The sequence below is a fragment of the Ancylobacter pratisalsi genome, assembly GCF_010669125.1.
GTDB classification, from domain to species: Bacteria; Pseudomonadota; Alphaproteobacteria; order Rhizobiales; family Xanthobacteraceae; genus Ancylobacter; species Ancylobacter pratisalsi.
On record NZ_CP048630.1, the window covers coordinates 1 to 55294 of the forward strand.

At 66.2% G+C, this 55294-nt stretch carries 54 protein-coding genes, 1 tRNA gene and 3 pseudogenes; 35 read left to right on the forward strand and 23 right to left on the reverse strand.

Going from position 1 to position 55294, the window contains the following annotated elements; all coding sequences use genetic code 11:
• From dhaL to G3A50_RS00040, 8 genes are all read left to right on the forward strand, one after another.
• Positions 1-615 carry a dihydroxyacetone kinase subunit DhaL gene (dhaL, locus tag G3A50_RS00005; RefSeq protein ID WP_163073209.1) on the forward strand — a complete coding sequence of 205 codons (615 nt, stop codon included), beginning with the start codon at positions 1-3 and terminating at the stop codon, positions 613-615.
• On the forward strand, positions 612-1025 hold the full coding sequence (gene dhaM, locus G3A50_RS00010; RefSeq protein WP_163073210.1) for a dihydroxyacetone kinase phosphoryl donor subunit DhaM: 414 nt from the start codon (positions 612-614) through the stop codon (positions 1023-1025). Before dhaL ends, dhaM begins: the two co-directional genes overlap by 4 nt.
• On the forward strand, positions 1025-1375 hold the full coding sequence (locus G3A50_RS00015) for an HPr family phosphocarrier protein (protein WP_163073211.1): 351 nt from the start codon (positions 1025-1027) through the stop codon (positions 1373-1375). Before dhaM ends, G3A50_RS00015 begins: the two co-directional genes overlap by 1 nt.
• Positions 1359-2966 (forward strand): putative PEP-binding protein, encoded by a 1608-nt coding sequence (locus G3A50_RS00020; RefSeq protein ID WP_163073212.1) that lies wholly within the window; start codon positions 1359-1361, stop codon positions 2964-2966. Before G3A50_RS00015 ends, G3A50_RS00020 begins: the two co-directional genes overlap by 17 nt.
• Positions 2967-2969: 3 nt before the next feature.
• The gene (locus G3A50_RS00025) at positions 2970-3380 is read left to right on the forward strand and encodes a hypothetical protein (protein WP_163073213.1); all 411 of its coding nucleotides are present in this window, start codon (positions 2970-2972) and stop codon (positions 3378-3380) included.
• Positions 3381-3440: 60 nt separating this feature from the next.
• Positions 3441-4442: a dihydroxyacetone kinase subunit DhaK gene (locus G3A50_RS00030; RefSeq protein WP_163073214.1), complete on the forward strand. Its 1002-nt coding sequence runs from the start codon at positions 3441-3443 to the stop codon at positions 4440-4442.
• 373 nt (positions 4443-4815) lie between these two features.
• Entirely contained in the window at positions 4816-6546 is a 1731-nt protein-coding gene (gene poxB / locus G3A50_RS00035; RefSeq protein WP_163073215.1) for a ubiquinone-dependent pyruvate dehydrogenase, read from the forward strand.
• A 107-nt stretch (positions 6547-6653) separates the two neighbouring features.
• Positions 6654-8372: a cyclic nucleotide-binding domain-containing thioredoxin-disulfide reductase gene (locus tag G3A50_RS00040; RefSeq protein ID WP_163073216.1), complete on the forward strand. Its 1719-nt coding sequence runs from the start codon at positions 6654-6656 to the stop codon at positions 8370-8372.
• A gap of 123 nt (positions 8373-8495) precedes the next feature.
• Here the strand turns inward: G3A50_RS00040 and G3A50_RS00045 are convergent, their stop codons facing one another.
• Positions 8496-8660: a hypothetical protein gene (locus G3A50_RS00045; RefSeq protein ID WP_163073217.1), complete on the reverse strand. Its 165-nt coding sequence runs from the start codon at positions 8658-8660 to the stop codon at positions 8496-8498.
• A 22-nt stretch (positions 8661-8682) separates the two neighbouring features.
• Positions 8683-9276: a TetR/AcrR family transcriptional regulator gene (locus G3A50_RS00050; RefSeq protein ID WP_163073218.1), complete on the reverse strand. Its 594-nt coding sequence runs from the start codon at positions 9274-9276 to the stop codon at positions 8683-8685.
• 84 nt (positions 9277-9360) lie between these two features.
• Between G3A50_RS00050 and G3A50_RS00055 the strand changes: the two genes are divergently transcribed.
• Complete coding sequence (locus tag G3A50_RS00055; RefSeq protein ID WP_163073219.1) at positions 9361-10476, forward strand: efflux RND transporter periplasmic adaptor subunit; 1116 nt, start codon at positions 9361-9363, stop codon at positions 10474-10476.
• On the forward strand, positions 10473-13589 hold the full coding sequence (locus G3A50_RS00060) for an efflux RND transporter permease subunit (RefSeq protein ID WP_163073220.1): 3117 nt from the start codon (positions 10473-10475) through the stop codon (positions 13587-13589). Before G3A50_RS00055 ends, G3A50_RS00060 begins: the two co-directional genes overlap by 4 nt.
• 398 nt (positions 13590-13987) lie before the next feature.
• Here the strand turns inward: G3A50_RS00060 and G3A50_RS00065 are convergent, their stop codons facing one another.
• Genes G3A50_RS00065 through G3A50_RS00075 form a run of 3 tightly spaced genes read right to left on the reverse strand, consistent with a single transcriptional unit; the run spans position 13988 to position 17600 of the window.
• Positions 13988-14839 carry an alpha/beta hydrolase gene (locus G3A50_RS00065; protein ID WP_163073221.1) on the reverse strand — a complete coding sequence of 284 codons (852 nt, stop codon included), beginning with the start codon at positions 14837-14839 and terminating at the stop codon, positions 13988-13990.
• A gap of 17 nt (positions 14840-14856) precedes the next feature.
• Entirely contained in the window at positions 14857-16347 is a 1491-nt protein-coding gene (locus G3A50_RS00070; RefSeq protein ID WP_163073222.1) for an NAD-dependent succinate-semialdehyde dehydrogenase, read from the reverse strand.
• Complete coding sequence (locus tag G3A50_RS00075; RefSeq protein ID WP_163073223.1) at positions 16344-17600, reverse strand: iron-containing alcohol dehydrogenase; 1257 nt, start codon at positions 17598-17600, stop codon at positions 16344-16346. Before G3A50_RS00075 ends, G3A50_RS00070 begins: the two co-directional genes overlap by 4 nt.
• A gap of 197 nt (positions 17601-17797) precedes the next feature.
• On the opposite strand from G3A50_RS00075, the gene G3A50_RS00080 reads away from it, so the two are divergent.
• The 6 genes and pseudogenes from G3A50_RS00080 (at position 17798) to G3A50_RS00100 (ending at position 22705) form a co-directional block, all read left to right on the forward strand.
• Positions 17798-18448, forward strand: coding sequence for a GntR family transcriptional regulator (locus G3A50_RS00080; RefSeq protein WP_163077137.1), 651 nt, complete (start codon positions 17798-17800; stop codon positions 18446-18448).
• A 107-nt stretch (positions 18449-18555) separates the two neighbouring features.
• Positions 18556-18981 (forward strand): annotated as a pseudogene (locus tag G3A50_RS22945) (ATP-binding cassette domain-containing protein); the annotation flags it as partial.
• A gap of 321 nt (positions 18982-19302) precedes the next feature.
• A pseudogene (locus G3A50_RS22950) lies at positions 19303-20010 on the forward strand (ATP-binding cassette domain-containing protein); the annotation flags it as partial.
• Positions 20003-20995, forward strand: coding sequence for an ABC transporter permease (locus G3A50_RS00090; protein ID WP_163073225.1), 993 nt, complete (start codon positions 20003-20005; stop codon positions 20993-20995). The pseudogene G3A50_RS22950 and the gene G3A50_RS00090, both read left to right, overlap by 8 nt.
• Positions 20996-21077: 82 nt before the next feature.
• Positions 21078-22028, forward strand: coding sequence for a substrate-binding domain-containing protein (locus G3A50_RS00095; protein WP_163073226.1), 951 nt, complete (start codon positions 21078-21080; stop codon positions 22026-22028).
• 56 nt (positions 22029-22084) lie between these two features.
• Positions 22085-22705 carry a DJ-1/PfpI family protein gene (locus tag G3A50_RS00100; protein WP_163073227.1) on the forward strand — a complete coding sequence of 207 codons (621 nt, stop codon included), beginning with the start codon at positions 22085-22087 and terminating at the stop codon, positions 22703-22705.
• 208 nt (positions 22706-22913) lie between these two features.
• Here G3A50_RS00100 and G3A50_RS00105 read toward each other — a convergent pair whose 3' ends face one another.
• The 4 genes from G3A50_RS00105 to G3A50_RS00120 form a co-directional block, all read right to left on the reverse strand.
• Positions 22914-23429: a hypothetical protein gene (locus tag G3A50_RS00105; RefSeq protein ID WP_163073228.1), complete on the reverse strand. Its 516-nt coding sequence runs from the start codon at positions 23427-23429 to the stop codon at positions 22914-22916.
• 58 nt (positions 23430-23487) lie between these two features.
• Positions 23488-24063 (reverse strand): DUF308 domain-containing protein, encoded by a 576-nt coding sequence (locus G3A50_RS00110; protein WP_163073229.1) that lies wholly within the window; start codon positions 24061-24063, stop codon positions 23488-23490.
• A 294-nt stretch (positions 24064-24357) separates the two neighbouring features.
• Positions 24358-24948, reverse strand: coding sequence for a TetR/AcrR family transcriptional regulator (locus G3A50_RS00115; RefSeq protein WP_163073230.1), 591 nt, complete (start codon positions 24946-24948; stop codon positions 24358-24360).
• Between the two features lie 77 nt (positions 24949-25025).
• The gene (locus G3A50_RS00120) at positions 25026-25955 is read right to left on the reverse strand and encodes an AraC family transcriptional regulator (protein WP_425483488.1); all 930 of its coding nucleotides are present in this window, start codon (positions 25953-25955) and stop codon (positions 25026-25028) included.
• Between the two features lie 82 nt (positions 25956-26037).
• Between G3A50_RS00120 and G3A50_RS00125 the strand changes: the two genes are divergently transcribed.
• Entirely contained in the window at positions 26038-26865 is an 828-nt protein-coding gene (locus G3A50_RS00125) for an oxidoreductase (protein WP_163073232.1), read from the forward strand.
• Positions 26866-26921: 56 nt separating this feature from the next.
• On the opposite strand, the pseudogene G3A50_RS22480 reads toward G3A50_RS00125, so the two are convergent.
• The 3 genes and pseudogenes from G3A50_RS22480 to G3A50_RS00135 all read right to left on the reverse strand — a co-directional run.
• Positions 26922-27399: pseudogene (locus tag G3A50_RS22480) on the reverse strand (alpha/beta hydrolase); the annotation flags it as partial.
• Positions 27305-27652 (reverse strand): MFS transporter, encoded by a 348-nt coding sequence (locus G3A50_RS22435; protein ID WP_210255191.1) that lies wholly within the window; start codon positions 27650-27652, stop codon positions 27305-27307. The gene G3A50_RS22435 and the pseudogene G3A50_RS22480, both read right to left, overlap by 95 nt.
• A 461-nt stretch (positions 27653-28113) precedes the next feature.
• Positions 28114-28950 (reverse strand): oxidoreductase, encoded by an 837-nt coding sequence (locus G3A50_RS00135; protein ID WP_163073233.1) that lies wholly within the window; start codon positions 28948-28950, stop codon positions 28114-28116.
• A gap of 153 nt (positions 28951-29103) precedes the next feature.
• Between G3A50_RS00135 and G3A50_RS00140 the strand changes: the two genes are divergently transcribed.
• The 9 genes from G3A50_RS00140 (at position 29104) to G3A50_RS00180 (ending at position 39147) form a co-directional block, all read left to right on the forward strand.
• Positions 29104-29979, forward strand: coding sequence for a LysR family transcriptional regulator (locus G3A50_RS00140; protein WP_163073234.1), 876 nt, complete (start codon positions 29104-29106; stop codon positions 29977-29979).
• Positions 29980-30423: 444 nt separating this feature from the next.
• Positions 30424-31503 carry a LacI family DNA-binding transcriptional regulator gene (locus G3A50_RS00145; protein ID WP_163073235.1) on the forward strand — a complete coding sequence of 360 codons (1080 nt, stop codon included), beginning with the start codon at positions 30424-30426 and terminating at the stop codon, positions 31501-31503.
• 2 nt (positions 31504-31505) lie between these two features.
• Positions 31506-32249: a glucosamine-6-phosphate deaminase gene (locus G3A50_RS00150; RefSeq protein ID WP_163073236.1), complete on the forward strand. Its 744-nt coding sequence runs from the start codon at positions 31506-31508 to the stop codon at positions 32247-32249.
• A gap of 66 nt (positions 32250-32315) precedes the next feature.
• On the forward strand, positions 32316-33479 hold the full coding sequence (locus G3A50_RS00155; protein WP_163073237.1) for an extracellular solute-binding protein: 1164 nt from the start codon (positions 32316-32318) through the stop codon (positions 33477-33479).
• A gap of 80 nt (positions 33480-33559) precedes the next feature.
• Positions 33560-34633, forward strand: coding sequence for an ABC transporter ATP-binding protein (locus tag G3A50_RS00160; protein ID WP_163073238.1), 1074 nt, complete (start codon positions 33560-33562; stop codon positions 34631-34633).
• On the forward strand, positions 34630-35526 hold the full coding sequence (locus G3A50_RS00165) for an ABC transporter permease (protein WP_163073239.1): 897 nt from the start codon (positions 34630-34632) through the stop codon (positions 35524-35526). The genes G3A50_RS00160 and G3A50_RS00165 overlap by 4 nt, the downstream gene beginning before the upstream one ends.
• An 8-nt stretch (positions 35527-35534) precedes the next feature.
• A complete protein-coding gene (locus G3A50_RS00170; RefSeq protein ID WP_163073240.1) occupies positions 35535-36365 on the forward strand; it encodes an ABC transporter permease in 831 nt (276 codons plus the stop codon).
• 31 nt (positions 36366-36396) lie between these two features.
• Positions 36397-37605, forward strand: coding sequence for an AGE family epimerase/isomerase (locus G3A50_RS00175; RefSeq protein WP_163073241.1), 1209 nt, complete (start codon positions 36397-36399; stop codon positions 37603-37605).
• Positions 37606-37623: 18 nt separating this feature from the next.
• On the forward strand, positions 37624-39147 hold the full coding sequence (locus G3A50_RS00180; RefSeq protein ID WP_163073242.1) for a UxaA family hydrolase: 1524 nt from the start codon (positions 37624-37626) through the stop codon (positions 39145-39147).
• A gap of 282 nt (positions 39148-39429) precedes the next feature.
• Here the strand turns inward: G3A50_RS00180 and G3A50_RS00185 are convergent.
• Positions 39430-39521: transfer RNA gene (locus tag G3A50_RS00185), tRNA-Ser, on the reverse strand.
• 101 nt (positions 39522-39622) lie between these two features.
• Complete coding sequence (locus G3A50_RS00190) at positions 39623-40336, reverse strand: glutathione S-transferase family protein (RefSeq protein WP_163077138.1); 714 nt, start codon at positions 40334-40336, stop codon at positions 39623-39625.
• A 301-nt stretch (positions 40337-40637) separates the two neighbouring features.
• Here G3A50_RS00190 and G3A50_RS00195 point away from each other — a divergent pair, with 301 nt between their 5' ends.
• Positions 40638-40907 carry a hypothetical protein gene (locus G3A50_RS00195; RefSeq protein WP_163073243.1) on the forward strand — a complete coding sequence of 90 codons (270 nt, stop codon included), beginning with the start codon at positions 40638-40640 and terminating at the stop codon, positions 40905-40907.
• Positions 40908-41125: 218 nt separating this feature from the next.
• A complete protein-coding gene (locus G3A50_RS00200) occupies positions 41126-41812 on the forward strand; it encodes a hypothetical protein (RefSeq protein ID WP_163073244.1) in 687 nt (228 codons plus the stop codon).
• Between the two features lie 79 nt (positions 41813-41891).
• Here the strand turns inward: G3A50_RS00200 and G3A50_RS00205 are convergent, their stop codons facing one another.
• Together G3A50_RS00205 and gatB are read right to left on the reverse strand one after the other, a co-directional pair.
• On the reverse strand, positions 41892-42401 hold the full coding sequence (locus G3A50_RS00205; RefSeq protein WP_163073245.1) for a GNAT family N-acetyltransferase: 510 nt from the start codon (positions 42399-42401) through the stop codon (positions 41892-41894).
• A 51-nt stretch (positions 42402-42452) separates the two neighbouring features.
• Positions 42453-43928 carry an Asp-tRNA(Asn)/Glu-tRNA(Gln) amidotransferase subunit GatB gene (gene gatB, locus G3A50_RS00210; RefSeq protein WP_425483429.1) on the reverse strand — a complete coding sequence of 492 codons (1476 nt, stop codon included), beginning with the start codon at positions 43926-43928 and terminating at the stop codon, positions 42453-42455.
• Positions 43929-44123: 195 nt separating this feature from the next.
• Here gatB and G3A50_RS00215 point away from each other — a divergent pair, with 195 nt between their 5' ends.
• Both G3A50_RS00215 and G3A50_RS00220 read left to right on the forward strand, forming a co-directional pair.
• Entirely contained in the window at positions 44124-45095 is a 972-nt protein-coding gene (locus G3A50_RS00215) for a threonine dehydratase (protein WP_163073246.1), read from the forward strand.
• Positions 45096-45168: 73 nt separating this feature from the next.
• Entirely contained in the window at positions 45169-45477 is a 309-nt protein-coding gene (locus tag G3A50_RS00220; protein ID WP_163073247.1) for a DUF6455 family protein, read from the forward strand.
• A 21-nt stretch (positions 45478-45498) separates the two neighbouring features.
• Here the strand turns inward: G3A50_RS00220 and G3A50_RS00225 are convergent, their stop codons facing one another.
• The 5 genes from G3A50_RS00225 to G3A50_RS00245 form a co-directional block, all read right to left on the reverse strand.
• The gene (locus G3A50_RS00225) at positions 45499-45792 is read right to left on the reverse strand and encodes a chorismate mutase (protein WP_163073248.1); all 294 of its coding nucleotides are present in this window, start codon (positions 45790-45792) and stop codon (positions 45499-45501) included.
• A gap of 2 nt (positions 45793-45794) precedes the next feature.
• Complete coding sequence (gene gatA, locus G3A50_RS00230) at positions 45795-47276, reverse strand: Asp-tRNA(Asn)/Glu-tRNA(Gln) amidotransferase subunit GatA (protein ID WP_163073249.1); 1482 nt, start codon at positions 47274-47276, stop codon at positions 45795-45797.
• A 5-nt stretch (positions 47277-47281) separates the two neighbouring features.
• Positions 47282-47569 (reverse strand): Asp-tRNA(Asn)/Glu-tRNA(Gln) amidotransferase subunit GatC, encoded by a 288-nt coding sequence (gene gatC / locus G3A50_RS00235; protein ID WP_163073250.1) that lies wholly within the window; start codon positions 47567-47569, stop codon positions 47282-47284.
• 125 nt (positions 47570-47694) lie between these two features.
• The gene (locus G3A50_RS00240; RefSeq protein WP_246251977.1) at positions 47695-48027 is read right to left on the reverse strand and encodes a hypothetical protein; all 333 of its coding nucleotides are present in this window, start codon (positions 48025-48027) and stop codon (positions 47695-47697) included.
• A 297-nt stretch (positions 48028-48324) separates the two neighbouring features.
• A complete protein-coding gene (locus tag G3A50_RS00245; protein WP_163073251.1) occupies positions 48325-48627 on the reverse strand; it encodes a hypothetical protein in 303 nt (100 codons plus the stop codon).
• Positions 48628-49045: 418 nt separating this feature from the next.
• Here G3A50_RS00245 and G3A50_RS00250 point away from each other — a divergent pair, with 418 nt between their 5' ends.
• Positions 49046-49999, forward strand: a complete 954-nt coding sequence (locus tag G3A50_RS00250) for a hypothetical protein (RefSeq protein WP_246251980.1) — start codon at positions 49046-49048, stop codon at positions 49997-49999.
• A gap of 56 nt (positions 50000-50055) precedes the next feature.
• Here the strand turns inward: G3A50_RS00250 and G3A50_RS00255 are convergent, their stop codons facing one another.
• Positions 50056-50760, reverse strand: a complete 705-nt coding sequence (locus tag G3A50_RS00255) for a metal-dependent hydrolase (protein WP_163073252.1) — start codon at positions 50758-50760, stop codon at positions 50056-50058.
• Positions 50761-50968: 208 nt separating this feature from the next.
• Between G3A50_RS00255 and ruvX the strand changes: the two genes are divergently transcribed.
• Positions 50969-51451 carry a Holliday junction resolvase RuvX gene (gene ruvX, locus G3A50_RS00260; RefSeq protein WP_163073253.1) on the forward strand — a complete coding sequence of 161 codons (483 nt, stop codon included), beginning with the start codon at positions 50969-50971 and terminating at the stop codon, positions 51449-51451.
• A 3-nt stretch (positions 51452-51454) separates the two neighbouring features.
• Positions 51455-52393, forward strand: coding sequence for an AEC family transporter (locus tag G3A50_RS00265; RefSeq protein ID WP_163073254.1), 939 nt, complete (start codon positions 51455-51457; stop codon positions 52391-52393).
• A gap of 43 nt (positions 52394-52436) precedes the next feature.
• On the opposite strand, the gene G3A50_RS00270 is transcribed toward G3A50_RS00265, so the two are convergent.
• Positions 52437-52826: a hypothetical protein gene (locus G3A50_RS00270; protein ID WP_163073255.1), complete on the reverse strand. Its 390-nt coding sequence runs from the start codon at positions 52824-52826 to the stop codon at positions 52437-52439.
• Positions 52827-52993: 167 nt separating this feature from the next.
• Between G3A50_RS00270 and G3A50_RS00275 the strand changes: the two genes are divergently transcribed.
• Positions 52994-53947: an aspartate carbamoyltransferase catalytic subunit gene (locus G3A50_RS00275; RefSeq protein WP_163073256.1), complete on the forward strand. Its 954-nt coding sequence runs from the start codon at positions 52994-52996 to the stop codon at positions 53945-53947.
• Positions 53940-55238, forward strand: a complete 1299-nt coding sequence (locus tag G3A50_RS00280; protein ID WP_163073257.1) for a dihydroorotase — start codon at positions 53940-53942, stop codon at positions 55236-55238. Before G3A50_RS00275 ends, G3A50_RS00280 begins: the two co-directional genes overlap by 8 nt.
• Positions 55239-55294 lie beyond the last annotated feature (56 nt).

The following is a 55294-nucleotide window of genomic DNA, read 5'->3' on the forward strand; positions in this document are numbered from 1 at the left end:
ATGCAGCTCGACGCCGAGGACATCTCGGCACTCATCGTGCTCTGCCGCGCCGAGATCGATCGCCATGGCGAGCATCTCGGCCTGCTCGACAGTGCCATTGGCGACGGTGACCACGGCACCAATATGCGGCGCGGTCTGAATGCCGTGTTCACCGAGCGTGAAACCATCGCCGCGCTGCCGCTGCCCGCCGCACTGGAGCGGATCGGCCTCGTGCTGGTGATGAGCATCGGCGGCGCGGCCGGCCCGCTCTATGGCACGCTGTTGATGGAGCTTGGGCGCGGGCTCGCACCCGATGCCAATGCAGCCGCCTTCGTCGCCACGCTGGAACAGGCCATCGCCGCGGTGGCCCGGCGCGGTCGGGCCGGGCCCGGCGACAAGACCTTGCTGGACGTGCTCTATCCCGTCCAGGCGGCGATGCTGGAGCGATCGGCACCGGAGCGCATCGCCGACTGCGCCCTCTCCGCCGCGCGTTCGACCGAGGCAATGCAGGCCCGCCGAGGCCGCGCCGCCTTTCTCGGCGCACGTTCGGTCGGCCATGAGGATCCCGGCGCGTCAAGCTGCGCGCTGCTGGCCGCCACCATATGCGGCTACTTCGCGGAGCGTCGCCCGTCATGAGCAACAGCTCTGCGGGGCAACGCCAATCCAATGTGGGCATCGTGATCGTGTCGCATTCGCCTCTGGTGGCGCGCGGCGCCGCCGACATGGTCCGCCAGATGGTGGGCGACGGCGTGCCTCTGGCCTGGGCCGGCGGCAATGCCGAGGGCGGGCTCGGTACGCATGTGGCGGGCATTCAGGCCGCCATCGAGACCGCGTGGTCGGAGGCGGGCGTCGCCATCTTCGTCGATCTCGGCGGTGCGGAGACAAACAGCGAAATGGCGGCCGAACTGCTCGGCCCGGCGCGGGCGGGGCGGATCGTCGTGTGCAATGCCCCGCTCGTGGAAGGCGCCGTTGTCGCGGCGGCGGAAGCCTCCGGCGGCTCCAGTCTCGCCAAGGTGGTGGCGACCGCCGAGGAGCTGTCGCCCTGATGAGCGAATGCAATGCCCGTGTCCCGCCCGACCGCGCCGGCAAGAGCTGGCAGACCGAGGTCGAGGTCACCCATGGCATCGGCCTTCATGCCCGACCCTCCGTCACATTTACCCGCCTTGCCAAGAGCTTCCCCTGCTCCATCGAGGTCGCGGTGGATGGTTCGGCCGAGTGGCTGAACGGCAAGAGCATCGTCAAGATCATGGGCGCCCGGATCCGCCGCGGCGCGCGCCTGCACATTCGCGCGGAAGGCGTGCGCGCCGAGGAGGCGATCGCCGCGCTGAGCGAACTGGTGCGGCGCAATTTCGACGAGGACCGCACGATGGGCAGGGTCGATGGCTGGCCCGGTTAACGCGCGCCCGCAGCACCATCACGGCACATCCGCCTCGCCGGGCCGGGCGGTGGGACCGGCCCATTGCGCGGAGAGCGCCGCCGCGCGCGTGGTCGACCCGGTCACCGACGATGCCCGCGCCGCGCTGAGGGCCGCGGTGGCGCTGGCGGTGGCGGAGCTTCGCGGACTGTCCGATCGGGCGGACGTCTGCAGCGCCGGCGTGCTGGACTTCCAGATCGAGATGCTGCTGGACGAGGAGATCCTGGTCCCCGCCCTGAACCGCATCGCGCAGGGAGAGGGCGCCGCGCTCGCCTGGGCCGGTGCCATGACCGCCTATATCGACGCGTTCTCCAATGACGGCTCCGACGACGACGCCTTCGCCGCGCGGGTAGCGGACCTGCTGGACCTGCGCCAGCGGGTGCTCGACGCGCTCGCCGGCCGCCCCTCCGCCGGCTTCCCTGCCGGGTCGATCTATGTCGGTCCCGACATGCCGCCGAGCGTCTTTCTCGCGCATGACTGGTCGGCCGGCGGCGGCATTGCCCTGAACGCCGGCAGCGTGATTGGCCATGTCGCCCTGCTGGCCCGTGCCCGCAATGTGCCGATGGTGATCGGCCTTGGCGAGCTGGCGGCAACGGACGGGCAGACCATCCTCGTCGATGGCGACAACGGCGCTGTTCAGCTCGATCCTCCGGAAGCGGTCAGCCTCACCCCGGCGGCTCCCGCGCGCCCGGCACCGGCCGAGCGGCAGGCGCCGGCGAGCGGGGGCGGGGCGCGCGTGAAGCTCTGCGTGAACCTCAACACATTGGCGGATCTGGACGCGTTCGACCCCGAACGGGTGGATGGTGTCGGCCTCGTGCGTACCGAGTTCATGTTCCTCTCGCCGGCGGAGGCATTGAACGAAGAACGTCATTTCGCCGTTTACCGGCGCATCGTCGCCTCCCTCGGCGGCCGCCCCGTGGCGATCCGGATGCTCGACCTCGGCGGCGACAAGACCCTGCCGGGAATCGCCGAAGGAGGACCTGCCTCCCTGCTCGGCGAGCGGGGCGTGCGGCTGTTGCTCGCCCATCCCGAACTCGCTCGTGTGCAGGCGCGCGCGCTGCTGCGTGCCGGTGTGCTGGGGCCGGTGAGCGTGCTGCTGCCGATGGTCACGCTTCCCGATGAACTGACCGCGATGGAGCGGCTGTTCGCAGAGGAGGAGACACGCCTCGCGCGGCTCGGCATCCCCGTTCGTCGCCCACCGCTCGGCATCATGGTCGAGGTGCCATCCACCGCGCTGACGCTCGACCTGTTCGGCGAGGCGTCGTTCTTTTCGGTGGGGACCAACGACCTGATGCAGTATCTGTCGGCAGCGGCCCGGGACAATCCGGCCGTTGCCCATCTCAATGCGCGCTCGGAGGTCGCCTTGTTCCGACTGCTGGACCAGGTCAGCGCCGCCGCCCGCTTGCTCGGCAAGCCGGTCTCGGTCTGCGGCGATATCGCCGGCCAACCGCGAGGGCTCGCCCGGCTGGTCGCGGCAGGCTTTCACGAGGTCTCGGTGACACCCGGCCGGCTGGGCGCCGTGCAGGCTCAGCTGCGTGAAGTCGCCGCTGTCGCCGGCCTTACGGAAAGCTAGCTGATGGCGCGGGACTCCAGTGACGAGACGGTGATCGCCTACAAGACCCTTCTTGCCGGCATCCTCGACAACCGTCCGTCGGGCACGCGCCAGCGGCTGGCGACGGCATTGGGCAAGCACCGCAGCTTCGTCACCCAGGTGACGAGCCCAACTTATGACACCCCCCTGCCCGCCCGCCACCTGCCCACGATCTTCCGCGTCTGTCATTTCAGCCCGGCCGAGCAGGAGCGCTTTCTTGCGGCCTATCAGGCCGCGCATCCCGGCCGGTTGCCGGATGTCGGCGGAGGCGAGAAACTGCGTCCGCTGACCCTGATGGCACCCGACTTCGGCGACGAAAAGAAGAACCGCCAGTTCGACGACGCGATCACCGAGCTGGTGCAGAAAATGGCTTCTCTAGTGAGCGGAGAGCAGTGACGTGAACACGCTGAACGCGTCGCCCGGCCGTGCCGGCCCCGCCGCCCGGAGCCCGCGCGGATGAAGAAGATCATGAACGCACCCGATGCCTTCGTGGCCGAAAGCCTCGAGGGCCTCGTGCGCGCGCATGAGGGGCTGGTGACGTTCGGAGCTGGGCGCACGTTCATTCGCCGGCGCGATCTCGCGCCGGGCAAGGTGGCGGTGATCTCCGGCGGCGGGGCCGGGCACGAGCCGCTGCACTCCGGCTTTGTCGGGCGGGGCATGCTGGACGCCGCCTGCACCGGGCATGTCTTCACCTCTCCCACGCCCGACCAGATCGTGGCGGCGATGGACGAGACGGATACCGGCGCCGGCTGCCTTCTCGTAGTGAAGAACTATGATGGCGATGTGATGAACTTCGAGATGGCGGCCGAAATGGCCGCCTCCCGCCACGCCATCGATACCGTCATCGTCGAAGACGACGCCGCGACCGGTCCATCGCTGCGCAGCCGTGGCCGACGTGGCATTGCCGGCACCGTGGTGGTGGAGAAAATCCTTGGCGCCGCCGCCGAACAGGGCAGCAACCTCGCGGCACTGAAAACGCTGGGCGACGATCTCAATCGCCGCATCCGCTCAATGGGTGTGGCGCTGCGCGGAACCACCGTGCCGGAAAATGCCCGCGAAACCTTCTCTCTCGGGCCGGACGAGATGGAAATCGGGGTCGGCATCCACGGCGAGCCGGGGCTTGAGCGGACACGCTTTGCCGGCGCCAACGAGATCATCCGCCTTCTGGGCGAACGCATTCTCGCCGAGTTCCCGTCCGACGTCGCCGAGGGCGGAACGGCCCGGCCGCTTCTCATCGTCAACGGGTTCGGTGGCACGCCGCCGATCGAGCTTTATCTCGCGCAGGGCATCGCGCATCGGTTCTTCGAGAACCATGGCGTGGTGCCGGCGCGCACCCTGACAGGCACCTTCGTCACCTCGCTCGACATGGCGGGCCTGTCGATCACGCTTGCCCTGCTCGACGAGGTGCAGTTCAAACTCTGGTGCGCGCCCGTGGCGACCCCCTGCCTGAGCTGGTGAACCCCTCGCCGCGCGGTCCGAACGCCATCCGCAGCTCGCCGCTGATCGAGTTCATGAACCGCGGTCCGGCACCGCCGCGTTTTCCGCCGACCGCTGACCCGTCACGAAGTGGTTGCGCATCGGTCCGACGCCGCGCATAGCGCCGCCGACGATGCCGGCCGACCAGCCCCGGAATGCCCGTCACACGCCTGGCGGACAATCCGAACGTATGGTTGGCCGACACGTTCGTGGATCTGGTCCGCTCACTCGGGAGCGCTATGCTCTGGCCGCGATGAACACCCGAAGCCGACCTTGAACCTTCTGTTCACTCGGCTCCCCGGCCTGCTCATTCCTAAAGTCGCCAACACTCACCACCGCCGACGGAGTCAAACGCATGTCACGGAATATCGCTGAACTGATGATCGAGACCTTCGAGCGGGCGGGTGTCGAACGCATCTACGGCGTCGTCGGTGACAGCCTGAACGGCATGACCGAGGCGCTGCGGGACAGCACGATCAAATGGGTGCATGTCCGGCATGAGGAAGCGGCCGCCTTCGCCGCAGCCGGCGAATCTCAGATAACGGGCAAGCTCGCGGTATGTGCCGGCTCCTGCGGACCCGGCAATCTGCATCTGATCAACGGCCTCTTTGACGCCCAGCGCAGCCGCACGCCGGTGCTGGCGATCGCCGCGCAGATTCCTTCCCCCGAGATCGGCGGCGGCTATTTCCAGGAAACTCACCCGCAGAACCTGTTTCGCGAATGCAGCGTCTATTGCGAAATGGTCTCCGAACCCTCGCAGATGCCCTATGTGCTGGAAAACGCGATCCGGGCGGCGGTCGGCGAGCGCGGCGTCGCGGTCATCGTCATTCCCGGCGATGTGGCGCTACGCGCGGCGCCCGATCGCGGAATTTCGCCGGCCGCCGGGCTTTTGCCTCCGACTCCGGTGGTCACGCCGAACCTCTCGCAGATCGATGCGCTGGCCGATCTTCTGAACGATGCACAGCGTGTAACGCTGTTCTGCGGGCGGGGGTGCGCCGGCGCGCATGGCGAGCTCATGGCGCTCGCCGAGGCACTGAAGAGCCCCATCGTGCATGCGCTCGGGGGCAAGGAGCACGTCGAATACGACAATCCCTATGATGTCGGCATGACGGGTTTCATCGGCTTCGCCTCCGGCTATGAGGCGATGCATGCCTGCGACACGCTTGTGCTGCTGGGCACCGATTTTCCCTATAAGCAGTTTCTTCCGACCGGCATCAAGATCGCGCAGGTCGACATACGGCCGGCCCAGCTTGGCCGGCGATGCAAGCTCGATCTCGGCGTTGTCGGCGATGTCGGCGCGACGATCTCGGCCGTGCTACCGCGCCTCACCACCAAGACCGACCGTCGCCATCTCGACGACAGCCTTGCCCGCTATGCGCGTTCGCGAAAGGGGCTGGACGATCTGGCCGTCGGAACGCCGGGCCAGAAGCCGATCCACCCGCAATATCTCGCCAAGGTCGTCAGCGACCTCGCGGCGGAGGATGCGGTTTTCACCTTCGATGTCGGCACGCCGACGATCTGGGCGGCGCGCTATCTGGCGATGAATGGCAAGCGTCGGCTGGTCGGCTCGCTGGTGCATGGCTCGATGGCCAACGCGATGCCGCAGGCGATCGGCATCCAGGCCGCCCAACCCGCGCGCCAGGTCATCTCGCTCTCGGGCGATGGCGGCTTCGCCATGCTGATGGGCGACCTCATCACCCTCACGCAGGAGAACCTGCCGGTGAAGGTGGTGATCTTCAACAATGGTGTCCTTGGTTTCGTTGCACTCGAAATGAAGGCTGCCGGCTTCGTGGGGCTCGGCACCGACCTGAAGAATCCCGACTTCGCGGCCATGGCGCGAGCCATGGGCATTCTCGGTGTTCGGGTCGAGGATCCCGGCGATCTGACCGGCGCCGTCGCCCAGGTGCTCAGCCATGATGGACCGGCCGTGCTCGACGTCGTCACCGCGAAACAGGAGCTTTCCATGCCGCCAACCATCGGTATCGAGCAGGCAAAGGGGTTTGGCCTGTGGATGATCCGCGCGGTGATGAGCGGGCGCGGCGACGAAGTGATCGACCTCGCCAAGCAGAACCTTCTGTCGCGCTGAGGACATTGCGCGCAGCGGCCTGACCCTACCCAGTCGCCGATCGGCACCGCGCCGCCTGGCTGATCGTCCGCGGGCTTCATCTTTGAAGAGAAACCAGAGCACGTGCCATGAGCGTCATCGAAAATCGCAGTGCGCAGATGTTCCCGGTGCTCAGCGATGCACAGGTGGAGACCATGAAGCGCTTTGCCAGTGGCGAGGCGACGCGGTTCGAAGCTGGCCAAACGCTGTTCAATGTCGGCGACGTCGGTGTGCCGACATGGCTGATCGTGGAAGGCTCGATCGCGGTCGTTCGACGTGACGGCCTCGGGCATGAAAAGCCGATCGTCGTGCAGACCGCCGGTCAGTTCACGGGCGAGATCAGCCAACTCGCCGGGCGCCCTTCCTACGCCGCCGCCACGGTGGGCCCCGATGGTTGCACGGCGTTCCCGCTCGATGCCGCCCATTTGCGGGCGCTCGCCATCGGCTCGGCGGAGCTCGGGGAGCTGCTGATGCGCGCGCTGATCCTGCGCCGTGTCGGGCTCCTGGAGGGCGACACGGCGGGTTCCGTGTTGATCGGCCAGCCGGGCGAGGCCAACCGGATCATGATCGAGGGCCTTCTGACGCGGAACGGCTATCCCTTCACGGCGCTCGATTCCAACGCCGACGAGGAGGGCCGCGCGGTCGTCCAGCGGCTCGGCATCCTGCCCGATGAACTGCCGCTGCTGGTGTGTCCGACCGGCGCGGTTCTCAAGCGCCCGACCATTGCCCAGGTTGCCGCCAGCCTCGGCATGTTGCCCGAAATCAGGCCCGATGCCCTTTTCGACGTGGCTATTGTAGGCGCAGGTCCCGCCGGCCTTGCGACGGCTGTCTATGCGGCATCGGAGGGCCTCTCTGTGCTGGTTCTGGATCAGCGTGCGATGGGCGGACAGGCCGGCGCGTCGGCGCGGATCGAGAACTATCTCGGCTTTCCCACCGGGATATCGGGCCTGGCTCTGGCCGCGCGCGCCTATCATCAGGCGGAGAAGTTCGGGGCCGAACTGGCCATTCCATTGGAAGCCGCCCGCCTCGATGCTGATGTGGCGGGCGGTCAGCCCCTGCGCCTGCATCTGTCCAATGACGAGACCATTCGTGCCCGCACGGTCGTGATCGCTACGGGTGCCCGCTATCGACGCCCGGATGTCGCGAAGCTGTCGGATTTCGAGGGGTCTGGTGTCGCCTACTGGGCGTCTCCGGTCGAGGCCAAGCTCTGCGCCGGTCAGGAAGTGGCGCTGGTCGGCGGCGGCAATTCGGCAGGACAGGCCGTCGCCTTCCTGGCGCCACGGGTCAAGCGGCTGCATCTCATCATTCGTGGAGATGGCCTCGCGGCATCCATGTCGCGTTATCTCATCGATCGCATCGCTTCGTTGCCGAATGTCGAGATCCATACCCGCACCGAGGTCGCGTCCCTTGAAGGTGACCGCGCGAGCGGACTGGAAGCGGTGACCTGCCGTAACCGCGATACCGGGAACATGTTGCGGCTGCCCACGCCGTACCTCTTCCTGTTCATCGGGGCGGATCCAAATTCAGGATGGCTCGGAACAAGCGTCGCGGTCGATCGCGGAGGCTTCATCCTGACCGGGCGGGACGGTGACGCCGATACCCTTCGCCCGCACCTTCCGCTGGAGACCAGCAGGTCCGGCGTATTCGCCATCGGGGACGTTCGAGCGGGCTCCACAAAGCGCGTCGCCGCGGCGGTGGGCGAAGGAGCGGCCGTGGTTGCGCAGATTCATGACCATCTGGCACGGCAGGCGCGCGCTGTGGAAGAGCGGGGTTCGCACGGCGCGGCCAGCCCGCCCCCGGCGCCGTGACGTCCATTCGACCCGCTGCGCGGAGATGCCTGACCGCCGGATGACCGTTGAGGCCCATACGCTTGCCTCACCCGTCGCGCGTGTCCACGATCCGGCTTTCCGCATGGAGCCGGGGACGGGTCGTCATTTTTTCTTCGAGCGAAGTTCGGCGATCTGGGCCTCCAGCGATCGGACGCGCCTTTCCAGAGGCTCGAATTCATCGACCTCCATCGCCTCTGCGAACTGTTGAAAATTGCCCAACCACCGTCGGCAGGCAATACGCAGCCGCTCCAGTCGGCGTGCAATCATTGAAGACCGCCTTTTCTGGTTGTCACCTTGACGCCTTCGGACGCCGATCGACTGATTGCGCCAGCACGGCTTCAGCTGCGGACTCCAGGAATTGCCTCGACAGTTCCGGATCATTGACCGCCCGGGCGAGCAATACCGCGCCAACCATTGTCGAGAGCATTCCCATGGCCTTGCCATCAGGCTCGCCCTCCTCGCCGATCCAGCTCGCAATCATCTCAACATGATCCTTGATGCCCGCCTCGAACGCCGCCTTCACCTTCGGGCCTTGTCTCGCGGCATCTGAGCCGAGCGCGACGACCGGGCAGCCATCCGTCTTTTCGCGGCAATGACCGGCGCTGAGGTAGAAGCGCATGACAGCCGCCAAGGGGTCCTCGGGATCGGATGCAGCCGCCGCGGACCACCTCTCCACGGCGCTCGTCAGCGCGCGTCGCGACGCCTGGGCCGCCAGATCCTCCTTGGACTCGAACTGCTTGTAGAAGCCGCCCTGCGTCATCCCCGCGCCGGCCATCAGGTCCTTGAGGCCGATCCCATCGAAGCCCCGCTCGCGAAAGAGACGGCTCGCCACATTGATCACCGCCTGCCGGTTTTCCTCTGCCTGAACGCGACTGACCCGCATGACCGACCTCCATATTTAGATTGCGTACGTCATCTATATCTCGTATAGAGCTCGAACGCAATCTAAATCGCCAAGGTCAACGCCATGAAGAAGAAGTCCGCTCTTATGCTGGGAGGCGTCCTGATCGCGGGGGCGGCGGGCGCGGCTTACGTCGCCATCTCATTGCCCCACAAGGCGGCTGCCGTCAGCGACCCCAGACAGAAGGCCCCCCTCGTGATCGTGGCGACCGCCGCTCCGGTGGGCGGCGTCGAACGTGCCTTTACCGGCCTCATCGAGGCGCGGGTGCAGAGCAATCTCGGCTTCCGGGTGCCCGGCAAGATCGTCGAACGGCTCGTCGATGTCGGTCAGCAGGTCAAGGCGGGGCAGCCCTTGATGCGGATCGACGATACCGATCTGCGTCTCGCCCTCACAGCCAAGCGCAACGCCGTAGCCGCCGCGCGTGCCTCCCTCGTTCAAGCCAGCGCGGACGAGAAGCGCTACGCCTCCCTCGTGAAGGGCGGGCTCGCCGCAACGCCTCAGCGTTATGAGCAGGCCAAGGCCGCGCTGGACACGGCGCAGGCGCAGCTCGACGCGGCAGAGGCGGAAGCGGACGTCGCCGAGAACGAGGCCACCTACTCCACCTTGACCGCAGGCGCGGACGGCACCGTCGTCGCCACGCCGGGCGAAGCCGGACAGGTCGTCGCGGCAGGCCAGACTGTGGTTCAGCTCGCCCAAGCCGGGCCACGCGAGGCCGTCGTGGCGCTACCTGAAACGATCCGCCCGGCGCTGGGGGCATCGGCCAAAGCCAGCGTCTACGGCAGCACCACCGAGCCCAGCACGGCACGCCTGCGGCAGATTTCCAATGCCGCCGACGCACAGACACGCACCTATGAGGCGCGTTACGTGCTGAACGGCCCGGCGGCGTCCGCGCCGCTCGGCTCCACCGTGACACTCACGCTCACCAGCACCGAGACGCGGTCGCAGGTGAAGGTGCCGATCGGCGCCCTACTGGATGACGGCCTCCGCACGGGCGTCTGGGTCGTTGATCGGGCCTCGTCGACCGTGCGTTTCGCGCCCGTTGAAATCTTACGGCTTGGCGGCGAGGAGGCGACCGTTTCCGGCGTCGAGCTTGGACAGGAAGTCGTGGCGCTGGGCGCGCATCTTCTGAGAGACAACGAACCCATCCGGACGGTGGCCCGGATCGAGGGGAACGCCCGATGAGATTCAATCTCTCGGCCATCGCGGTTCGCGAGCGGGCCGTCACCCTCTTCTTCATCGTCCTTCTGGCGGCGGCGGGGATCTACGCCTTCGTCAAGCTCGGACGGGCGGAAGACCCCTCCTTCACCATCAAGACGCTGACCGTCACGGTGGCATGGCCGGGCGCCACCGCCCAGGAGATGCAGGACCTCGTCGCCGAGCCGCTGGAGAAGCGCATTCAGGAACTGACCTGGTATGACCGGGTCGAGACCATCGCCCGTCCCGGCTTTGCCTTTCTGACCGTCACGCTCAAGGACAATACGCCTCCCTCGGTCGTCGAGGAGGAGTTCTACCAGACGCGCAAGAAGCTCGGTGACGAAGCGCGCAATCTTCCGCCCGGCGTGCTCGGCCCCTTCGTCAATGACGAGTTCTCCGATGTGAGTTTCGCCCTGTACGCCCTGAAGGCGAAGGGCATGCCGATGCGCGACCTGGCACGGCAGGCGGAGGTGATCCGGCAGGACCTCCTGCATGTGCCCGGCGTGAAGAAGATCAACATTCTCGGCGAACGTCCCGAACAGATCTTCGTGGAGTTCTCCTACGCCAAGCTCGCAACGCTGGGTGTCTCCGCGCAGGATATCGCCGGCGCGCTCCAGCGGCAGAACACCGTCACCCCGGCCGGTTCCATCGACACGCTCGGCCCGCAGGTCTTCATCCGCTTCGATGGAGCCTATGACAGCATTCAGGCGATCGCCGACACGCCGATCGTGGCGGGCGGGCGGACGCTCAAGCTCTCTGATGTCGCCGAGGTGCGTCGCGGCTATCAGGATCCCGAGACCTACATCATCCGCCATGAGGGCGAGCCCGCCATCATGCTGGCGGCAGTGATGCAGCAGGGATGGAACGGGCTGGAGCTTGGCAAGGCGCTCGACGCGCGCTCCAGCGTGATCGCCGACAGCCTGCCGCTCGGCATGACGTTCGCCAAAGTCAGCGACCAGGCGGTCAATATCGACGCGGCTGTCGGCGAGTTCATGATGAAATTCGCCATGGCGCTCGGGGTCGTCCTGTTCGTCAGCCTCGTCAGCCTCGGCTGGCGCGTCGGCATCGTCGTGGCGCTCGCGGTACCGCTGACACTTGCCGTCGTCTTCCTCATCATGCTGGAGACCGGCCGCTTCTTCGACCGCATCACGCTGGGCGCGTTGATCCTGGCGCTCGGCCTGCTCGTCGACGACGCCATCATCGCCATCGAGGTGATGGTGGTGAAGATGGAAGAGGGCATGGACCGCATCAATGCCGCGGCCTACGCCTGGAGCCATACGGCGGCGCCGATGCTGTCCGGCACGCTGGTGACCATCATCGGCCTGATGCCGGTCGGCTTCGCCGCCTCCGCCGCCGGAGAGTATGCCGGAAACATCTTCTGGGTGGTCGGCTTCGCGCTGATCGTCTCGTGGATCGTCGCGGTGGTCTTCACCCCCTATCTCGGCGTGAAGTTGCTGCCTGCAATCAAGCCCATCGAGGGCGGCCATCACGCGATCTATAACACGCCGGGCTATCGGCGCCTGCGCGCTGTGATCCAGTTCGCCGTACGGCACAAATTCATGACCTGCGGAGTGGTTGGGGTCGCCATGGCGCTCTCCGTCGTCGGCATGGGAGGGGTCAAGCAGCAGTTCTTTCCGACATCGGACCGCCCCGAAGTCCTGGTCGAAGTCCGCTTGCCGGAAGGCACCAGCATCGAGACCACGACGGCGGCGGTGGAGAAAGTCGAGCGCTGGCTGAAGGACCGCCCGGAAGCGAAGATCGTCACGAGCTATATCGGCCAGGGTGCGCCGCGCTTCTTCTTCGCCATGGCGCCGGAACTGCCCGATCCGTCCTTCGCCAAGATCGTCGTGCTGACGCCGGATGCCGAAGCGCGCGAGACGCTGAAGCACCAGCTCCGCGCGGCGATCGCCGAGGGTCTCGTTCCCGAGGCCCTCGGCCGGGTCACGCAGCTGGTCTTCGGCCCCTATACGCCGTTCCCCGTCGAGTTCCGCATCATGGGGCCCGATCCGGAGGAGCTGTATCGCATCTCCGAGAAGGCTCTCGCCATCATGAACGGCGTTCCCGACGTCCGGCAGGCCAACCGCGACTGGGGCAACCGCTCTCCCGTCGTACGCTTCGTTCCCGACCAGGACCGGCTCAACCTGATCGGTCTCTCACCAGCTGAGGCCGCCCAGCAGATGCAGTTGCTGCTCACCGGCATTACCGTCACCGAGGTTCGCGAGAACATCCGCAACGTGCCTGTGGTAGCGCGCAGCGCCGGCGACAACCGGCTCGATCCGGGGCGGCTTGCCGACTTCTCCCTGATGAGCCGAAACGGGCGTCAGGTCCCGCTGGACCAGATCGGGCGCTCCGAGATCCGCTTCGAGGAGCCTGTCCTGAAGCGTCGCGACCGCACGCCCGTCATCACCGTCCGTGCCGATGTCAATGAAGCCACGCAGCCGCCGGAGGTGTCGCAGCAGGTGATGCAGGCGCTCCAGCCGCTGATCGCCTCGCTGCCGGTCGGCTACCGGATTGAAATGGCCGGGAATATCGAAGAATCCATCAAGGCCAATGTCGCGCTGGTCAAGATCTTCCCCGTGATGATCGCTGCGATGCTCATCATCATCATCCTGCAGGTCCGCAGCCTTTCGACGATGACCATGGTGATGCTGACGGCGCCACTCGGCCTTGCTGGCGTGGTTCCGACACTGCTCGTGTTCAATCAGCCTTTCGGCTTCAACGCCATTCTCGGGTTGATCGGCCTGGCCGGCATTCTGATGCGCAACACCCTGATCCTGACGGAGCAGATCAAGGAAAATCAGGCCGCGGGGCTCGACGACTATCACGCCGTTATCGAGGCGACCGTGCAGCGGACGCGGCCGGTGATCCTGACCGCATTGGCGGCGGTGCTCGCCTTCATTCCCCTCACGCACTCCGTGTTCTGGGGATCCATGGCCTACACGCTGATCGGCGGCACGGCGGTCGGCACGGTGCTGATCCTCCTGTTCCTCCCCGCGCTCTACGCCGCCTGGTTCCGCATCAAGCCCACGCCCGATGAGGCCCAGGCGGACATCGCGCCAGCCGCCGCATGGCATCCGTATTCTCGCGCTATGACACCGTGATCGGCTGTACAGGCTATCCGCGCGACTTCCCCTGGCAGTTCGGAGTCGATCTCGAAGCGATCGACCGTGGTGGCCCGCAGGACATCTCCGATGCGCAGTTCGACGTGCGTGAGCGGCTGCGTTCACAGAACAAGACCGAGTGGGCGATCATCTCCGCCGGCATGTTCATGAGCTATCTGTTCGAGCCGGAGTTCGGCATCGTCGATCTGGAGGACAGCGCGGTCCATGCCCTTGGCAGCCTCGATACCACCGTGACGCCGATGACACCCGACGACATCGGAGTGCCGACCGCCGAGCAGGTCGTCTGCGGCGTGAAAGGCTCGACGCCATCCCGCGGGGCGAGCTGGAAAAGCCGCTCCTCCGCCTATCCCCGCTCGGATGCGCGGATCGCTTCGGTCTCAGCCCTGTTCCCCTTCACCTGCGGCGATGCTCTGGCCCGCTGCGAGGCAATCCGCGAGCTGGTTTGCCGCCTCGGTGCCAGGTGTCCCGAGGTCGGCCACGATGCTCATATGATCCGCGCCGAGGAGCGTGCGCTCACAGGTGCCGACACCGGCGGCCACCGCCAGATGAGAGCGGAAGGCGCTCATCTGCTGGTGAAACGGCGCCGTCTCCAGCTCCCCCACCAGCAGCCGGACATTCGGACCGGCCGGATAGTCCCGACCTAGCGGGCTAAAATCGCGGACCTCGTCGTCGCTGAGGTCGATCAGCTCCGCCAGGAACGAGTTCTGCAACGGCGCGAGATCGTAGATGCCGCTGATCAGAACGGCACCGGAAACGCTTCCCGCCGGCTGGCTCGCGTCGAACAGCAGCGCGCCGAGATGGGCGCCAGCCGAATGCCCGCTGATCGTGAGGCGAGCCGGGTCTCCGCCATGAGCGCCGATGTGCTGCACGATCCAGTCGCGGGCACGACGGACCTGGGCGACGACCGTCTCCATTCGCACCGAAGGCATAAGGGCATAATCGACGATCACCGCGATGGCGCCCGCCCGCGTCACCGTCTCGGCGACGAAGGAGAAATCCTCCTTGGCAAACATGCGCCAGTAGCCGCCATGGATGAACATGTGCACCGCGCCGGTCGCGAGAAACGGGGGCGGGAAGAACAGATCGAGCCTCTCCGCCGGCGAGAGGCCATAGGCGATGTCGCGGAGCATCGGCACTCGCGCGCGCGTCGCCGCACTGCGCGCCGCATAATCGGCCACGTGCCGATCGAAATCCGGCACGTGGTCGCGGGTACGGAACGGATCGGCCATGGCGACGCGACTCGCGGTCAGAGCGTGGTGGCGATGTACTTTGCCTCCAGGAATTCCAGCACGCCATGGGCGCCGCCCTCGCGGCCGAGGCCGGACTGCTTGGTGCCGCCGAAGGGCGCTGCCGGGTCGGAGACGAGGCCGCGATTGAGCCCGACCATACCGGTGTCGATACGACGCGAGACGCGCAGTCCCCGCGCCAGATCGCGGGTGAACACATAGGCGGCGAGGCCGTATTCGGACGCGTTGGCCAGGGCCACCGCCTCGTCTTCGCTCTCGAAGCGGCTGAGCGCGGCGACAGGGCCGAAGATTTCCTCGCAGCCTATGGCGGCGTCGGTTGGCACGTCCGCCAGCACAGTCGGCGGGTAGAAGAAGCCGCGGCCGGTCGGCCGCTCGCCGCCGCAGCGCAATCTGGCGCCACGCCCGAGCGCGTCATCCACCAGCCGCTCAATCTTGTCGACCGCCTTGGCGGTGATCATGGGACCGCAATCCGTCGTCGTCTCCGCGCCCGGCCCGACCTTGAGCGCGGTCATGCAGACGGTCAGCTCGGCGGCGAAGCGCTCGTAAAGACCGGACTGCACATAGATGCGGTTGGCGGCGGTGCAGGCCTCGCCGGCATTGCGCATCTTGGCGAGCATGGCGCCTTCGAGTGCCACCTCGATGTCGGCGTCGTCGAAGACGATGAGCGGCGCATTGCCGCCCAGCTCCATCGAGCAGCTGATCACGTTCTTCGCCGCCTCGGCGAGCAGCGTGCGGCCGACCGGCGTCGACCCGGTGAAGGAGAGCTTGCGCACGCGCGAATCCGCCAGCATCGCGGCCGTCACCGGGCCGGGCGTCGAGGTGGTGAGCACGTTGACCACGCCTGGCGGCACGCCCGCCTCTTCATAGAGCGCGGCAAGCACATAAGCCGTAAGCGGCGTCTCGCTCGCGGGCTTCAGCACCACGGTGCAGCCCGCCGCCAGCGCCGGGGCGATCTTGCGGGTCGCCATGGCGGCGGGGAAGTTCCACGGCGTGATCAGCACGCAGATGCCGATCGGCTCGTAGTCGACGATGATATGGTTGCCCCCCGCCGGCGAAAGCGCGAAGTCGCCGGAGATCCGTACCGCCTCCTCGGCGTTCCAGCGGAAGAACTCGGCGGCATAGGCGACCTCGCCCCGCGCGTCGCGCAGCGCCTTGCCGTTCTCCAGCGAGATCAGGCGAGCGAGATCCTCGGCGCGGGCGGTCATCAACTCGAAGCAGCGGCGCAGAATCTCCGAGCGACGGCGCGGCGGGGTCGCGCGCCAGCCGGCGGCCGCAGCGGCGGCGGCGTCGATGGCGGCCCTGGCGTCGTCGAGCGTGGCGTCCGGCACTTCGGCGAGCAGCGCTTCCGTGGAGGGATCGACAACGGGAATGGACGGGCGTCCCACCGGCCGCACCCATTGTCCGCCGATATAGAGGCCCCGCGCGCCGGCTGCCGGATCGATGGCAGGCTGGGCGCTGGAAGCAACGGGAGAGAGCGCGGCGACGTTCATGGGCGGGTTTCCTGTGCAAGAAGAAGGTCGGAGGCGGCCGCATCGAGATCGCCGCGATAGGCGGCGTCGAGCAGGCAGGTCATCTCGGCCGGTCCGACTGGACGCGGGTTGTTCTTGAGGAGACGCTCGATGCCGAGTGCCTGCTCGCCGGTCCAGGCGAGCTTGTCGGCTCGCAGGCCGAGGGCGGCGAGCGTCGGCGGAATGCCGATAGCGGCGAAGAGGCGAACCACCTCCCCGATCGCCGCATCGGCGAGCGCCGTGCGCGAGCGGCCTGCCTCGGGAAGACCCAGTTCGAGCGCGATCTCGGCCATCTCACCCAGCACGGCATCGCGATTGAAGCGCATCACATAGGGCAGCATCGTCGCGACACCGAGGCCGTGGGCGGTGTGGGTCAGTGCTCCCACGGGATACTGGATGGCATGCGCGGCCGCCGTCCCTGCCGTGCCGAAGGCGCAGCCGGCAGCCAGCGCCGCCATCATCACATCAGCCCGCGCATCCTCGTCGGTTCCGTCACGCCAGGCACGCTCCAGGCTGCGGCCTATGAGGCGGATGGCGAGCAGGGCGAAGTGGTCGGTCAGCGCGTTCTTCCCGACGAAGACATGCTTCTGCGCCAGTTCGGGCGATGGAGGGCGCCGCCCTGCCGTGAACGCCTCGATCGCATGGGTGAGCGCGTCGGCGCCGGCGATGGCGGTGAGCGCGGGCGGGCAGGACAGAGTGAGTTCGGGATCACAGATCGCCGTCCTTGGAATGAGATGCGGGCTGGATATACCGACCTTCAGCGTTCGGTCGGGATCCGAGATCACCGCGACCGGCGTCGCCTCCGAGCCGGTGCCAGCCGTGGTCGGCACGGCGATGATCGGCATCACCGGCCCCGGCACCTTGTACTCGCCATAATAGTCCGGGAGCTGGCCGCCATGGGTGAGCAGCAGCGCGGCGCATTTCGCCATGTCGAGGCAGCTTCCCCCGCCAACGCCGATGACGAGATCCGGCACGAAGGGCCGCACCGCTTCCGCGCACTCGGCCGCGCTGTCGCGTGGCACATCCGGCAGGACGCGGTCGTGCACCAGCACCGCCAGGCCGGCATCGTGCAGGCCACTCACCAATTGAGCAAAGTCGTCCGAGGCGGCGAGGCGCTCGTCCGTGCAAATCAGCGCCCGCTGGCCGAGACGCTGGGCGACGGCGGGCAAGGCCCGGCGCTGCCCCTTGCCGAAGAGAATTTCGGTCGGCAGCCGGATCGCGGAAAAGGATGTCACGGCGGTTATCCAATTGGCATAGCTGAATAAATCAGCTGATGAAGCGCTCCCTATACAAAATCGTATAGGATATCGTATTGAGTGTCGCCAAGGATCGTGCTAGCAATCGATCATTGTCAAGGGGCAAAACCGTGCGCAGTCCGAAACCTCTCGCCGCCTCCCTCCACCTGCCGGATCCCGGCGAGCCGGCCCCGGCGATCCATCGCGCCGCGAGCCTCGCCGAGGAGGTCTATGAGGCCATCTTCGCGCGTCTCATGGCGCTGAATATCCCGCCCGGCGCGCGCATCACCGTCGACACTCTGGTGCGTGAGCTGGCCGTGTCGCAGACCCCGATCCGCGAGGCGCTGGGACGGCTGGAAGGCGAAGGGCTGGTCGTGAAGACCCATCTCGTCGGCTACAGCGCGGCGCCGCAGATCACCCGCCGCCGCTTCGAGGAGCTTTACGAGCTGCGCCTGCTGCTGGAACCGGAAATGTCCGGCCGCGCCGCCGTCACGATGACGGAGGCCGCGCTGGCGGAGTTGACCGCCGCCGCCGGCGTCATGTCACGCAGCGGCGGGGCGGATGAGCGCGCGCGTTATTCGCAATTCGCCCGGCAGGACGCGCTGTTCCACGACCAGATACTGGAAATCGCGGGCAACGAGTTGATCCGCGAGACGCTGGCGCACCAGCACACCCATTTTCACATCTTCCGCCTGATGTTCCATTCGCGGGTCACCGAGGAGGCGCTCGACGAACATGAAGCGATCCTTGCCGCCTTCGCCGCGCACGATCCCGATCTAGCCCGGCAGGCGATGCGCACGCATATCGAGCGCTCGCGCGACCGGCTTCTCCCGGCCTTCGATTCATGATGACGGCGCTCGCCCCCTCCCCCGCAACGGACGGCACGGTGGCGCCCGTGCTGCGCGCCGCACGGCTCTGCAAGGAGTTCGGCGGCGTCACGGTGCTGTCCGATGCCTCGCTCGACATAAGGCCAGGTGAGATCCACGCGGTCATCGGCGAGAATGGAGCGGGCAAGTCGACGCTGATGCGCCTGCTCTCCGGTTATCTCCGCCCGAGCGAAGGCGAACTGCGGATGGACGGCGCGCCCATCGCCTTTCACGCGCCCTCGGATGCGCAGGCGGCCGGCATCGCGCTGGTGCATCAGGAAATCCTGCTTGCCGAGGCGCTGACCGTCACCGAGAACATCTTCATCGGGCGCGAGATCACCCGCTTCGGCAGGCTGGATGAGCGCGCCATGCGGGAGGCCGCCGCCGCGCAGCTCGCCGAGATCGGCTGCAAGGCATCGCCTCGCGCACTCGTACGCGACCTTTCGCTCGCCAACCGCCAGCTCGTGCAGATCGCCAAGGCGCTGCTCGGCACCCGCCGCGTGGTGATCTTCGACGAACCGACGGCCGTGCTGACTCATGACGAGGTCGATCCGCTGCTCGACATCATCCTCAAGCTGAAGCAGCGCGGCGTCGCCATCCTCTACATCAGCCACCGGCTCGACGAGGTGGAGCGGCTGGCCGATCGCGTGACCGTTCTGCGCGACGGCCGCATGGTCGGCACCTATGACGCCGAGGGCCTGACGCCGCGGCGCATGGCAAGCCTGATGGTCGGGCGGGAATTCTCCAGCCTCTACCCCCCGCGCCTCGAGCGGGAACTGACCGAACCGGCGCTCGAGATCGAGCATGCCCATGTGCCCGGCTTTGTGAAGGATGTATCCCTCACCCTGCGCAAGGGCGAGATCCTCGGCCTTGCCGGCATGATCGGCGCCGGCCGGACGGAGCTGTTCGAGGGGCTGCTCGGCCTGCGGGCGGCAAGCTTCGGCGCGGTGCGCCTGCACGGAAAGCCGGTTCACTTCGCCTCGCCCGCGCAGGCTTCTGCCGCCGGCTTCGGCTATCTGACCGAGGACCGCAAGGGCAAGGGGCTGCTGCTCGACGAGCGCCTCGCGCCCAACCTCACCCTCGCCGCGCTGGACAAGGTGCATCCGTTCGCCGGCCTCGACGTCGCCGGCGAGGCGCAACTGCTCGACCGTGCGGTGGCAAGCTACGACATCCGCCTGCGCAGCCTCGACGCGAAGGCCGGCCAGCTCTCGGGTGGCAACCAGCAGAAGCTGCTGCTCGCCAAGATGATGCTGAACGATCCCTCGGTCATCGTCATCGACGAGCCGACGCGCGGCATCGACATCGCCAATAAGAGCCAAATCTACGTCTTCATCCAGTCCCTCGTGCGGGAGGGGCGCTCCTGCATCGTCATCTCCTCGGAGATGCAGGAACTGATCGGCCTGTGCGACCGCATCCTCGTCATGCGCTCCGGCCGGATCAACGGGGAAGTCACCGGCGATGCGATGTCGGAGAGCAATGTCGCACTTTACGCCACCAGCAGCGTGGCGAGCGAAGAAGCATCAAGGGAAAACGCACATGGCTGATGTTGCCGCCGCGCCGCCGCGCACCCAGCAGAACTGGTCCATCGGCTGGGGTGATGCCGGGCCTTTCCTGGCGCTGGCCGCCCTGGTGCTGATCGGCTTTCTCATCAATCCCGACTTCCTGTCGGCCAACAACATCGCCAATGTCGTCACCCGCAGCGCCTTCATCGCCATCATCGCGATCGGCGCGACCTTCGTCATCTCCTCCGGCGGGCTCGACCTGTCGGTCGGCTCCATGGCCGCCTTCATCACCGGCGTGATGATCCTGTTCATGAACTGGGTGGCGCCGAGCGTCGGCACGGCGGCCATTCCGCTCGGCATGGCGGTGGCCTTGGTCACCGGCATCGCCTGCGGCCTGCTGAACGGCACCATCGTCACGGTCGGGCGCATCGAACCCTTCATCGCCACGCTCGGCACCATGGGCATCTTCCGCGCGTTCATCACCTACATGACCGATGGCGGCACGGTGGCAATCGACCGCAGCCTGCGCGACGCCTATCGCCCGGTCTATTTCGGCGACGTTCTGGGCGTGCCGATCCCGATCCTGGTGTCGCTCGCGGTGGCGCTGGTGGGCGCTTATGTGCTCTACCGCACGCGCTATGGACGGCGCTGCGTGGCGGTAGGCGCCAATGAGGACGTGGCGCGCTATTCCGGCATCTCGGTCACGCGGGTGCGAACCCTGGCGTTCGTCATCCAGGGCGTCTGCGTGGCCATCGCCGCCATCTGCTACGTCCCCCGCCTCGGCGCGGCGACGCCGACCACGGGCCTGCTCTGGGAGCTTCAGGTGATCACGGCCGTCGTCATCGGCGGCACCGCGCTGCGCGGCGGGCGCGGGCGCATCTGGGGCACGGTGGCCGGCGCGGTGATCCTCGAATTCATCGCCAACCTGATGGTCCTTTCCGACTTCGTCTCCGAGTACCTCGTCGCCGCGGTTCAGGGCGTCATCATCATCATCGCCATGCTGATCCAGCGGATGTCGAAGAGGTAGCGGAAACAGAAAGCCGACGCGCGCGAGGCAGCCGCGACACGCCGGGATTCAAACAAGACTGCCGCACCAATGGAGGAAACGCATGCTCAGGAATATTGTGCTGGCCGCTGGCGTCACAACGGCGCTTCTCGCCGCTGGCCCCGCCTCCGCCGCCGAGAAAAAGACGATCGCCGTGTCCATTCCCGCCGCCGACCATGGCTGGACCGCGGGTGTCGTCTATCATGCCAATGCCGCTGCCAAGGAAATCAACAAGGCATTTCCCGAACTTGAGGTGATCGTGAAGACCTCGCCCTCAGCGAGCGCTCAGGTCAGCGCCATCGAGGATATGTCAGCGACGCGCAAAATGGATGCGCTGGTCATCCTGCCGCACTCCTCCGAGGAGCTCACAACGCCGGTCAAGGCGATCAAGGACAAGGGAACCTTCATCACCGTGGTGGATCGCGGCCTGAATGACCCGAAGATCCAGGACCTCTATGTCGCCGGCGACAATGTCGCTGTCGGCTACAACACCGCGCAATTCCTCGTCGAAAAGATGGGCGGCAAGGGCAACCTGGTCGTGCTGCGCGGCATCCCGACCGTTATCGACGATGAGCGCATCAAGGGCTTCAAGGACGGCATTGCCGGCACGGATCTGAAGATCCTCGACATTCAGTACGCCAACTGGAACAGCGACCAGGCCTTCAAGCTGATGCAGGACTATCTCGCCAAGTACCCGCAGATTGACGCGGTGTGGGCCAATGACGACGATATGCTGCTCGGCGTGCTCGAAGCGATCAAGCAGTCCGGTCGCAAGGAGATCAAATTCGCGCTGGGCGGCAACGGCATGAAGGAGATCATCGAGAAGGTCATGGCGGGTGACGCGATGACGCCGGTCGAGACGCCCTATCCGCCGTCCATGATCAAGACCGCCATTTACCTGACCGCCGCGCATTTCGCCGGCCATGCGCCGGTCCGCGGTTCGCTGAAGCTCGACGCGCCGCTGATCACCAAGGCGAATGCCGCCGAGTACCACTTCCCGGATGCGCCGTTCTGAGCGCTTTTGTTGCGATCGAGCCAGCACTGATAAGCAATCACGAGGAGGAGACGACAATGCCGGGCAAGAAAATCCTGATGCTCACTGGGGAGTTCACCGAGGAATACGAGATCTTCGTGTTTCAACAGGGGATGGAGGCCGTCGGCCACACCGTCCATGTGATCTGCCCCGACAAGAACGCAGGCGACATCATCAAGACCTCGCTGCACGATTTCGAGGGCGGGCAGACCTACACCGAAAAGCCGGGCCACGACTTCGTCATCAACAAGACGTTCTCCGAAGTCCGGCTGGACGACTACGACGCGGTGTACTGCGCCGGCGGGCGCGGTCCGGAATACATCCGCACCGACAAACGTATCCAGGCGATGGTCCGCCACTTCCACGAGACCGGCAAACCGATCTTCACCATTTGCCACGGCGTGCAGATACTCATCGCCGTGGATGGCGTGGTGGCAGGCAAGCGGGTGTCGGCTCTGGGCGCCTGCGAGCCGGAAGTGCGCCTCGCCGGCGGCACCTATGTCGACCTCTCGCCAACCGACGCAATGGTCGACGGCAACATGGTCTCCGCCAAGGGCTGGACGGCGCTGGCGGCCTTCATGCGCGAATGCCTGAAGGTGCTCGGAACGGAGATACGGCACTCCGAAGATGCGCCCGCCGCCTCTACGCGCGCAGCGTGACGCCGATAACCCCCGGCCGCTTGGCGCCGGCGTCCGGGGGCTTGCTCGTGTTGGTGGCTGTCAATTTCCATCAAACGTGGGCAGATGACCTATGGGCCTCGCCAGGCGGCAGCGGGGGCGACATTGAGCCCCCCGGCCTGCTTAATCGTCTTGAGCGCCGCGAGGTGGATCGCCTCGCTGCCGTCGTTGCATCATCCACCGACCCAAATCATTTGGCCGAGCTCCGGCCCGGCCCGGCGGATTCCGCGAGCCGGCCTTGTCGGCGCAATTGGATGATCTGGGCTGTCAGGCCGATGATGAGAATGACGAGAAGGCCGGCTTGCGCCCCGAGGAGAATCGGCGATTTCGGATCGGTAACGAAGGGGTGGCCGTCGGGAACGCGGCGCAGGGTTTCACTGACGGCCGGCACCATCAGCAGAAACGCCGTCAGGCTGAGGAAGATTGTTTCAAGATACGCGCCGCTACGTCCAACGCTCGAAATGCGACCGATGCCGTAGCCGGCGAGCAGCAGCAGGATCGTTGCCGCGCCGATGCCGTAGCTCACGGGCTGATGCGCGACGAGGAACACCGTTGCCGCACCGATCAGCATCGCAACGAAATAGACGACGCCGGGTGCCGACCGAGGCACGATCCGTCCGTGCCGAGCCAACATATAGATAGCCAGCGGAATTGCGGGCAGGCTGCCGAGCGTATGCACCCAGCCGAGCGGTGAGATTCCAAACATCTGGGTCTCCGTTGCATTGATGAGAGGCGTGGCCAGCGACAGCCGGGTGGGACCGGGCCTATGCGGCCTTCCCGCGCATTTGGCTCACCGTCAGCCACATGGCGGAAATCAGGAAGTAGAACGCGCCTATCGCGGCATAGCCGGCGACGTTGGAGATGGAGGGCGGCATCGGCATCCGCGCCTGCACGATGAAAAACGCGCCTGCCAGCGCGGATTGCGCCCCACTCAAGATCATCGCCCACTGCGCACCGGAGCTTTTCCAACGGCGGAGCGCCGTACCGAGTTGAAGCAGGCCGGACAGGATTGCCCAGACGCCGAACACGCCGATCACCCAGTTCATGCTCATTGTCAGGGCGAGAACGACCGCGAGCGTCGTCGCCAAACTGACGACGACATTGGTCGTCTGAGTACGATTGCGGCCCAATCCTCCGCTGCGCGACGCATCGACGTAATTGGCCAGGGCATCCCATGCGGGATACGCGACAAGCAAGAGTGTCCCGATCACCGGGGAATGCTGGCCGACCGTAAACGCGGCCGCCACCCAAAGGGCCGAAAATGCCGTGCGGGCAAAGTAGTAGCGCTTCAACCAAAGCTCCTGACCGGCAGGAGCGGGAACGCTTTGGTGTCTCGTCATTCTGACGTCCTTTCGACTAGTAGGTAGGCTCGCGAGCGAGCATTGATGTCGCGCCCGCCCCTCCGGCAGAAGCCGGCCGTAACGGGCGCAGAGTGTCCGGCTATGAAAAGTGTCGTTCGTGAAGGCCCTTGCGCCGCAATTCCAGATGCATGTCTGATCCGTCGACGGACAAAACGGGTCCGTTACGCGATCATTCAGCCTCCCCTGCTCTCCAGGTCGGCTAGGCCAGGGGAGGTCATTGCGAGCTCCTTTTCATGCCGATCATGGCTGCGCTCATCGCCCCTTCGCCTGCCGTCACGAAGGCAGGCGGACAGCAAGACGCTCCAGGACTTGGTCTGTCACGACGGCAAATATCTTCGGATCGCCATAGGCGCGCGCCGAAAGCATCGCGCCGTGAACTGTCGCCATGAAGGCCTCGGCCTCGGCATGCGGCGAGCTCGTCAGTTGCAGGCGACCATGGCGCGCGCCACGCTCCAGCACGGATGACAGCCATGCCGACAGCGAGCGGAAATGCGCCCGGACCTCTACCCCCACTTCCTCCGGCAGGACAGGGAGCTGACTCGCCAACAGCGCGCAGACGCAGAACGGCGCACTGGCGTCGGTGATGCACGCTTTCCAATACCCGACATAGAACTGAAGCTGTTCAAGCGGATCGGACACCTGACGTTCGAGAGTCGCCATCCCCGCTTCGGCTTCCTTGCGATAGCGCCCAACCAGTGTTCGAACCAGATCGACCTTACTTGGGAAATGGTGGTGGATACTCGCCTTGCGTATCCCGACCACGTCCGCGATGTCGGCATAGCTGAAACCGTTATAGCCGCCAGCCACGATCAGGTTGCGGGCGCAGGCCAGAATGTCGTCGGAGGTGGTGGACAGGTTGCTCATACCTTTACCTACCTTCTGGTAGGATGGCCGTCAAGCCACTCGCACCATCGGACGGCCATTGGAGGGACCCGCGCGGTTCAGTCCAGCTCCCCGAGATGCTCGCGAACCCATCGGGCCTCTTCTGACGCGGTGCGTCGGAAGTGCCGCTTGAAGTCACGGCTGAACTGGGCGGGACTGGCATAGCCGACCGATGCGGCAACCTCCGCGATCGTCCCGTCACGGCGCGCGATCATCAGCCTCGCCTCGTGGAGTCTCATCGCCTTCACATACTGGATCGGCGTACTGCCCGTCAGGGCCTTGAAATGAACGTGGTAGGAGGGAACGCTCATTCCCGCCTCGCTTGCCAGAGCGGCGACGGAAATCCCGGTATTGTAGCTTTCCCGCAGCCGGGCGAGGCTTCGCACGATCCTCCCGGACGTGCCCTGCTGCTGCAAGGCCGCGATCATCGCGCCGCCCTGCGGGCCTACCAGCACCCGGTAGTGCAGCTCGCGCAGGATGCCGGCTCCCAGTACGGCACACTCGACAGGATCGCGCAGCGCCCGCAACAGACGCAGCACGATGTCCTCGATCTCGGGCTCCATCCGGCTCGACACCAGCCCCCTCACCCGGCCCGCTGACGCCTCGGAACGCCTCGCGCCAACCTTCGAGGCGATCTCTGCCGCCAGACCCATGTCGAATTCGACATAGACGGCAAGCAGGGGGCGCTCGGCGCTGGCCACGGACTCCATCCGGAACGGGACGGGCACCGACACCGCCAGATAGTGCTCCTCGTCATAGAGATAGACCTCGCCCTCAAGCATGCCCTGCTTGCGGCCCTGCAGCACGAAGACCGCGCCCGGCCGGTACAGCACGGGAACATCGCGCAGCACCGCCTCAGTCCTGAGAATGCGGACATTATCGAGCCGGGTCGCATTGTAGCCCTGGCGGGGAGCAAGAAGCCCCGCCAGGGCCAGCCGCTCGCGCCGTCCGGGCGACATGCCGCTCGCATTCATAGGATCTGGCAAGATATCCATAATTTTCGCGATCGAAGACCACCTTCCTGAAGACTATCAGTCATGGAGACGACGCATCAAGGACAGAGGCACAATCATGTCAGGGAAAACCTTCTTCATCACCGGCGCAAACTCCGGCTTCGGTTTCGCGATCGCGGCGGCCGCGACCCGCAAGGGCCACAAGGTCATCGGCACGGTCCGCTCGGAGCCGTCGCGGGCGAGCCTCGCGGAGCGCCTGCCAGAGGTGCGGTCGGTCCTATGCGACGTGACGGCATTCGACCGGATCGAGGATGTCGTCCGGCAGGCCGAGGAGGATCATGGGCCGGTCGACGTTCTCATCAACAATGCCGGCTATGGTCACGAGGGAGTTCTGGAGGAGGCGCCACTCGAAGAGATGCGGCGCCAGTTCGACGTGAACGTCTTCGGCGCGGTCGCGGTCGCCAAGGCGTTCCTGCCGCGCTTCCGCGAAAGGCGCCGAGGGTTCATCGTCAACGTGACCTCGATGGGCGGCATGATCACCATGCCCGGCATCGCCTATTACTGCGGGAGCAAGTTCGCCCTTCAGGGCATTTCGGAAGTCATGCGCGCGGAGATGGCGCCGTTCGGCGTCCATGTGACGGCGCTGTGCCCCGGCTCCTTCCGGACCGACTGGGCCGGGCGCTCCATGGTCCGGACCGAGCGGTCGATCGCGGACTACGATGCGCTGTTCGATCCGATCCGGCAGGCGCGGCAGGCCAAGAGCGGCAAGCAGCTTGGCGATCCAGACAAGCTTGCGGCCGCCGTCCTGGACCTGATCGCGTCCGGCAACCCTCCCCCGCAGCTTTTGCTGGGCAGCGATGCCCTTAGTCTCGTGTCCGATAGGATCGACCGCCTGAAGCAGGAGATCGAGGCATGGAAGTCCGTTACCGTCTCGACCGACGGCTGACAGCGCTGCGCAGCATGGCGCCTCCCGCACGTGGTTCAGGCCTTCCGGCCGGCCGCCTAGGGAACCAATCCGGCGATCTCTACGGGATGAAACCGCAGCGAGACATGACTTGAGCCGAGCGCGACCCTCTTGGCGTTCATCCGCCTGGCCATAAGGCGCTGACGCTGAGGGCCGATGACGCGGTCATTCGTGGAAATCGCGTAAGAAGGAGGGCTTCGATCGCTACGCCGCCTGTGTGGTTCGGCCCGCTGTGAACTCCCTGTGAAACGGCCACTGCGCGGCATGAAGCGCCCTCGCCTTTGCTGGCGGCGGATCGGGGGCGAAAGCGCGACTGAACGCATCCTCGGTCAGGCGCCCTTCGTCACCGTCGAAGACGATCCCCGCAGCGGCGGGCGCGATTGGGAGCCGTTTCGCCAGCGCCGTGTAGTCCTCGCCCGCATCAGGCGCACGGGCGGCGACATATACCGGGGCGGACACGCTGCGATGCGTCCTCGCCTCCGTCACGAACACGCCCGACAAGGCTGATGCTGAGAGCCGCGCCGACTGAGAGGCAGAAGGCGATGCAGAGGACGGCGACGATAAAGGCCTGGGTGATGGCGGCGGGGTCGGTTCGCGCGCCAAGGACCTCGTAGAAAATTCCGCCGATCACGGCGACGCTGAGCGCGGTGCTGACCTGCAAGGTCGAACTGGCAATGCCGGCGATCATGCCGGAATAGGCCGGCGCGACGCGCCCCGTCACCATGCGCATCAAGGTCGAAAGCGCCAGTTCCAAACGGCAGGAAGACAAGGCCGGCACTCAGAGCGCTCACCTCCAGCGCGGTCTGCAGGTAGACGGAGAACAGCAGGAAAAAGGTGCTGATCGAGTAGAACGACAATGCGACCAGCAGCGCACGGCCCAGTCCCGGCGCTCGCAAGGCGTCCGGGTCAAGCAGGGGAGCACCGCCGGCGCGTGCCCGTCGGGCCTCGTAACGCAAGAAACGCCATGCCAGCAGCGGTACCGCGATGAGCGACAGCCAGGACCACAGCGGCCACCCGGCTTCGCGCCCTTCGACCAGCGGCACGATCAGCGCACCGAGCGTCACCATCGACAGGGCCATGCCTCCGAGATCGAGCCTACGTGCGCCCTGCACGCGCGTCTCCTGTACATTCTGTTTCCGGTCGCGCGGCCTCGCAGCCCGCGTCGACGAGCCGTGACAGGCGTTTCGCTCTGCCATGGCCCGCCGAAGTTACCCCCCCGTGCGCACGTCCCTAGCCGTGCGTGTCGAAATCGGTCGCGATGGAGATGTCGCGCCAGGCGGCCATGTCGGCTCGGAACGCATCCAGCTTGCGCTCCGCCATCGCGTGAGCGCGTGGGCCGATGGGCAGGTGCAACGGCGGGTTCTCGGCATCGACGGCCTGCAGCATCACGGCGACAGCCTTGGCGGGATCACCCGCCTGCCTTCCATCATTGGTCTGGCGGTAGTGCCGTCTCGCCTGCGTGGTCCCGGCGTAGGCGGGGATCTCGCGTGCCGCGGCAGCCATGGAACGCCCGAGAAACGCGGTTCGGAACGGGCCGGGCTCGGCGATGATGACATCCACGCCGAGCGGGCGAAGTTCTCCGGCGAGTGCCTCGGACAGGCCCTCCACCGCGAACTTGGTCGCGTTGTAGAATCCGAAGCCGGCGGAGCCGGCGATCCCGGCACCGGAGGAAAGATTGACGATGCGGGCTCCGGGACGCCTGCGGAGCGCCGGCAGGGCGGCCCGCGTCGTCTCGATCAGGCCGAAGACGTTCACCTCGAACAGCGGTCGGTATTCGGCGGGCTCCCCCTCCTCGATGGCGCCGATGAAACCGAAGCCGGCATTGTTGACCAGTACGTCCAGACCGCCGAACGCGCTTTCGGCCAGGTCAACGGCCCTTGCGGTGTCGCCCGCGCGTGTAACGTCGAGCGAAACACTGCGCACCGTGTCGGGATAGCGGTCGCAGAGCGACTGCAAGTCGTCGGCGGAACGGGCGGTGGCGACGAGGCGGTCGCCCCGCGCGGCGACGGCCTCGGCAAGCTGCCGGCCCAGACCGGACGAGCATCCTGTGATCAGCCAGGTTTTCATCACATTTTCCTTCATCGGGCGGGGCGCCGCGGAGGCTGACGCCATCCACAGTCGGTGCTCTCGCCGCCTTGCGATGAGGCGAATGTAGGTAATTGGATTTGTTCGAGAACTGACAGTATCGTACATTCTCCGTTCAGTTTTGTGGGTGCGCCGATGGAGTGGAGCGACGTCAGGATTTTTCTGGCCATCGCCCGTACCGGGACGCTGGGCGCAGCCGCCCGCGCGCTTCATCTGAGCCATCCCACGGTGGGGCGCCGTCTTCGGGCACTGGAGCAGGCCACCGGCCAGACGCTGTTTCAGAGAACGGCCGACGGTTTCATTCCCACGGAAGAAGGAAACGCCGTCATCGCTCTGGCGGAGCAGATGGAAGAAGGCGCCCTCGCCATCGAGCGGCGTCTGGCCGGGCGGGAACAGAACCTTCAGGGGACCTTGCGCGTCTCGTCTGCCGACTGGTTCGGCGCCTACGTCCTGCCGCCAATCATCGACGAGTACGCGAAGGCCTACCCGCACGTCGACATCGAGATACTGACGGGCACCCGCCTGTTCAGCCTCGCTCAGCGGGAGGCCGATATCGCCTTCCGGATTGTCCCGTTCGACAGCCCCGATGTCGTTCAGCGACGGCTGACGCGGCTGACCTATGGAGTCTATGTGGCCATGGACTCACCGGAGCCGATCTATGGCGACGGAACGGACTTTCGGCTCATTACCCACGACACATCGACAGGCCAGTTTCCGGATATCGCCTGGCTCATAGAGAGCTTCCCGAACGCGCGGCCGCTTCTCCGCTCCAACAACCGAAACGTGCAGGGGCGCATGTGCCGGCAAGGCATCGGCATCGCGGTTCTGCCGCAAGTCGTCGGAAATCAGTTAGCCGGCCTTCGCCGGCTTGATCTGCCGGTCGAGCCACCCTCAAGGGACATCTGGATGGGCTACCATCGGGATATGAGGCGCCTTCAGCGCCTGCGGGCCTTCATAGACACGGTGGCCAATCATATTGCGAACGCCCCACTCCGCCTGGAATCGCCTTAATACGCAGCGTGATAGGTCGAAGAGCAGTCGTACGATGATGGTTCGTAAGCATCGATAGCGGCACAGAAGTGAGGTAGGGCGAGGCCGGCGGCGCGGGCCGCGCCATTGCGATGGAAAAGCTCGACACGTTGGTGGCGAACCACATCGAGCAGCGCCTGCGTCGGTTCTCTGAGGCCATCGAATCAGGCTCCACCGTCACGCCCGCCATGGTTGCAGATTTCGCTGGCACGGCCCGCAGACGCATGCGGATGGAGGGCGGGGGGCTACCGGCGCGATCACGTGCACGCCTTGGCCCCGCACGTTGAGGGCGGCGCGAAGGAAGTCCGCATTATCGGTTCGCTTCCGATGTGATTGTCGGCCCCCTTCCCCTCCCGCCAGGACGCTTGACAGCGAATGAAACCGGTTTCATTCTCAATGGTGAAGTAAGTTTCTTCAGGAAAAACCGTGACGAAACCCCCGACCGTCAACGCATCTCCGACCATCCGCCTCGTTGCGCGTGAGGCCGGCGTCTCGCAGGCGACGGTATCGAGGGCGTTCTCGCAGCCCGACCTCCTGACGCCGGCCACCATCGAGAAAGTGCTCAGCACGGCTAAACGCCTCGGCTACGTCCCCAATCAGGTGGCACGTGCGCTCTCCACCGGGCGAGCCGGCAATATCGCGCTGATCCTGCCTGACGTCGCCGACTCCTTCTTTTCGTCGCTGGTGCGTGGCGCGCAGGCGCAGGCGTACAAGCGCGGCTATGCGACGTTCATCGGCGACTCCGACGAGACCGGCTATCTCGAGGATGTCCTGATCACCAAGCTTGCCGCACAGGTAGACGGCTTCGTACTGGCCTCGCCGCGTATCGAAGAAAAACTGATCCGCAAACACGTCGGCCGCAAACCCATCGTCATCATCAATCGGGATCTCGAAGGTATTGCGCGTGTATTGGTGGATACGGTGCCGGCCTTCACCGCCGCCGTGAACCTACTGGCCAGTCTTGGGCATCGCACCATTGCCTATGTCGGGGCGACGAGCTCTTCCTGGGCGAGCCAGCAGCGCGCCGAAGCGGTGGCGGTTGCCGGAGCCGCGCATGGACTTCGCGTTGTCCAGATCGCAGCGGGGCGCCCCAACCATGAAGCGGGGCGTAGCTGCGTCGATGCCCTGCTGAGGGAGGGCGTGACCGCCGCGCTCACCGTGGGCGATATCGTGGCGCAGGGTATCATGGCCGGCCTATCCGAGCGTGGCCTCTCGGTGCCGCACGATTTCAGCCTGGTCGGCTGCGACGACATCATCGCCTCGACGACCTATCCGCCCCTGACCAGCGTCAACGCCTTCTCCGCGCTTGCCGGCGCGAACGCGGTCGACCTGCTGCTTGATGGCCTGGCCAACCCACCTTCGCCGACCGACAGCCATGTGATTACGGGCGAGCTTGTCACCCGCAGCACGGTCGGTCCGGCGCCGGCGAAAAAGCAGCCCGTACAGGGCAAGACACGGGGCCAGAAGCCTCGGGCAACCACTCCCAATCCGTCCCGCAGGAAGTGAATATGATCGATATCAAGATCCACGACACCAAGCCGGAGAATGGCGCCGCGGCCGCCGCCTTTGGCGCGGCGGCCATCCGCGATGCGATTGCCGCGCGCGGCAAGGCGAATGTTGTTGTCGCTACCGGGGCTAGCCAGTTCGAGATGCTGGAGGCCTTGGTCGCCGCGGCGGATATCGACTGGTCGAAGGTCACCGCCTTCCATCTCGACGAGTATATCGGCATGCCGGAAACCCACCCGGCAAGCTTCCGCAAGTATCTCAAGGAGCGATTCACGGGAAAGCTGCCGACGCTCGGGGCCTTCCATTTCGTCGTCGGCGATGCCCCGGACCTCGACGCCGAGCTGGATCGCATGAACGCAGTGCTCGACGCGCATCCGATCGACGTGATGTTCGCGGGAATCGGCGAGAACGGTCATCTCGCCTTCAACGATCCGCCGGCCGATTTCGAGACCACGCTCGCCTACAAGGTGGTCGAGCTCGAAGAGCGCTGCCGGCGCCAGCAGTTCGGCGAAGGCTGGTTCCCGACCTTCGACGACGTGCCCACCAGGGCAATCTCGATGACCGTGCAGCGCATCGTGTCGAGCCGGGTCATCATTCTCACCGTGCCGGACGAACGCAAGGCGGAGGCCACCCAGCATGTGCTGGAAGGACCCGTCACCAACATGTGGCCGGCGTCGATCCTTCAGGAACACCCGAACTGCCACGCCTTTCTCGACAGCGCCGCAGCGAGCCGGCTGGCCAAATAGCCGGCTGCGCAAGGCGTTCAGATCATCAGTGCCGATCACCAACAAAAACCAGAGTGGAGAGATCAGATGTCGCTTATGAGTTGGAAGTCCAGCCTGCTGACGACGGGAGCCATCCTCGTCTCGATGACCTTCGGTGCCATGGCGGAGCCGGTCGTCATCAACGTGATCGACGTCGCCGGCGACCTTGAGGTCAGCGGACCGGCGATTGAGAAGTTCCAGGCCGAGCATCCCGAGCTGGTGTCCAAGTTCGTGTTCACCCAGGCCACCGCGCCCGAACTCGCCGGCAAGCTGAAGGCGCAGCAGGATGCGGGCCGCGTCGACATCGACTTCGTGCTCACCGGCAATGACGCGCTTGCGGCTGGCATGGAACAGGGGCTCTGGCTTGAAATTCTGCCGAAATATGCCAGCGCGTTTCCCGACCTGAAGGAGCTCTATATTCCTGGCGCCTACCTGATGCAGGAAATGGCGCGCGGCCAGGCTTTCGTCCTTGACTGGTATCCGTCCGGCCCGCTGCTGGAATATGCGCCCGACCGCGTGAAGGATGTGCCCAACACTCCCGAGGCGCTGATGGCCTACTGCAAGGCCAATCCGGGCAAGTTCATGTATGCCCGCCCGGCCAATTCCGGCCCCGGCCGCACCTTTGTGATGGCGCTTCCCTATCTGCTCGGCGACAAGGATCCCAAGGATCCGATCAATGGTTGGGACAAGACCTGGGCCTATCTCAAGGAACTCGACACCTGCATCGAGTACTACACCGCCGGCACGACCGCCTCGATGAAGGAACTGGCCAACGGCACGCGCGACATCATCGCCACGACCACCGGCTGGGATATCAACCCTCGCTACCTCGGCATCGTGCCGGAAGAATATGAGATCGGCGCGTTCAAGAACTTCACCTGGGTCGGTGACGCCAACTACATGGCCATTCCGAAGGGTGTCCCGGAAGAAAAGCTGAAGGTGGTCCTGGAACTGATGAAGTACCTGCTCAAGCCTGAGCAGCAGGCCTACATGTACGACCACGGCTACATGTATCCCGGCCCGGCGATCAAGGGCGTGACCCTCGACATGGCGCCGAAGGAGAGCCAGGAGACGATCGCCAAGTATGGCCGGCCGGAATATGCCAGCCTGATCGCCGACAACCCCACCGAAGCTCCGCTCGACGCCAAGCCCCTGGTCGCGATGTTCGACAAGTGGGATCGCGAGATCGGCGCCGCCAAGATGCAGAAGTAACGGACAGCCGGCGGGCCATCGGAGCATGGCCCGCCGGAGCCTTCCGGATTTTCTTTTCAGACAAGCGGGATTGAATGGCGATGGCGATAGCTTCCGCCGACTTTCGTGAATTGCGGCTGGACCGCATGAGCCGGAATTTCGGAGCCCACAACGCGCTCAAGGAAATCAGCCTGACGGTGCAGCGCGGCGAGTTCATCGCCCTGCTGGGACCTTCGGGATGCGGCAAGTCGACGGCGCTCAATTGCCTCGCCGGGTTGCTGTCGCTGAGCGAGGGCGCCATCTGGCTCGACGACAAGCGGATCGACACGCTGAAGTCCGAGCAACGCGGCTTCGGAATGGTATTCCAGAATTACGCTCTGTTCCCGCACATGGACGTGCGCCGCAATGTCGGCTTCGGTCTGCAGATGCAGGGCGTCTCCAAGGCCGAGACCGAGCGCCGGGTAGATGAGGCGCTGAACGTCGTCCGGCTTACCACCCAGGGCGCCAAGCTGCCGGGACAGCTCTCCGGCGGCCAACAGCAGCGCGTCGCCATCGCCCGCGCCATCGCCGTGGAGCCGCCGCTGGTCCTGATGGACGAGCCGCTGTCCAATCTTGACGCCAAGCTGCGGCTGGAAATGCGCGCCGAAATCCGCCGCATCCATCGCCTGCTCGGCTCCGCGACCATTTATGTCACGCATGATCAGGACGAGGCGCTCTCGCTCGCCGACCGCATCGTGGTTCTGCGCGATGGCGAGGTTCGCCAGATCGGCACGCCGCAGGACCTGTACCGTCGGCCGCTGCACAGCGATGTCGCCGAGTTCATGGGATTCCGCAATGCACTGGCCGGCAAGGTCGTGCGGCGGGAGGCCGGCGAGGTCGAGGTGGATTGCGGCTTTGCCGGGCCCCTGCGCGGCCAGCCGGTGGATCTGGCGGGCGACGGGCCCGTCACGGTGGCGATACGTCCCTCCGATCTCGTGCCGATGTCAGATGGCGCGCTCGATGCCGAGGTCACGGGCATGGAGTATCGCGGCGAAGCCTATTTCGGCACAGCTACCGGGCCGGCGGGTCAGGAGATGTTCTTCCGGTCCGAGACGCCGCTTGGCGTCGGCGAAGCGGTGCGCCTCGGTGTTCCGGCGGATCGCACGCTGGTCTACGCGAGCGGGGGCGAGCAATGACACCGGCCTCGTCGAAGACCTCCCCTCCACGCCGGCGCAGCCTGGCCGACCGCGGCATCGACGGTGTGACGTTGCTGCTGGTGCCGGCCGCACTGTTCGTCGTGGTGGTCTTCGTCTACCCCTTCCTCTACGGGCTGGCCCTGTCCTTCGCGCCGAAGGAAGGTGGCCCGTTCGGCAACTACATCCGCTTCTTCTCCGACCCCTACATGTACGGCACGATCTGGCTGACGCTGCGCCTCGCCGTGCCGGTCACAATCCTGAACATCGCCCTGTCGGTGCCGATTGCCATGCAAGTCAGGCACATGAAGCATCAGCGCCTGCTGACAACCATTCTGGTGCTGCCCATCACGCTGGGCACCGTGCTGGTGGCGGAAGGGCTGCTCAACTATCTCGGCCCGCAGGGCTGGCTGAACCGGACCATGATCCTGTTCGGGCTGATCGACCGCCCGATCCGGCTGGTGCACAATTACTGGGGCGTGTTCATCTCCCTGGTGATCACCGGCTTTCCGTTCACCTTCCTGCTGACGCTGTCGATGATCTCCGGCATCGATCCGGCGCTCGAACAGGCTGCCGCGACGCTTGGCGCCCGCGCGCGCCACCGCTTCCGCCACATCGTGCTGCCGCTCATCGTGCCGGGGCTCGCGGTCACGTTCTGCCTCGCCTTCGTGGACGCCTTCTCGGTGTTCCCTTCCGCCGTGATGTTGGGCGCGCCGGCGGGCGAGACGCGGGTGATCTCCTTCGCGGCGGCGCAGGCGGCCTTCGAGCAATATGACTACTCCTACGCCTCGGCGATCGCGATGATCATGGCCGTGGTGCAGTTCGGCTTTGTTGGCCTCGTGCTGGCCGTGCGCGGGCTGTTCTACAAAGGGCCGGCCGGCGGCGGGAAAGGCTGAGCGAAACCATGGAAACCGCTATCGAGAGACTCTGGAAGACGTTGGTCTGGGCCTTCATCGTCTTCTTCGTGGTCAACGTTATCGCGATGATCTCGGTCGTCGTGATCAATTCCTTCGGCACGCGCTGGCTTAATTCCTGGCTGCCGGCAGCTTTCACCACGCGGTGGTATGCATCGGCGTGGAAGGAATTCCAGCTCAGCGACGTGCTGCTGGTTACTTTCCAGATCGCCGGAGCCGTCGTTCTCATCTCCGCCGCGATCGGGGTGCCCGCCGCCTACGCGCTGGCGCGCCGGAACTTCCCCGGCAAACCGCTGGTCATGCTGCTGTTTCTGCTGCCGCTGCTGGTGCCGCCCATCACCTTCGGCGTGCCGCTCGCCACCGTGCTCTACAAGGTGAGGCTTGCCGGCACGATGTGGGGCGTCATCGTCGCCAATCTGGTGCCGACGATACCCTTCACGGTCGTGCTGATGATCCCTTTCATCGAGCAGATCGACCCGCGTGTCGAAGCTGCGGCACGTGTGTTCGGCGCGAACACGGGGCGGCTGTTCATCCACGTCCTGCTGCCGCTGCTGATGCCGGGCGTCCTTGCGGCGACGCTGCTCGCCATGGTGCGCACCGTCTCCATGTTCGAGCTGACCTTCCTCACCGCCGGCCCCACCAGCCAGACGCTTGTCGTTGCGCTTTACTATTCGGTTTTCGCGGCGGGTGTTCGTGCCGGTCAGTCGATCGACGCCATGGCTGTCGTCTACATGCTCAGCACGTTGATATGGCTGATCGTGGCGCTGCGCTTCGTCAATCCGACCCAGATCGTCGCACGGGTGAAGAAGGCGCCGGCGTGACCGGCGCGTCGCTTCAGCGGACAGGCCGCGAATGATCGTTCCTGCCGTCAACGGAGAGACCAACCTGGCGCGGCCGGCCAATCTCCGGGCCTGGCTCACGGACCTTTTCATCCCGGTCTGGATCGAACGCGCCTGCCCTCCTGGCTGCCCCGGTTACGTGGAAGAGGTGCGCCGGTCGGACGGGACACCGGTTTTCACGGACACCCGCAGCACGCTCGTGACCGGGCGATTGCTGTACTCTTTCAGCCGGGCCTACGGGTTTGATGGATCGCCCGCCACCTTGCGCGCCGCCCAACATGGGCTTGCCTTCCTGCTCGGCGCCTGCCGCCTGTCTCCGGGCCATTTCGTCCATGCGGTGACGCCCGACGGGCGGGTGATCGATGGCGATGCCGATCTCTATGATCTCGCCTTCGTTCTGCTCGGGATCGGGGGCTACGCAAAGGCGAGCGGCGAGCGGGGTGTCCTTCGTATCGCCGACGAGATTGCTCACCGCCTCGACGGGGAACTGGAAGATCCGCTTGGCGGGTATCGCGAGCCTGCGGGAACAGGGGAGCGACGCCGTCAGTTTCCCCAGATGCACCTGTTCGAAGCCTTCCAGCTGCTGGCAACGCTTGATCCTGGAGGAGGCTGGGCATTGCGGGCCGGGAGAATTCTCAAGCTCGCCGAACGCCTGATCGACGCGGATGGCCGTATCGACGAATGGTACGCCGCGGATTGGGGAAGGTTGGACAATGCCCAGCGCGAGGGCGAGCTTGGTCATCACTTCGAATGGGCCTGGATGCTGGATCAGTACGCCGACGCGAGCGGCGCGCAGCTGGCCAGGGAATTGGCAGCACGTCTTTCTGGCTTTGGAATTAAGGCCGCTGCCATCACTTCCTTGGGACCCGACAAGCCAATCCCCAACGCCATCGACGGCGACGGCCGGTCTTCCTCGTTCTCTCGCCCGTTGTGGCCCACGATCGAGTTGTTGAGGGCAGCATTGACCGGCGATGAGAGTGTGTGGTCTCGAACAACTGCTTCCGAGAAGGCCATCAATGTTATGTTTTCATACTCGATAGATACAGTTTCTGGACTCTGGGTAAATGACATCGACTCCTCTCTACACGCGAACTCGGAAATAATACCAACTCGTGTATTATACCATACTATCCCATGTATTATCGAATACATCGGTAAATCTCGACCATCCCATGCCGCGCCAACGCGGTTGGCGCCTCGTCCAACGCAGACTGTTTCTTAAGACTGGAAGTCCCGACTGATGACCGCTCCGCGCATCCTGCGTCTCAACGACGCCGACAACGTCATTATCGCGGTCGACAAGGTCGCCGCGGGCGCGGAACTGCGCGAGGGTGTTGTCGTCAGGCGCGCGATACCCAGGGGACACAAGATCGCTTCGCGGCCGATCCCGAAGGGCGACGCGATCCGCAAATTCGGGCAGGTGATCGGCTTTGCCAGGGACGACATTCCGGCCGGCGAATGGGTGCACGAGCATAATGTCGTGCTGCACGATTTCGAGCGCGACTACGCCTTCGCGACCGAAGCCAGGCCCGATACCGGTCTCGCGCCCGGCGAGGCGCCGGCAACCTTCCAAGGCTTCCGCCGCGCCGACGGCCGCGTCGGCACCCGCAACTATGTGGGCATCCTGTCCTCGGTGAACTGCTCAGCCACCGTTGCCGAGTTCATAGCCGACGCGGTGACGCGCTCCGGCGTGCTGGAGGACTACCCGAAGATCGACGGGGTGGTCGCATTCACCCATGGCACAGGCTGCGGCATGTCATCCAAAGGGGAGGAATTCGACATTCTCGCCCGCACGCAATGGGGCTATGCCAGCCACCCCAATTTCGCGTCGATACTGGTGGTGGGCCTCGGCTGCGAGGTGTTTCAGATCCCTCGCATGATGAAGGAATACGGAATCGTCGAGGGGCCGCATTTCCAGACCCTGACGATTCAGGAGACCGGCGGCACGCGCAAATCCATCGAGGCCGGCGTTGCCAAGATCATGGAAATGCTGCCTTCTGCCAACAGCGTCAGCCGCACCTCCGTGCCCGCTTCAGAATTGACCCTCGCGCTCCAATGCGGCGGTTCGGACGGTTATTCCGGCCTCACGGCCAATCCGGCACTGGGCGCAGCGGTCGATCTTCTTGTGCGTCACGGTGGCACCGCCATCCTGTCCGAGACGCCGGAAATCTTCGGCGCCGAACATCTGCTCACCCGCCGCGCCGAAAGCGAGGAGGTTGGCCGCAAGATCGTCGATCTCATCGACTGGTGGACCGACTACGTCGCCCGCGCCGGCGGCGAGCTCAACAATAATCCCTCGCCCGGCAACAAGGCCGGCGGTCTGACCACCATCCTGGAAAAGTCGCTCGGCGCGGTGGCGAAGGGCGGGACGTCGACACTGCGCGGCGTCTATCGCTACGCGGAGCGTATCGACCGCAAGGGCTTCGTCTATATGGATACACCCGGCTATGACCCGGTCGCCGCGACCGGACAGGTGGCCGGTGGAGCCAACATGTTGTGCTTCACCACCGGCCGCGGATCGGCCTATGGATGCAAGCCGACCCCGTCGATCAAGCTCGCCACCAACTCCGACCTTTTCGCGCGCATGGAAGAGGACATGGACATCAATTGCGGCGACATCCTTGATGGCGTTTCAATCGAGGAGAAAGGCCGAGAGATCTTCCAATTAGTACTGAACATCGCCTCGGGACAGCGCTCCAAGTCCGAACTGCTCGGCTATGGCCGCAATGAGTTCGTGCCCTGGCAGCTCGGTGCAGTGATGTGATTGAGACGGGCAGCCGGAAAAGGCTGGACGGACGGCCTGCACGCTGTCCGGCTTGTCTCCAGCCATGGAAGGCGCAGACGTTGCCCCTTATCGCCAATCCAGATTGAAACTCGCTCCGGCCCATTGAGAGGATCAGAAGCGCCTGTTCCGGCTCTACCGCGAGGAACGGCTGATGGTCCGCCGACGGGGTGGCCGCGAGCGGCCGATCGGGACACGGGCGCCGATGATCATCCCGAAGGAGAGAATTCGGTGACCCTGAACGTGCCCAGTTTGAGAGCGAAATGGCGGAGACGGAGGGATTCGAACCCTCGAGACCCTTTTGGGGGTCTGCTCATTTAGCAAACGAGTGCCTTCAGCCTCTCGGCCACGTCTCCAGCCGTCACCAGCTGCGCGAAGCAGTCAGTGACCGGCGACCTGTCTAGGTTTCCGTACCCGGCGGGTCAAGGGGTTTCATAGCGTCCCGGCCGGGTCATCCCTATCCCTGCGCGCGCTGGCCGAACATGATGCGCTGCGCTTCCTTGTCGGAAGCCAGGTCGATCTTGCCGCGGTCTTCCGCGTTGACGGCCATGCCGCGCTTCACGGCGGGACGCGCCAGCACCCGCTCGATCCAGGCGCCCAGGTGCGGGAACTCCTCGATCCTCTGCCCCTGCCGCTCCCACAGCTTCGCCCAGCCGATGCAGGCGATGTCGGCGATCGAGTAATCGCCGGCGAGATAGGGGCGGTCGGCGAGGCGCTTGTTCATCACCCCATAGAGGCGATGGACCTCATTGGTGTAGCGGTCGATGGCGTAGGCGATCTTCTCCGGCGCGTAGATGCGGAAATGATGGGCCTGGCCGGCCATCGGCCCGAGGCCGCCCATCTGCCAGAACAGCCACTGGTCGACTTCCACGCGCCCGCGCTCGTCCGCCGGATAGAACAGCCCGGTCTTGCGCCCGAGATATTGCAGGATCGCGCCGGACTCGAACACCGAGATCGGTTCGCCGCCAGGGCCCTGCGGATCGAGAATCGCCGGAATCTTGTTGTTCGGAGAGAAGGCCAGAAACTCCGGCTTGAACTGCTCGCCGCGGGCGATGTTCACCGGATGCACCTCGTAGGGCAGTCCGCATTCCTCCAGCATGATGCTGATCTTCCAGCCGTTCGGCGTCGGCCAGTAATAGAGCTGGATCGGCTTTGTCTGAAGCTCGGACATGGAGAGAATGCCTTCCGCCGCTTCGCCCCCTCGGGCGGTTCGCCTCAAGAACTAGGACTCCTGAACGCGGCTGGCAAGCGCGCGCGCGTGCGCACGCATGGGCGCCTTACCGAAGCATTATCTGACGGAGCGTAAGTTTACATCTTCCGTTACGGCGTTAATACTTGCCGATGCGTCATCACTACACGAGATCGTAAAGTGTTCGCATATTTTATGCTTGAATTTGTCCCAATTCCGCCACCGTGCGGATAAGTAATCAACCCGTCCGCAACAATCGCGGATGTGAATCGAGGGATTCGAAATGACCAAGCGCCTCCTTGCCGGGCTTACCGCCGCGACGCTCGTCCTCGCGTCGGCTTCCGCCTTCGCCGCCTCCACCGGCACGGCCCCGGCCGGTGCTACCGCCCCGCAGACCCAGGCTGCCGCCGCGCCGATGACGACCAAGACCAACAAAGTCGCGCTCAACAACAAGAAGAGCTGCGAGAAGGAATGGTCGGTCGATCACAAGGCCGGCAAGATCAAGGGCGTGACCCAGAAGGACTTCATGACGAAGTGCCTCAAGGGCGCGTAGTCGGCGCATGTCGTCCTGCCACGCTTCGGCGTCGCAGGATGGCGTTGGCGAGCTGGCAGGTCTGAGCGCCCGGGTCGTTCCCCGCCCCACCCGTCGGGGCACGATCATGGCAGGCGGCCTGCCGGAGCCGCGTCCCCTCGCCCCTCCGGGACGAAACGGCTAAGCTCTGCCCAGGAAGGCCGGCACCGGTGCCGGCCTTCATCTTTCGCAACGGATCCATGCCCGACCGATTCGCCACCCCTGCCCGCTTCGCGGTCCTGATCGGCCTCTTCCTTGTGGCCGCGACCTCCCTGACGGGCGCTGCCCAGGCGCAGTCCACATCGCCCGCGAAAGCCTGCGCCGACCGCTGGAACCAGATGAAGGCCAGCGGCAAGACCGGCGACATGCTGTATCGCGACTTCTCCCGCGACTGCATGGCCGAGATCTCCGCCGGCGCGGCAAGTGCCTCCTCTGCCTCCAAGCCCGCGGCTTCCAGCCCGGCTGTGCCCACGGGCCCGGCGGCGACGGCGGCGCAGCCTTCCATCAAGCAGTGCGCCGAGCTGTGGAATGAGATGAAGGCGAAGAACCAGACCGGCGATTTCACCTATCGCGAATTCGCCCAGCAGTGCCTTGCCGGCACTTCGGCGATGCCGGGTGCGGCCAGCACGGAGGCCGCGCGGGGCAAACCGGACGCGGCCGACAAGAAAGCGTCCCCCGCCCCGGCCGCCGGAACGTCCCGCACATCGGTGCCCTCGGCGGGCACGCGCTCCAGCCCGCCGACGCCTCCGGCCTCATCCGACGAGGACGAGGAGACCGATCGCGAGGCGCTTGGCCGCTGCAATGGCGAGTGGAAGACCTACAAGGCCCGCCACAACTTGACCGGCGCCAAGGCCTGGCACGTTTTCATGGCGAAATGCCTGCCCTGATGAACTGCCTGCCCTGAGATCGGGCCCGCTCCGACGGCGTGACCGGGCGAACAGCCGCTCACGCGCGTCCGATCGCGCCTCAGATCCGGTCGTCGAGATCGATCTTGAAGCCTTCGTGCCGGCGCTCGAAGCCGATGCGCTCATAGAAACGGTGGGCGTCGGTCCGCTTCTTGTTCGAGGTGAGCTGGATTGACGCCGCACCGCGCCGGCGCGCTTCCTCGACCGCGAACGCCATCATCGCCGCACCGATCCCCAGCCCGCGTGCATCGGGATGCACATGCACGCCCTCGGCAATGGCGATCGTCGCGCCACGGCGCAGCAGCACGGGAAACAGGATGAGCTGGAAGGTGCCGAGCACCTCGTTGCCGCGCCGCGCCACATAGAGCGTGAGGTTCGCGTCGGCCTCGATCGCGTCAAAGGCCGCTTCATAGTCCGGGAACACCGACGGGTCGGTGGTGTCGCGCGCGCCGAACAGGCGGTCGGAGGCGAGGATCGCGACGATGGCGGCGAGATCCGAACGGGTTGCGGGCGCGATGAAAAGGGCCTCGGCCGCCGAATCCGTCACCGCACCGTTTCCCGTCGCGCTCATGTCCACCATCCGGCGCGGGCCGTGGCCCCTCGCATCTCGAATCCGCCCCGCTCAGATCCCGAGCTTGCCCTTGAGCAGGTCGTTCACCGCCTGCGGGTTTGCCTTGCCGCCGGTCTGCTTCATCACCTGGCCGACGAACCAGCCGAGCATGGTCGGCTTGGCCTTCACCTGCTCCACCTTGTCCGGGTTCGCGGCGATGATCGCGTCCACCGCCGCCTCGATGGCGCCGGTGTCGGTCACCTGCTTCATGCCGCGCTCTTCGACGATGACGCGCGGGTCGCCGCCCTCGGTGAACACGATCTCGAACAGGTCCTTGGCGATCTTGCCGGAGATGGTGCCGTCCGCGATCAGGTCGACGATGGCGCCGATCTGAACGGCGGAAACCGGCGAGGTCTCGATGTCCTTGCCTTCCTTGTTCAGGCGGCCGAACAGCTCATTGATAACGAAGTTCGCCGCCGCCTTGGCGTCACGGCCACTGGCGCAGGCCTCGTAATAATCGGCGGTCGCCTTCTCGGCCACCAGCACATCGGCGTCATAGGCCGACAGGCCGTAGACGCTCACGAAACGCGCCTTCTTCTCGTCCGGCAGCTCCGGCAGGTGGGTGCCCAGCTCGTCGACGAAAGCCTGGCTGAATTCCAGCGGCAGCAGGTCGGGATCGGGGAAGTAGCGGTAGTCGTGCGCCTCTTCCTTTGAGCGCATCGAGCGCGTCTCGCCCCGGCCGGGATCGAACAGGCGGGTCTCCTGGTCGATCTTGCCGCCATCCTCGATGATGCCAATCTGGCGGCGGGCCTCGGCCTCGATCGCCTGGCCGATAAAACGGATGGAGTTGACGTTCTTGATCTCGCAGCGCGTGCCGAAATCATCGCCCGGCTTGCGCACGGAGACGTTCACGTCCGCGCGCAGGCTGCCCTTCTCCATGTCGCCGTCGCAGGTGCCCAGATAGCGCAGGATGGTGCGCAGCTTGGTCACATAGGCCTTGGCTTCCTCGGAGGAGCGCAGGTCCGGCTTGGAGACGATCTCCATCAGCGCCACGCCCGAGCGGTTGAGGTCGACCAGCGACAGCGTCGGGTGCTGGTCGTGGATCGACTTGCCGGCGTCCTGCTCCAGATGCAGACGCTCGATGCCGACCTCGATCTGCCCGTCGGCGGTGTCCACCAGCACCACGCCCTCGCCCACGATCGGGCTCTTGTACTGGCTGATCTGGTAGCCCTGCGGCAGGTCCGGGTAGAAATAGTTCTTCCGGTCGAACACCGACCGCAGATTGATCTCGGCCTTGAGCCCGAGGCCGGTGCGCACCGCCTGCTTCACGCATTCCTCGTTGATCACGGGCAGCATGCCGGGCATGGCGGCGTCGACCAGCGAGACGTGGGAATTAGGGTCGCCGCCGAACGCGGTGGAGGCGCCGGAGAACAGCTTGGAATTGGAGGTCACCTGGGCATGGATCTCCATGCCGATGACAATCTCCCAATCGCCGGTCGCACCCTTGATCAGCTTCTTCGGGTCGGCGGGGCGCGCGTGCATGTTCATTGTCGGCAGGCCTCGTCTGGATACGGTCTTCGAAACGTTCAATTGCGCCGTTTCCCTACTCCCTGGACAGCGCCCCCGCAACCGGCCTGGGTCTTCGAAAACCGCCGACGGGCTTGCCGGCCCGGTGCCCGCCGCCTATTCCAGGGCGCTCAAGCCAAACGACATCAAGGCCGACTGCGGGATTGGACCGGCGCCATGTTTACACTCGACGAACTGGAACATGCGCTCCAGCAGGTTCACGCTGTCTTTCCGGGCACGCCGCAATATGCCTGGCCCCTGCTCGCCGGGCGGACCGGGGCGGAAATCTGGGTCAAGCACGAGAATCACACCCCCACCGGCGCCTTCAAGGTGCGCGGCGGGTTGATCCATCTGGAGCGTCTCGCCCGCGAGGGCCGCGCTCCGCGCGGGGTCATCTCGGCGACGCGCGGCAATCACGGGCAGTCCCTCGCCTATGCCGGCCAGCGCTTCGGCGTGCCGGTGACGATCGTGGTGCCCGCCGGCAACAGCGTGGAGAAGAACGCCGCCATGTCCGCGCTCGGGGCCCGGCTCATCGAGCATGGCGCGGATTTCGACGCCGCGCGCGCCCACGCCAAGGCGCTCAGCGAAACGGAGGGACTGCTGTTCGCGCCGTCCTTCCATCCTGATCTGGTGGTGGGCGTGGCGACCTATTCGCTAGAACTGTTCCGCGCCGCGCCGCCCCTCGACGTGCTCTATGTGCCGATCGGCCTCGGCTCGGGCATCTGCGGCGCCATCCTCACCCGTGACCTGCTGGGCCTTGGCACCGAGATCGTCGGCGTGCAGAGCGCGCACGCGCCGGCCTATGCGCTCTCCTTCGCGGCCGGCCATCCGGTGGTGGCGGAAAGCGCCGATACACGGGCCGACGGGCTGGCGGTGCGCGTTCCCGACGCCGCAGCCTTCGAGATCATCCACAAAGGCGCCTCGCGCATCGCCACGGTGAGCGACGACGAGGTCGCCGAGGCAGCGCGGATCTACTGGACCGATACCCACAATCTGGCCGAAGGCGCGGGCGCCGCCGCGCTCGCCGCACTGCTGCAGGACAAGGAGGGGCTGCGCGGCCGCCGTGCCGGCGTGGTGCTCTCCGGGGGCAATATCGACCTGTCGCTGTTCCAGGACTGGGTGATGGGCCCGGCCGCCCCGGCCGTCTGAACGGATCGCTTGAGCGAGATCAACGCCGCCATCGCCTGATCGTCCTCAATGGGGCGACGCGAGGGAGGCCGACATGCGTGTGGACACGATTGACGAACGTCTGGCCCTGTTCCGGCAGATGATGGAGCGCGCGGGGCTCGACCCTGAGAGCACCACGATTTCCGAAGAAGCCTTGATGGCCGCCGCCCAGCGCTGCCTTGGCTGCCGCGTGGGGGAGGAATGCCGCACCTGGCTCAGGGATGTTCCCGACCACCATCCCCCGGCCGGCTTCTGCCGAAACGTCGAAACCTTCGCCGCCTGGGTCGAGCAGCAGGTGAGCGAGGATCTCGCGCGCCGCGAGCAGGCCGGAAGCGTCGGGACCGGTGCGACCGGCGTCGCGTGAGAGGCACGTAACGGCCCGGCCTCAGCCGAGCCGTTCGTTCTCGTAATCGACCACCCACTGGATCAGGATGCGCCAGAGCTTTTCGACCAGCTCCGGCGGCAGGCCCTTGGTCTCGGCCCGCGCCATCACCTTGTCGACCACGTCCTCGACGCGTTCGGGCAGCAGGGCCGCGAGGCCCTCGACCCGCTTGACCGCGATGACGTGCTTCACGACCTCGAAACGGCGGACCAGCAGTTCCACCATCTCGGCGTCAATGGCATCGATCTCCGCCCGGAAGGGCGCGAGGGAGCGCTCATTCTCGGGCAGCATGCGCATGCTCACACCCACCACTTGTCGCGGCATTCGAAGCGCCCGGCGGCATCCTCGATCACCTGAGCCAGCGAGAACAGCCCGGCCTCGCCGAAGGGACGGCCGATAAGCTGAAGGCCGAGCGGCAGTCCTTCGGAGGACAACCCGGCCGGCACCGAAATGCCCGGAAGACCGGCCATGTTCAGGGTCACCGTGAACACGTCCTGCAGGTACATCTCCACCGGATCGGCGCCCGACTTCTCGCCGACGCCGAAGGCGGCGGACGGCGTCGTGGGGGCCAGCACGGCATCCACGCCCTCGGCGAAGACGGTCTCGAAGTCACGCTTGATCAGCGTGCGAACCTTCTGCGCCTTGAGATAGTACGCGTCGTAATAGCCGGCCGAGAGCACATAGGTGCCGACCATGATGCGCCGGCGCACCTCGGCCCCGAAGCCGGCAGCGCGGGTGTTCTCGTACATTTCGAGAATGTCGCGGCCGTCGACCCGCTCGCCATAGCGCACGCCGTCATAGCGCGCGAGGTTGGAAGAGGCCTCGGCCAGCGCCACGATATAATAGGCCGGAAGGGCGTATTTGGTGTGCGGCAGACTGATCTCGACGATCTCCGCGCCGGCATCGCGCAGCATGTCCGCGCCCTTGTCCCAGAGCGCGGCGATCTCCGGCGACATGCCGTCGACGCGGTACTCCCTGGGGATACCGATCCGCTTGCCCTTCACCGAGCCCCCCACCGCCGCCTGATAGTCCGGCACGGGAAGATCGGCGCTGGTGGAATCCTTGGGGTCGTGGCCCGCCATGGCGCGCAGCAGCAGCGCGGCGTCGTTCACCGAGCGGGCGATGGGACCGGCCTGATCGAGCGAGGAGGCGTAGGCGATGATGCCCCAGCGCGAGCAGCGGCCATAGGTCGGCTTGATGCCCACCGTGCCGGTGAAGGCCGCCGGCTGGCGGATGGAGCCACCGGTATCGGTGCCCGCCGCGCCGGCGCAGATATGGGCCGCCACCGCCGCCGCCGAGCCGCCGGACGAGCCGCCGGGCACCAGAGGCTGCTCCGAGTCCTTGCGCCGCCACGGGTTCACCGCGCAGCCAAAGGCGCTCGATTCGGTGGATGAGCCCATGGCGAACTCGTCCTGGTTGAGCTTGCCGAGCAGCACCGCGCCCTCGCGCCACAGATTCGCGGTCACGGTCGATTCGTACGGCGGGATGAAGTTCTTGATGATCTTCGAGCACGCGGTGGTGCGCACGCCCTCGGTCGCGAACATGTCCTTGATGCCGAGCGGGATGCCTTCCAGCTTCCCCGCCTCGCCCTTGGCGATGCGCGCGTCGCTGGCCTTCGCCATTTCCAGCGCCTTCTCGGGCGTGGCGAGCACATAGGCGTTCAGGTCCCCCGCCGGCGCGATGGCGTCGATATAGGCCTTCGTCAGCTCGGTGGCCGTGAAGTTGCGCTGGGAGAGCCCTTCATGGGCGGCGGTGATGGTGAGACGCGTGAGATCGGACATGGGGCTCACTCCACCACTTTGGGAACGGCGAAGAAGCCGTCTTCGCTCGCCGGGGCGTTGGCCAGCACGCGCGCGGCATCGCCGCCGTCGTTCACGACGTCCGCCCGCAGAGGCAGCGTCATCGGGATGACACTGGTCATCGGCTCGACGCCGGTGGTGTCCACCTCGCCAAGCTGCTCCACAAAGGCGAGGATGGCGTTGAGTTCGCTCTGGAGGTGAACCACCTCCTCCTCCGTCACGGCGATGCGCGACAGATGCGCCACGCGCCGGACCGTCGCCTGATCGACCGACATCCGAAATTCCAATCCGCTGAAACCGATGCGCGCCCTATAGCAGGCAGGCGCGGCGCCCCGCAACGCGGGGCACCGGTTTCCCGTCGGTCAATCGGCCAGACCCGCTGTTCAGCGATGGCCCGCGATCAACGCAGGCCCGCGCGGTTCACGCCGCCATTGAGATTGACGCCCGGACCCGGACGCGCGACGGCGCGAGCATTGGCGCCGCCAACACCGCCCACGCAGCCCACCGGATAGCCCGGACGGGTGCAGTGGATGACCGCGCGGGCCGCGGGAGCCACCACCGGAGCGGTGCGAACCACGCAGCCGCGCGGGTAGCCCGGTCCGGTGCAATAGACCACGGCGGCATCGGCAATGACCGGCGCCGCAAAGGAAAGGCCGGCGTAAAGCAGGGCGGCGGGGGCGAAAACGGCGCTGGCCCGGCGCAGGAGAGAATGTCGGCTGTGATTCGCAGTCATGTCGCGTCCTCCCATGAAGTGATTCAAGATCGTCTGAAAGTGTTATTTTCCCGTCACCCACCCGACGGACCTGCCCTCTCGCTAACAAGCATCAAGGGCGACGACTGTTCCTTCGCGTCACATCCGCACGGCGGGCACTCTCCGGCCCGGATCGCTCATTGTCATACAGCAACGCCATCCCCCGGGGCCTTGCACATGGCGCGGCACGGGGAATGGCGTCAGGCAGTTGCAGGCCGGTGCACGGGGAACCGGCGCTCCCTTTTCAGGCGGGGAGCACCGGCGCTACGCGCATCCGGATCACGGGCGTGCCTTCGCAAGGCAGGCACCGGCGGCTTCAGCATTGCTGCGCGCGTCGCCACGGGCGATCTTGCCGGACATAACGAGCGACTTGGCCGCGTCGGTCACGGTGCCGCGCACTTCCGCGCCACCGCTGACGGCGCCGACGGCGGCCGCATAGATCATCTGGCCGTCAGGCGAGAGCGCGCCGGCGCAGGCATCGCCAGCTGCCTTGTCGGCATAGGCCGGGGCGGCGAGCATCAGGGCGCCAACGAAGGCGGCCGCGGCAAAAGCGCGGGTCGTGGCGAGGGAAAAGAAGGTCATCGTACTCTCCGTGGACATTCGTGAATCAGCGCAGACCGGGGCGATTGACCGGTCCGCCGGCATTGACGCCCGGGCCGGGCCGGGCAACCGCACCCGCTGCCGGGGCGGCGACGCATCCCACCGGGTATCCCGGGCGGGTGCAGTGAACCACCGTCCGCGCCACGGGATTGGGACCGGCCAAAGGCGTCGCGCGCACCACGCAACCCGCCGGCACGCCGGGGCTGCTACAGTACACCACGGCCGCCCGCGCCGATTCCGTGGGCAGACCGAGGACGGCCAGTGCCGCAAATGCGAGGGCTGGCACCGCTCCGGTCATCAGAGTCGAGATAGAGGATCGCATTCCGGCCATGTCGTGTCCTCGCATTGACGTATCGTTGCGGAAACGCCGGGAGTTAAAGCCGGGCGATGGGAGCTGACAATGTCGATTATTGGTCGCATCCGGGACACCAAAGTCGGCGCGGTGGTTCTCACGGCAACCGATGAAGGCGCGAACGAGGCGCCTGTGGCGCCCTCCCGGCTCGATGCGATTCTGCACGGCGAGGCCGAAGACCGCGTCCGGCTGCGCGCCCTCCCCGGTTTCGCGCGGATCGTCCGCGGCGCGGCCTCGAAGCTCTGCACCTGCTATCAGGGCGACCACATCTTCTCGCGGCTGATGAACGATCGCGGGCGCCTCACCCTGTTCTCGCTGATGATCGACATGCATTTCGAGCCGGCCTCGGCGCAGGGGCTCACCTCGGGCCGGCTCAAGGCTGAGGCGAGCGCGCTCGACATCTGCAGCCCGGGCCGCGTCACCGCCGTGCTCGCCGCCTGCCGTATGTTCGGACTGGTGGCGGCCGCGCCGGATGCCGACCGGCGCCGGCGCCGGCTCGTCATCACCGACAAGCTTCTCGACATGCACAAGGCGCGCTGGGGACTGATGCTGGAAGCGCTTGCCGAAATGCGTCCGGAAGGCGCGCTGGGCCTTCGCCACCTGCACAACACGGCATTCATCGCGCCCTATGCCGCCGCGCTGCTGGAGCCGCTGCGCGAGGGATGGCGGCCGATTGTCGACGTGCCGAGCATCGAGATGTTCGTTGATCGTGACGGCGGGCTGATGCTGGCCTTCGCCCTGTTTGGAAACGCCGAACGGGGCACGCCGCTCTCCGCCGCCGGGCTCGCCCGGACCTACCGGCTGTCGCGCTCCCACATCGTCGACATCCTGCAGAAGGCGGTGGAGAGCGGTCTCGCGCGCCGCGTGGACGATCGCGCGCAGGGCGGGCCCGGCTTCGTGGCCGAGCCCGCCCTGATCGAGGCGATGGAATCACTGATGGCGACCGCCCTGGTGCGCCAGTCCCGCGCCGTTCGGCGCGGGCTGGAGGCGGTTGAGCCCTGAGGCGGCGGCCGGGAACGCGCGCGACGGCCCGCAACTCAGAGCGACGTGCGCGCCATTCAGGGCTTGGCGAACGAGACCGCCTCGCCCTTCTGCGGCACCACGACGCTCGCCTCCTCGCCGACCAAGGCGACGAAGCGCTCGGCATTCGGCTCCAGAAGACCGAATGTCGCGTAATGGGCGGGAATGATGGTCAGCCCTCCCAGATAGCGCGTCACCGCGACCGATGCCGTCTCTGGGCCCATGGTGAAGCGGTCGCCGATCGGTACGATCACGATGTCCGGCTTGTGAAGCTCGGCGATCAGCGCCATGTCGGAGAAGATGTCGGTGTCGCCCATGTGCCAGACCACCGGCTCGCCGGGCGCCTTGACGATCAGTCCGTTGGCATTGCCGAGATAGACCGAGGCGCCGTCCACGATCATTCCCGAGGAATGGTCGGCCCGCACCATGCTCACCGCGAAACCGTCGGTATGGATGGTGCCGCCCGTATTCATCATCTCCAGCTTCTCGACACCCTGCGTCCCCAGCCACGACGCCAGATCGGCATTGGCGACAACCGTCGCACCCGACGCCTTTGCGAGCGCGACGGTATCGCCGACATGATCGCCATGGCCGTGGGTGAGAAGGATGTGGGTGACCCCCGCGGTCACGGCGGAGAGATCGCCCTCGAAGACCGGGTTGCCGTTCAGGAAGGGATCGATCAGCACAACCTTGTCGGCAAAATCCAGACGAAAGGCCGCGTGGCCGAACCAGGTAATCTTCATTGCCATCTCCGTGGATGTGTCATGTGCGGGCAAGGCGGGTGGGGGCTAGATAGGTGGCGGCGCGCACAGCTCAATGACGTCAGCCGAATTGTACCGTGCGTTTCGCCCTCAGTGTGTCCCGTCGCGCAGGCGCTGCATGCCGGTCCTGCCGCTGTTGCCGCGTGCCCATATGGCGTGCCGTGCGCCGGCGTGCTAGGCGCAGGGCACCATGGTCGCACCGATCCTCACCATCGCCGAAGCTGCCTCGCTCCTTGCCGGGCGCGGGGGGCTGTTCGGGCTGGATCTGGGCACCCGCACCATCGGCATCGCAAGTTCCGACCCTGAGCGCCGGCTCGCGGCGCCGGTCGAAACCATCGCCCGCAAGCAGTTCACACCGGACGCCGCCCGCATCCTCGCGCTCGCCACCGCCCGCGGCACCGCCGGCTTCGTGCTTGGGCTGCCGGTGAACATGGATGGCAGCGAGGGTCCGCGCGCGCAGTCCACACGGGCCTTCGCGCGCAATTTCGCCCGGCTGACCGAGCTGCCGATCATCCTGTGGGACGAACGGCTTTCCACCGCTGCCGTCGAGCGCGAGATGATCGCCACCGACATGAGCCGCGCCCGCCGCGCCGAGGTGGTCGACCAGCAGGCCGCCGTCTTCATTCTCCAGGGCGCGCTGGACCGTTTGCGGCACATCGCCGAAGGCAGGTGAACGATGTCGGGTGTGCTTGGCGCCCTGATCCCGGTGTTTCTCATCATCGCGCTTGGGCAGGTCCTGAAGCGCACCCTTCTGCCGGAAGATTCGCACTGGGTGGCACTGGAACGGCTCACCTACTTCATCCTGTTCCCGGCCCTTCTCATCGTCAGCATTTCCCGCGCCGAGCTGGGACACGTGAAGGTGTTCGAGGTCTCGGCCTCGCTGCTTGGCGCCATCGGGCTGTTCGCCGCGCTGTTGACGGTGCTCAGAAAGCCGATCTGCCGCTCCTTCGCGCTGATGGGCCCGAGCTACACCTCCGTGGTGCAGGGCTCGCTGCGCTGGAACAGCTATATCGCGCTGGCGGTGTCGGGCTCGCTGGCCGGCACGGCGGGGCTTGCCGTCGCCGCCGTCGGGCTCACGGTGATGATTCCGACACTGAACACCATCAGCGTCATGGTGTTGGCGCGGCACGGGGAGCGGGCGGCGGGTGGCAATCGCTCCATGCTGGCGCAGATCGTGCGCAATCCGTTCATCTGGTCCTGCGCCGTGGGCGCGCTGATCAACGCGCTGCACCTGCCGGTGCCCGCGGTGCTGCTCGACTTCGGCGATATATTGGGGCGTTCCTCGCTGGCCCTGGGCCTGCTGGTGGTTGGCGCGGGGCTGCGCCTCGCGGACCTCAGGCGCCCCCGCCCCGCCACATGGTTCACCAGCATCATCAAGCTGCTGGGCCTGCCGCTGGTGGCCATCAGCATCGCGCTGATGCTGGGCCTGCGGGATGTCGACCTGTTGGTGGTCGCCGTCGGCGCCTCGGTGCCTTCCGCGCCGAACGGCTACGTGCTCGCCCGGCAGATGGGCGGCGACGCACCCCTGCTCGCGGAGATCCTCACGGTCCAGACCGTGCTGGCCGCGCTCACCATGCCCGCGATCATCGCGGGCCTGGCGCATCTCGCCGGCTGAAGACGGCGGAGCGGCACAGCACGGGCCGCCCCGCGTGGCTTCGTCAGCAACGGGTCCAGTAGCCGGTGCCGCGCATCGGGTTCGTCTCAACCCAGCAGCGGTTTGCCGGCGGCGCATAGACCGGGCGCCCGTAATAGACACGGCCGGGCGGCGGACCGTAATAGCGCGGGGCGACGTAATAGCCGCGCGGGCGGGCCGCATTGGCGATCGCCGCGCCGGCGACCACGCCGGCTGCCACGCCCACGCCCACGGCGCAGCCATAGCAGCGCACCTGTTCCACCGGGGCGGACACGTTGCCGGCGGCCTGCGAGATCCCGGCGCCGGAGAGCGGCAGCGCGGATGCGGGAACGGCGGCGAAAGCGGCCATGGCCGCGATGCCCACCGCGGTGAGCCGGCCCAGGCCGGCCTTCATGCACAGAGCTGATGTCGTCATCAAAGGTGCTCCATTCTCGCCCGCAAGGGGCTGTGGCGCGACAACGTTGGTGCACTCATGAAGTTCCCGGACCCACCCTGCCACACGCCGCGCGGGCGGAGTTTGGTGGACAGCGTCCTGAAAAGCTTGCGGTGGGGCCTCGCTGCGTCTATCCAGCCGACTTCGATATGACATCGAACCCGACTGCCAGTTTCACCCTCTCGCGCCGCCACTTGCTCGGCATCGAGGGACTGTCTCCCGAAGAGATCGTCGGGCTGCTCGACCTGTCGGAGGAGTTCGTTCTCCTCAATCGCCAGATCGAGAAGAAACGCGCCACGCTGCGCGGCCGCACCCAGATCAATCTGTTCTTCGAAGCCTCCACCCGGACCCAGTCGTCCTTCGAGCTGGCCGGCAAGCGGCTCGGCGCGGATGTGATGAACATGGCGGTCAGCAATTCCTCGCTGAAGAAGGGCGAGACGCTCATCGACACCGCGGCCACGCTCAACGCCATGCACCCCGACGTGCTGATCGTGCGCCACAGCGCCTCGGGCGCGGTGGAGCTGCTGGCCCGCAAGGTGGACTGCGCGGTGGTGAACGCCGGCGACGGGGCTCACGAGCACCCCACCCAGGCGCTGCTCGATGCGCTCACCATCCGCCGCAACAAGGGCCGCATCCAGGGCCTGCTGGTCGCGATCTGCGGCGACATCGCCCATTCGCGCGTGGCGCGCTCCAACATCCTGCTGCTTCAGGCGCTCGGCGCCCAGGTGCGGGTCATCGCGCCCCCCACGCTGCTGCCGAGGGACATCGAGCGCTTCGGCGTCGAGGTCTATGGCGACATGCGCCGGGGCCTCGCGGACGTCGACATCGTCATGATGCTGCGCCTTCAGCGCGAGCGCATGAACGGCTCCTTCGTGCCTTCGGTGAAAGAGTATTTCCATTTCTGGGGGCTGGACGAGGCCAAGCTTCGCTACGCCCGCCCCGACGCGATGGTGATGCATCCCGGCCCCATGAATCGCGGCGTCGAAATCGATTCGGCCGTCGCCGACGGCGCCCAGTCCCTCATCCGCGAGCAGGTCGAGATGGGCGTTGCCGTCCGCATGGCCGTGCTCGACGCGCTCTCGCGGACGCTGCCCAATGCCTGACCTTCGCCCCCTCCTTCTCGCCCGTGCCCGCATTCTCGATCCCTCGCGGGACCTCGATACCCATGGCGACATTCTGGTCGCCGATGGCGTCATCAAGGACATTGCGGGCGATCTCAGCGCTGCCGGCCTGCCCGAGGGCACCGAGATCGTCGACTGCCGGGGCCTTGTCGCCATTCCCGGCCTCGTCGACATGCGCGCCTTCATTGGCGAGCCTGGCGCCGAGCATCGCGAGACGCTGGCCTCGGCCAGCCAGGCGGCGGCAGCGGGCGGGGTGACGACCATCATCTGCCAGCCCGACACCGACCCGGTGATCGACGACCCCGCCATTGTCGACTTCGTTCTGCGCCGCGCCCGCGACACCGCCGTCGTCAACGTCCATCCCATGGCCGCGCTGACCAAGGGGCTGGCGGGCCGCGAGATGACGGAGATCGGCCTGCTCGGCGCCGCCGGAGCCGTGGCTTTCACCGATGGCACGCGCTCCGTTCCCTCGGCGCAGGTGATGCGCCGCGCCCTGATCTACGCCCGCGATTTCGACGCGCTCATTGTCCATCACACCGAGGACGCCAGCCTCACCGGCGAGGGCGTGATGAACGAGGGCGAACTGGCCTCGCGGCTGGGCCTGGCGGGTGTGCCACGGGCGGCCGAGACCATCGTGTTCGAGCGCGACGTACGTCTGGCGGCGATGACGGGCGGGCGCTACCACGCCGCCTCGCTCACCTGCGCCGATTCAATCGAGGTGCTGCGGCGCGCGCGTGGTGCGGGGCTGAACGTGACGGCGTCGGCCTCCATCAACCATCTCACGCTCAATGAGCGGGACGTGGTGGGCTACCGCACCTTCTTCAAGCTCAGCCCGCCGCTGCGCGGCGAGGATGACCGGCTGGCGCTGGTGCAGGCGGTGGCCGACGGATTGATCGACGTCGTTGTCTCCGACCACAATCCGCAGGATGTCGAGGTCAAGCGCCTGCCCTTCTCGGAGGCGGCGTTCGGCGCCATCGGCATCGAAACCATGCTCGCCGCGGGCCTCAGGCTGGTGAATGGCGGCGCCATCGACCTGATGACGCTGATCCGGGCCATGTCGACCCGCCCCGCACAGCTGCTCGGCCTTGAGGCCGGAACGCTGCGTCCCGGACAGCGGGCCGACATCGCGCTGATCGCCCCGGACGAGGCGTGGATTCTCGACGCCGCCACGCTCAAATCGCGCTGCCGGAACACGCCCTTCGACGAGGCGCGTTTCGAGGGCCGGGTGATACGCACTCTTGTCGCAGGCCGCACCGTATACGAATACGTGTGAGCCGGAACGCCCGGTGCCCTACCGGGATACACATTCCGGGCAAAGCCATTAAGGTC

Excerpts from the sequence above, each read along its gene's own strand:
- G3A50_RS00195 (WP_163073243.1), top strand. The coding sequence starts at position 40,638 with ATGACCAAGCGCCTCCTTGCCGGGCTTACCGCCGCGACGCTCGTCCTC.
- G3A50_RS00040 (WP_163073216.1), top strand. The coding sequence starts at position 6,654 with ATGAGCGTCATCGAAAATCGCAGTGCGCAGATGTTCCCGGTGCTCAGC.
- gatA (WP_163073249.1), bottom strand. The coding sequence starts at position 47,276 with ATGTCCGATCTCACGCGTCTCACCATCACCGCCGCCCATGAAGGGCTC.
- G3A50_RS00245 (WP_163073251.1), bottom strand. The coding sequence starts at position 48,627 with ATGACCTTCTTTTCCCTCGCCACGACCCGCGCTTTTGCCGCGGCCGCC.
- G3A50_RS00275 (WP_163073256.1), top strand. The coding sequence starts at position 52,994 with ATGACATCGAACCCGACTGCCAGTTTCACCCTCTCGCGCCGCCACTTG.
- G3A50_RS00150 (WP_163073236.1), top strand. The coding sequence starts at position 31,506 with ATGATCGATATCAAGATCCACGACACCAAGCCGGAGAATGGCGCCGCG.
- G3A50_RS00215 (WP_163073246.1), top strand. The coding sequence starts at position 44,124 with ATGTTTACACTCGACGAACTGGAACATGCGCTCCAGCAGGTTCACGCT.
- G3A50_RS00110 (WP_163073229.1), bottom strand. The coding sequence starts at position 24,063 with ATGACGAGACACCAAAGCGTTCCCGCTCCTGCCGGTCAGGAGCTTTGG.
- G3A50_RS00065 (WP_163073221.1), bottom strand. The coding sequence starts at position 14,839 with ATGGCCGATCCGTTCCGTACCCGCGACCACGTGCCGGATTTCGATCGG.
- G3A50_RS00205 (WP_163073245.1), bottom strand. The coding sequence starts at position 42,401 with ATGAGCGCGACGGGAAACGGTGCGGTGACGGATTCGGCGGCCGAGGCC.
- G3A50_RS00090 (WP_163073225.1), top strand. The coding sequence starts at position 20,003 with ATGGCTGATGTTGCCGCCGCGCCGCCGCGCACCCAGCAGAACTGGTCC.
- G3A50_RS00100 (WP_163073227.1), top strand. The coding sequence starts at position 22,085 with ATGCCGGGCAAGAAAATCCTGATGCTCACTGGGGAGTTCACCGAGGAA.
- G3A50_RS00030 (WP_163073214.1), top strand. The coding sequence starts at position 3,441 with ATGAAGAAGATCATGAACGCACCCGATGCCTTCGTGGCCGAAAGCCTC.
- G3A50_RS00270 (WP_163073255.1), bottom strand. The coding sequence starts at position 52,826 with ATGACGACATCAGCTCTGTGCATGAAGGCCGGCCTGGGCCGGCTCACC.
- ruvX (WP_163073253.1), top strand. The coding sequence starts at position 50,969 with ATGGTCGCACCGATCCTCACCATCGCCGAAGCTGCCTCGCTCCTTGCC.
- G3A50_RS00070 (WP_163073222.1), bottom strand. The coding sequence starts at position 16,347 with ATGAACGTCGCCGCGCTCTCTCCCGTTGCTTCCAGCGCCCAGCCTGCC.
- G3A50_RS00105 (WP_163073228.1), bottom strand. The coding sequence starts at position 23,429 with ATGTTTGGAATCTCACCGCTCGGCTGGGTGCATACGCTCGGCAGCCTG.
- G3A50_RS00170 (WP_163073240.1), top strand. The coding sequence starts at position 35,535 with ATGGAAACCGCTATCGAGAGACTCTGGAAGACGTTGGTCTGGGCCTTC.
- dhaL (WP_163073209.1), top strand. The coding sequence starts at position 1 with ATGCAGCTCGACGCCGAGGACATCTCGGCACTCATCGTGCTCTGCCGC.
- G3A50_RS00060 (WP_163073220.1), top strand. The coding sequence starts at position 10,473 with ATGAGATTCAATCTCTCGGCCATCGCGGTTCGCGAGCGGGCCGTCACC.
- G3A50_RS00055 (WP_163073219.1), top strand. The coding sequence starts at position 9,361 with ATGAAGAAGAAGTCCGCTCTTATGCTGGGAGGCGTCCTGATCGCGGGG.
- gatB (WP_425483429.1), bottom strand. The coding sequence starts at position 43,928 with ATGAACATGCACGCGCGCCCCGCCGACCCGAAGAAGCTGATCAAGGGT.
- G3A50_RS00115 (WP_163073230.1), bottom strand. The coding sequence starts at position 24,948 with ATGAGCAACCTGTCCACCACCTCCGACGACATTCTGGCCTGCGCCCGC.
- poxB (WP_163073215.1), top strand. The coding sequence starts at position 4,816 with ATGTCACGGAATATCGCTGAACTGATGATCGAGACCTTCGAGCGGGCG.
- G3A50_RS00255 (WP_163073252.1), bottom strand. The coding sequence starts at position 50,760 with ATGAAGATTACCTGGTTCGGCCACGCGGCCTTTCGTCTGGATTTTGCC.
- G3A50_RS00095 (WP_163073226.1), top strand. The coding sequence starts at position 21,078 with ATGCTCAGGAATATTGTGCTGGCCGCTGGCGTCACAACGGCGCTTCTC.
- G3A50_RS00155 (WP_163073237.1), top strand. The coding sequence starts at position 32,316 with ATGTCGCTTATGAGTTGGAAGTCCAGCCTGCTGACGACGGGAGCCATC.
- G3A50_RS00240 (WP_246251977.1), bottom strand. The coding sequence starts at position 48,027 with ATGACTGCGAATCACAGCCGACATTCTCTCCTGCGCCGGGCCAGCGCC.
- G3A50_RS00125 (WP_163073232.1), top strand. The coding sequence starts at position 26,038 with ATGTCAGGGAAAACCTTCTTCATCACCGGCGCAAACTCCGGCTTCGGT.
- G3A50_RS00180 (WP_163073242.1), top strand. The coding sequence starts at position 37,624 with ATGACCGCTCCGCGCATCCTGCGTCTCAACGACGCCGACAACGTCATT.
- dhaM (WP_163073210.1), top strand. The coding sequence starts at position 612 with ATGAGCAACAGCTCTGCGGGGCAACGCCAATCCAATGTGGGCATCGTG.
- G3A50_RS00225 (WP_163073248.1), bottom strand. The coding sequence starts at position 45,792 with ATGCGCATGCTGCCCGAGAATGAGCGCTCCCTCGCGCCCTTCCGGGCG.
- gatC (WP_163073250.1), bottom strand. The coding sequence starts at position 47,569 with ATGTCGGTCGATCAGGCGACGGTCCGGCGCGTGGCGCATCTGTCGCGC.
- G3A50_RS00160 (WP_163073238.1), top strand. The coding sequence starts at position 33,560 with ATGGCGATAGCTTCCGCCGACTTTCGTGAATTGCGGCTGGACCGCATG.
- G3A50_RS00265 (WP_163073254.1), top strand. The coding sequence starts at position 51,455 with ATGTCGGGTGTGCTTGGCGCCCTGATCCCGGTGTTTCTCATCATCGCG.
- G3A50_RS00050 (WP_163073218.1), bottom strand. The coding sequence starts at position 9,276 with ATGCGGGTCAGTCGCGTTCAGGCAGAGGAAAACCGGCAGGCGGTGATC.
- G3A50_RS00220 (WP_163073247.1), top strand. The coding sequence starts at position 45,169 with ATGCGTGTGGACACGATTGACGAACGTCTGGCCCTGTTCCGGCAGATG.
- G3A50_RS00025 (WP_163073213.1), top strand. The coding sequence starts at position 2,970 with ATGGCGCGGGACTCCAGTGACGAGACGGTGATCGCCTACAAGACCCTT.
- G3A50_RS00015 (WP_163073211.1), top strand. The coding sequence starts at position 1,025 with ATGAGCGAATGCAATGCCCGTGTCCCGCCCGACCGCGCCGGCAAGAGC.
- G3A50_RS00175 (WP_163073241.1), top strand. The coding sequence starts at position 36,397 with ATGATCGTTCCTGCCGTCAACGGAGAGACCAACCTGGCGCGGCCGGCC.
- G3A50_RS00045 (WP_163073217.1), bottom strand. The coding sequence starts at position 8,660 with ATGATTGCACGCCGACTGGAGCGGCTGCGTATTGCCTGCCGACGGTGG.
- G3A50_RS00140 (WP_163073234.1), top strand. The coding sequence starts at position 29,104 with ATGGAGTGGAGCGACGTCAGGATTTTTCTGGCCATCGCCCGTACCGGG.
- G3A50_RS00020 (WP_163073212.1), top strand. The coding sequence starts at position 1,359 with ATGGCTGGCCCGGTTAACGCGCGCCCGCAGCACCATCACGGCACATCC.
- G3A50_RS00280 (WP_163073257.1), top strand. The coding sequence starts at position 53,940 with ATGCCTGACCTTCGCCCCCTCCTTCTCGCCCGTGCCCGCATTCTCGAT.
- G3A50_RS00250 (WP_246251980.1), top strand. The coding sequence starts at position 49,046 with ATGTCGATTATTGGTCGCATCCGGGACACCAAAGTCGGCGCGGTGGTT.
- G3A50_RS00165 (WP_163073239.1), top strand. The coding sequence starts at position 34,630 with ATGACACCGGCCTCGTCGAAGACCTCCCCTCCACGCCGGCGCAGCCTG.
- G3A50_RS00200 (WP_163073244.1), top strand. The coding sequence starts at position 41,126 with ATGCCCGACCGATTCGCCACCCCTGCCCGCTTCGCGGTCCTGATCGGC.
- G3A50_RS00135 (WP_163073233.1), bottom strand. The coding sequence starts at position 28,950 with ATGAAAACCTGGCTGATCACAGGATGCTCGTCCGGTCTGGGCCGGCAG.
- G3A50_RS00190 (WP_163077138.1), bottom strand. The coding sequence starts at position 40,336 with ATGTCCGAGCTTCAGACAAAGCCGATCCAGCTCTATTACTGGCCGACG.